Here is a 57,671-nt window from a genome sequence, read left to right on the forward strand (position 1 = left end):
AACACAATGTAATGGTTAGTACTTATTATTATGGGATGTATTCGCTCATTTCATTAAGTAACAGGGATTAGAACTGCAAGTACCATGAGAAACCGCTATGACATAGATCATAGCGGTTCGTCTCGCGGGTACTTAAAAACCCCTCATGCATCGAAGTTTCTCCACAAGCAAGAGGCTAGAATATGACGAAAGAGTGGGTTGCCCCACTCTTTCGTCGTTCGTATCACTCTTCTCACCATAAAAAATATATCATAGATGCGTATTCTATGCAACAAAGGAAGAAATCAACAGCTTTTCCTCCCCACCTCGTGTAGGGGCCCGCGGAAAGCGAGCTATTCCCCACAGCCCCCATTCACTAAATAAAAGTCTCGACATTAAGTCTTCAACTATGCTGTCGTAGCCTTAAACAATGAAACGGCATTGTCCCCTGTCGTGGAGCAGAGACATTAGAAAAGGGACAGTTGGTTTTCATCCGGCATGCCCTCTAAGCATCCGAAGTTATCCAGATACTCGAGAACAGTCTTGGAAATACGGCTGCGTTCTCTCAAATCCTGTTTGGATAAGAATTCGCCTTCTTCTCTTGCATTGACGATATTAATGGCTGCGTTTGTTCCTAATCCGTCAACCGCATTAAACGGAGGAATTAACTCGTTGCCTTCAACAAGGAAGTCCGTGGCACTGGAACGGTACAGGTCCACGTTTTTAAATCCATATCCTCTTTCACACATTTCAAGGGATAGTTCAAGAACAGTCATCAAACTCTTTTCTTTTGGTGTGGCGTCGAAACCTTTTTCCTGAATCTCTTTCATGCGCTTGCGGATCGCTTCAGATCCTTTCATCATCGTTTCGAGTTCAAAGTCACTCGCCCTGACAGTAAAGTAAGCAGCATAAAAATAGATCGGATAGTGGACTTTGAAATATGCAATTCTAACAGCCATCAATACATAAGCTGCTGCGTGTGCTTTCGGGAACATGTATTTGATCTTCTTACAAGAATCAATATACCAGTCCGGTACGCCATGTTTTTTCATTTCTTCGATCCACTCATCTTGAAGGCCTCTCCCTTTACGAACGAATTCCATGATCTTAAAGGCAAGAGAAGGATCGAGACCTTTATGCATGAGATATACCATGATATCGTCACGGCACCCGATTACTTCCGGAAGCGTACAGATCCCATCATTGATCAGCTGTTCAGCATTTCCAAGCCACACGTCAGTTCCGTGGGACAAGCCTGAGATGATGACGAGTTCTGCAAATGTTTTCGGCTTTGTATCTTCGAGCATCTGCCTGACAAACCTTGTACCAAACTCGGGGACACCAAGGGTACCTGTTTTACACATGATCTGATCCGCCGTCACTCCGAGTGCTTCAGGTCCGCTGAAGATTTTCATGACTTCAGGATCATCCACGGGGATCTCCTTTTGATCGATCCCACTTAGGTCCTGGAGCATACGGATGACGGTCGGGTCATCGTGTCCGAGTATATCCAGTTTCAAAAGGTTGTCGTGTATGGAGTGGAAATCGAAGTGGGTCGTCTTCCACTCTGATTTCGTATCATCCGCGGGAAACTGGATCGGTGAGAAATCATAGATCTCCATGTCATCAGGGACAACGATAATCCCTCCAGGGTGCTGTCCGCTTGTCCTTTTCACACCTGTACACCCTTGTACGAGACGATCGATTTCAGCATTCTTATAAAGAAGCTGATGGTCTCCGGCGTACCCTTTTACATAGCCATAAGCGGTCTTTTCAGCTATCGTACCGATCGTGCCGGCACGGAACACACTGTCCTCTCCGAACAACTCTTTCGTATAATTGTGTGCATGAGGCTGATATTCTCCTGAGAAGTTCAAGTCGATATCCGGAACCTTGTCCCCTTTAAAGCCTAGGAACGTTTCAAATGGAATGTCTTGACCATCCTTGGTCAGTGATGTACCGCATTCCGGGCAGGCTTTTTCTTCAAGATCAAACCCGCTTCCGACCGATCCATCTGTGAAAAATTCATTATATTGACATGAAGGACACACGTAATGTGGTGGAAGAGGGTTTACCTCAGTAATATCTGTCATCGTAGCAACAAAGGATGAACCGACGGAACCACGGGATCCAACCAGGTACCCGTCTTCTAACGATTTGGTTACAAGTTTCTGGGAGATGAGATAGATGACCGCAAATCCATTTCCGATGATACTATCGAGTTCTTTTTCCAAACGTTTGACGATCAAATCAGGGATAGGCTCACCGTAAATGCTACGTGCTTTGTTATAGGACATTTCACGGATTTCCTGGTCCGCCCCTTCGATGTTGGGCGTATATAAATCATCTTTAACTGGAGACACTTCACCAATCTGTTCAGAAATTTTATGAGTGTTCGTTACGACTAATTCTGTCGCTTTGTCTTTTCCTAAGAAACCAAGCTCATCAATCATTTCATCCGTCGTTTTAAAGTGGACCTCCGGCAGTGTCTGTCTGTTGAGCGGGTTCCCATTTTGGGATGAAATGAGAATTTGACGGTACTGCTTTTCATGAGGCTCTACGTAGTGAGTGTTACCAGTGGCAACCACTGTTTTTCCCATTCTTTCCGCCATAGCGACAAGCCTTTTCAAAATATCGAGGATTTGCGCTTCCGTCTGGACTAGGTCCTTTTCAAGCAAGTGATAATAATTTCCCGGTGGCTGGATTTCAATGTAATCATAAAACTCAGCCACTTTCTCTGCCTCTTCCTCAGATTTCTGCATCATCGTTTCAAAGACTTCGCCCTTGTCACAACCGGATCCTACAAGGATTCCCTCTCTGTTTTTGGCTAAAAGGGAACGAGGGACACGCGGAACACGATAAAAGTAATTCACGTGCGCTTCTGAGACAAGCCGATAAATGTTTTTCAGCCCTGTACTGTTTGTTGCAAGCAGCGTGCAGTGAGAAGGTCGGGAACGTTGGTACGCTTTCCCTTCTCCCATGTAATCGTTGAGATTTTTATGGTTCGTAATTCCTTTCTCCATTGCACGTTTTAAGAGTTTCCAAAGCAGATAGCCTGTGGCTTCGGCGTCATAGATGGCCCGGTGGTGCTGTGTCAATTCGATGTCGAATTTTTTACATAGGGTATTCAACCGGTGGTTCTTTAACTCTGGAACTAGAAAACGAGCGAGCTCTAACGTGTCGATGACCGGATTCGTAGACTTTTCCAGTCCAATATTCTGGTAACCGGCATTCAAAAAGCCCATGTCGAAACTGGCGTTGTGAGCGACAAGGATGTCCTCTCCTGTCCATTCGTGGAAATCTTTGAGTACTTGCTCAATCTCAGGAGCATCCTTGACCATGTCATCTGTAATTCCAGTGAGGTCAATCGTTGTTTGTGACAAAGCTTGATGGGGGTTTGCGAAGGATTCAAATCGATCGATAATTTCGCCCCCCTGCACTTTGACGGCAGCGAGTTCAATAATTTTATCGTAAACAGCAGAAAGACCAGTGGTCTCCACGTCAAAGACTACATATACCGCATCCTCAAGCTCACGATCTTGTTCTTCATAAGCAATGGGAACACCATCATCCACCAAGTTCGCTTCTACACCATAAATGATTTTCACACCATTTTTCTGTCCTGCCGCATGGGCATCGGGATAGGCTTGAACGACAGCATGGTCTGTGATGGCGATCGCTTCGTGACCCCAATCTGCCGCTTGTTTGATCAAACGTGATGGGGAGACAGGTGCATCCATGGCACTCATCGTGGTATGGGCGTGCAGTTCAATCCTTTTCTCACCCTCTGGTGCATTATCTTCTCTCAATTTTGGCTTAACTTCATTGATATCGTTAGCCATCATCGTCAATTCGTTCGTGAAATTATCTGTCTGAATTCCACCTCGCGCTTTAATCCACATGCCCTCTTTCACGTGTTTAAATAGTTCAGCATGGTCGTCTCCTCGTGAGAACATCTTTATGGAGAAAGAATCCGTGTAATCTGTCACTTTCAAGAGTAACAGATGACGTCCGGAACGAAGCTCTTTAATTTCGACATCGAAGATATAGCCCTGGACAGCAATCTTTTTCTCTTCTTCCTGGATTTCCTCCATCGGGATGATATCATCTTGAATCTTGTACCCAATTTCAAGGGGCCCTTTTGGTTTGGAGTCGTCTTTATCTTTGGTTCTTTCCTCTTGTTCTTTCACCGCTTGCTGAACTAGTATTTTGTCTTCTTTTTGACGTTCTTCCTGGAAACGTTTGATTTGTTCCGTTTCTTCTTTCACTCGTGTTGAAAGCATGAAAGAAGGAAGGCCGCACTTGAGACAAAAGCTTTTTAATGGTTCTTCCAATTTTTTTTGAATGGCATGACTCTCAGCTAAGTTCCTACAAGTTAACATAACCTTATTCCCGTTCACTTCAGGCTGCTGCTCCATCAATAAATCTTTGTAGCTTGGTGTTAAATTCGTTAAGGTTTTAATGAAGCTCTGCCAGTATTCAAGCACATCATTCATTGCAAGCTCTTTTTCTGAGGTCTCAATTGTCCACGTTACTTCTGCAATGGAGCGGAAAGTGGCTACAAGTTTGCTTGTAAATAAATCGTAGACAGATGGTGGAAGCGGTTTTGGCATATGAAAATGAAAATGCCACAATTTCTGTTCGCGGTAAACCACCAGCTTCTGCATGCTGCTGTCTTTAAAGTGAGGCTCTATTAGATCATGCGGGAACTGAATCTGTTCCAGCAAATAGTGCATTTTTTCCTTGTTGCTCACACTCAAACGGGATTCCTCCTCTTTCCTAACCCAATACCTGACATGGAAAAACCCTTGCTCTTTCCTTTAGCAAGGGTATAGTTTTCCATAAAAAATATTAGGCTTTGTACCAGTTCTTAATATATTCTAAAACTTCACTAGTTTCTAACTCATCCTGATCGCCTGTTGCACGTTCCTTCACTTCCACAACGCCTTCACCAGCACGCTTTCCTACCGTGATTCTTACAGGTACACCGAAAAGGTCGCTGTCAGCAAATTTCACGCCGGCACGTTCTTTACGATCATCATATAAGACTTCGATCCCTGCATCAAGCAGCATGTCATAGATTTGATCTGCCAATTCTTTCTGTTCATCTTTTTTAGGATTCAATGAAAGCAAATGGACTTGATAAGGGGCGATATTCTTCGGCCACGTAATCCCTCTTTCATCGTGGTATTGTTCTACGATTGCTGCAAGCGTACGCGACACGCCGATACCGTAGGACCCCATGATCATCGTCTTCGCTTTTCCTTGATCATTAAGGAATGTGGCATTCATCCGTTCGGAATAAAATTCACCCAGCTTGAAGACATGTCCAACCTCAATCCCTCGGGCGAACTTGATGATTCCCTCTCCATCCGGTGAGGGATCTCCTTCTTCAATAAACCGCAAGTCAGCATAAGACTTGACCTCAAAGTCTCTCTCAGGTGTTGCATTCTTGAAGTGCCATCCTTCTTCGTTAGCTCCACAAGATACGTTCACCATGGCTTCTACGGCATAATCAGCAACTACTTCCACTTCTTCAGGAACACCAATTGGGCCAAGAGAACCAAATCCTGAACCTAGCAGTCGTTTCGTGTCTTCTTCTGAAGCAAGTTCAACCATATCAGCATCATAAAGGTTTTTCAATTTAACATCATTCACTTCATGATCTCCACGAGTAAGAGCAAGCACAAATTTTTCATCGACTTGGAAAAGGATCGACTTGATCCCTTCCTGTAAATCGTGTCCAAGGAATTCGGCTACATCCTTCATTGTCTTTTGACCCGGAGTTTCGATTTTCTCCAACGCTTGAGGAGTCGCTTGGGACTTCTCATAGGTTGCGACAACCGGAGCCATTTCGATATTGGCTGCATAACGGGAAGTATCTGAATAGGCAATGACATCTTCGCCTACTTCAGATAAAACCATGAACTCATGGGTATCTTTCCCGCCCATGGCGCCTGAGTCTGCGATAACAGCACGGAAGTTCAACCCACAGCGTCTGAATACGTTCGAATAGGCTTCGAACATTTTGTTATAGGTTTCGTCAAGGCTTTCATAGGATTCATTAAAAGAATAGGCATCCTTCATTAAAAATTCTCTTCCTCGTAAAAGACCAAAGCGAGGACGGGCTTCATCACGGAATTTATTTTGAATTTGGAAAACCGTCAAAGGAAGTTGCTTATAACTTTTCACCTCATGTCTTACAAGACTTGTGATGACTTCTTCGTGAGTAGCACCAAGGGCGAACTCCCGGTTGTGGCGGTCGTTCAAACGCATCAGTTCCGAACCGAACGTCGTCCAACGCCCCGTTTCCTTCCAAAGCTCTGAGGGCTCAAGAGCAGGCATCGCCATTTCATGAGCACCGATTTTTTCCATCTCTTCCCTGACGATGTTTTCAACCTTACTTAACACGCGTCGGCCAATTGGCAGGAAGCTATAGATGCCGGATGCAATCTGGCGTATGTAACCAGCACGAACGAGGAGCTGGTGGCTCTTGATTTCAGCATCAGCAGGGTTTTCTTTAAGGGTAGGTATTAACATATGACTTTGTCTCATAAATGCACCTCAGTTCTATATAATCAAAATTTATAAAAGGAGGAAATCGCTAGTCTCAAAGATTCCCTATCTTTTTGACGTTAATAATAAAAGAAGCCGGAAGCCTAGGAATCACCGATCACCTCAGGACTTCCAGCTATAATCAATCACAAGAATAAACGTTGGATATCGTTCCAAGTGACGACGAGCATCAATAACATGAGTAAAGCGAATCCGATGAAGTGAACAATCCCTTCTTTTTGAGGGTCGATCGGTTTCCCTCTCAGCCCTTCAAGGCCTACGAATAAGAGTCGTCCTCCATCCAAAGCAGGAAGTGGAAGCAGGTTTACAATTCCAAGGTTAATACTCAGGATGGATGTCCACATGACAAAATTCGTAAATCCTGTGCGGACAACCTGGTCTGTCGCATCATATATTCCTACAGGTCCTGAAAGCATATCTAATGAAAATTGGCCTGTCACTAATTTACCAAGATTCGTTAAAATCAGTGCTGACCACTCATAAGTTTGTGTGAATCCGAACGTTAATTTCTTCGCGAAAGATTCCTCAAAAGCACGGGACACACCCACTTGCCCGATGGTCGTCTCTCTACTTTCGACGGCGGCAGGCGTGACGTTCACCTGTTGAGTGCCTCCCTCACGATTAACTGTCAACGTTACTTCTTCATCAGGGTGAGCTCGAATGATGGTCGTAAACTCTTCCCACGTACTGACGGATTCTCCGTCCACTGCAACGACTTCATCACCAGCCTGTAGACCAGCCTGAGAAGCCGGGGAGTTCCCCTGGATATCTCCAAGCTTCGCTTCATTCGTAGGAACTCCTTGAATAAAACCAAGAATCATGAACAAGACAATCGCCAAGACGAAGTTCATCATAGGACCAGCGAAAAGCTGCATCGCACGCTGCGGAACAGACTTTGAAGCAAATTGGCGATTATAAGGAGCAATTTGTGTTTCCTTTTCATCCATGACGAACATCGCCTTGGGATCGACTTCAAAGAAGAGCTTTTCGTCTTCATCAATTTCGTAACCTTCAATGACAAGACGGTGATCTAAATCCGCGCGTTCGACCTCAATCACACGCGCATGTGGGTGCTTGTCTTTATTGTTTACGATTATTTTATTTACTTTTCCTGCATCATTGAATTCAAGGCCGATATGGTGGCCAGCTTTCAAATCTACGATTTCTGGATCTTCTCCTGCAACTCGAACATAGCCACCGATGGGAAGAATACGGATTGTGTAAAGAGTTTCATTCCGAGTGAATGCAAAAATCTTAGGTCCAAATCCTATTGCAAATTCCCTTGCGAGCATTCCCGCTCGCTTGGCAAAAATGAGATGCCCCCACTCATGCACGAACACCAAAAGTCCGAACATAAGAATAAATGCAACCACTGTAGTCAAATGAAGCACCTTCCTTTTTTTGCTCTGGGTCATTCTATGGAATGTGATGTTTATAGTGGAAGTGAACCATCATTATTTAGACGGTCGCATAAACTTTTTAAACCACCAGAGCTTTTAGTTTATTTGGAAACGAACTCTTTCCCTTGTTTCCTTATCAATAGAAATTATGGTAGACAAGTCAGGGTTATGAATCCTGTCATGTTTTTCTAAAGCTTGAGCGATGTATTTTTCAATATCAAGAAAAGATATTTTCCCTTCGAGAAACTGTTGGACAGCCTCTTCGTTGGCAGCATTCAGGACCGTCGGCATCGAGCCGCCTGCTTTTCCTGCCTCAAATGCCATTCTCAAACAAGGAAAGCGATCCATGTCCATCTTTTGAAAATTCAATGTTGCGATCTCTTCCAAGTTCAAGTTTTTCGTAATTGGAAGCTCCTTACGCTCAGGATAAGTCAAAGCGTATTGGATGGGTACTTTCATATCCGGTGTTCCAAGCTGGGCAATCACATTGCGATCGACATATTCCACCATAGAATGGATGACACTTTCTCTATGAAGAATAACATGAATCTGGTCATAAGGTACATCAAAAAGCCAATGTGCCTCAATAACTTCTAACCCTTTGTTCATCATCGAGGCAGAATCGATGGTGATTTTTGCGCCCATCTTCCAATTCGGGTGATTTAACGCATCATCGACTGTGACCCCGACAAGTTCTTCTCTTGTTTGGTCACGGAAGCTTCCACCAGATGCAGTAATGATGAGTTTATTGATGTCTTTCCTCTGTTCACCGTTCAAAGCCTGAAAGATAGCCGAATGCTCACTGTCTACAGGGAGAAGGTTGACATTGTGTTTCTTAGCTTCTTCCATGACTAGATGACCGGCTGTCACGAGTGTTTCTTTGTTGGCAATCGCAATTTGTTTTTTTGATTGAATGGCTTTTAAAGTAGCTGGCAAGCCTATGCTCCCCATAACTGCATTCACGACTACATCTACAGGTTCGGCTATACTTGCTTCAATTAAACCCTCTCCACCACAAAGAATCTGTGCGTGGGAGACTTCTTTTTCCAGTTTTCGCTTCGTTTCTTCATCTTGAACGACGATCATAGAAGGATCGAACTCTCGGATCAGAGGAAGAGCTTTTTCGACGTTTCTGCCAAACCCCATGGCATATAAAGAAAATTGATCTGGGTGCAGTCGAAGAACATCAAGAGTTTGAATCCCAATTGAACCCGTTGCCCCAAGTAAAGATACTTGCTTCATTGTTCCATGGCCCCTCTCTCCTAGGAAATAAAGTTAATCAAATGCAGGATCGGTAAAATAAAGATCAAACTGTCGAACCGATCTAATACTCCCCCGTGCCCGGGCAGGATTTTCCCTGAATCTTTGACCGCATAATGTCTCTTGAATGCTGATTCTACGAGATCCCCGATCTGACCTGCAATGGATACAAGGACAGTAACGAGTAACACGATGATCAAGGAATGCTCCAAAGGATATACCAACTGGAAAATTAGAGCAACGACACAAGCGAGAATAATTCCTCCGACGGATCCTTCAATTGTTTTCTTGGGACTGATCTGTGGCCAAAGTTTGTGTTTGCCTAAGGCACGACCAAACAGGTAGGCACCTGTGTCTGTCGCCCAAACAACAAATAGTGCAAAGAAAATATATTCCAACCCTTGCTCTCGTGTTTCCATTAGATAATTGAATCCCATTCCAATATAGATCGCTGATAGTAAAAGAAATCCAGCATCATCAAAAGTGAAGCGGTTTTTGACAAGAACTGTGTAGCTTAGAAGTACAAGCACCGCGAGTAGCGTGATTTCGGATTTTGTAATGATGTTCTCTGAAGTAATGGTTTCATCTAATACCTCATAAGGAAACATCAGAGCCCACATCAGAAGCAAACCAAGTCCAGAGGCTACCGAATAGCGGGCAATCTTTTTCATACGAACCAATTCAAGTAGGGCGATGCTTGCAATGATGTACACAAAAGCCTTAAAAGGCCATCCTCCCAACATCACGATTGGAAGAAAGATGAGTGCTGCAACGATGGCTGTAATTGTTCTTTGTTTCATAAGTCTTTTTCACACCTTATACTCCGCCGAAACGACGTTTACGATTTTGGAAGTCATAAAGAGCTTTTTCAAAATGACTTTCATCAAAGTCCGGCCAATAAACTTCTGTAAACCAGAATTCAGCATAGGCCAGTTGCCATAATAAGAAGTTGCTCAACCTTTGTTCTCCACTCGTCCGGATAAGCAGATCAGGTTCTATCAACTCTGACGTGTACAATTCCTGAGAGAACATGGATTCATCAATCTCTGATATGTCCAATTCTCCTTGTTGTACTTTAGAAGCAATTTGCTTGACTGCATGCACCATCTCAAAACGGCTTCCATAGTTTAGCGCAAAATTGAGGATCAGCCCATCGTTGTCCTTCGTTTTTTCCATCGCTTCTTTGACGGCTTTTTGAGTGTGTGCAGGCAGAACGTCAAAATCACCAATGGTCCGGACTTGGACATTTCTCTCGATCAGTTCAGGCAAATATGTACTTAAAAAATCGACAGGAAGCTTCATGAGGAAGTCTACCTCATTTTTGGGGCGTTTCCAATTTTCCGTAGAAAAAGCATAAAGGGTAAGAACTTTCACACCGACATCGGAAGCATAACGAACGATTCTCTTCACGACGCCCATGCCCTCTTTATGACCGGCAATCCGAGGCATACCTCTATTCTTCGCCCATCGTCCATTTCCGTCCATAATGATCGCAACATGTTTTGGAATATGGCTCTCTTCAAGTCCTAATGGCTCGGTGCGGGGATGCTTTTTATCTTTTTTGAATGGAAACTTGATCGGCATGTTCAATCCTCCAGTCCAATTGTTCCATCTATTTATTATATACTAAATCCAACAAAAATGCCGAAATCCTATAACATGGGTGTACAAAACAGAGGCTTAAGCTGAGCACATAACGACACAGTAAGCTTCCAAAACGTATGAAATGGATCGCGCGTGCCTAACAGCTTCAGCCGAAGGACACCTTAAAAGAATTTTCGCCTTTTAATCGAATGTTTTATACGGCTCAACTAAAATAAAAGCCGCGCTGCCAAACATCTACAGCGCGGCTTGATACACCTTAAGGCATATAGAATTGGAGAATCAAACTTCCATGATTTCCTCTTCTTTTGTTTTTGCAAGTTGATCAATTTTCTCAACGTGCTGGTCTGTAACCTTTTGAACGTCATCTTGATAAGAACGAAGATCATCTTCCGTAAGTTCACCGTCTTTTTCAAGCTTCTTCAGACGGTCGTTGGAGTCACGACGAATGTTACGGATTTGTACTTTCGCTTCTTCAGAATACTTCCCTACAACTTTGGCAAGGTCTTTACGACGTTCTTCTGTCAGTGCAGGGATGTTGATTCTTACAACATTGCCATCACTAGAAGGAGACAAGCCAAGATCCGCTTTTTGGATCGCTTTTTCAATTTCTGCAATCGCACTCTTGTCATACGGTGTAATGACAAGCAGGCGTGGTTCTGGTGCAGAGACTTGTGCCAGTTGATTAAGTGGAGTTGCCGCTCCATAATAATCCACATACACGTTATCAAGGATTGATGGATTCGCACGACCTGCGCGAACCGTTGCAAGCTGACGAGAGAAAGCTTGTGTAGCTTGTTCCATTTGTTGCTTCGTTTCATTAATTACAGCATCAGACATAATTATTTCCCCCTCACAATTGTTCCAATATTTTCGCCCATTACGGCTTTCTTGATGTTTCCGTCCTCTGTTATTGAGAATACCAATAAATCGATATCGTTGTCCATACATAATGATGAAGCTGTAGAATCCATGACACCAAGACCCTCATTTAATACGTCCATGTAAGAGAGCTGATCGTATTTCACAGCATCTTCATTGACTTTAGGATCATCCGTGTACACGCCGTCTACATTGTTCTTCGCCATTAAAATCACATCCGCTTCCACTTCTGCGGCTCTTAAAGCAGCTGTCGTGTCAGTAGAGAAGTAAGGATTCCCTGTCCCAGCCGCAAAAATGACGACGCGTTTCTTTTCTAAATGGCGGATCGCTTTTCTGCGGATATAAGGTTCCGCAACTTGTCTCATTTCAATGGAAGTTTGGACACGGGTCGGAATCCCTAAGTTTTCCAGACTATCCTGAAGAGCGAGGGAGTTCATGACCGTTGCCAGCATTCCCATATAATCAGCGTTTGCACGATCCATCCCCATCTCGGCTCCTACTTTACCACGCCAGATGTTTCCACCTCCGACGACCACAGCGACTTCCACACCGAGTTCAGCCACTTCTTTGACCTGACGGGAGACTGATTTGATAATGCTGGGTTCTAATCCAAACCCTGCTTCTCCACTTAATGCCTCTCCACTTAGTTTTAATACGATACGACGATAGCGAGCAGTAGTCATAGTAACCTCCCGTGTTATAACTATATTCCTCTACATTTTCTTGCACATCTGCAAATATGTAGCATGTTTGAAAATAGGGAACACCGGCAGTGTCCCCTATGTTTCATAATCATTATTTTTTAACTTGGTTCATAACTTCATCAGCAAAGTTTTCTTCGCGTTTTTCCATACCTTCTCCAACTTCGAAGCGATCGAAACCAGTGATTTGTCCACCAGTAGATGCTACGAATTGTTTTACTTTCTGGTCTGGATCTTTAACGAAACTTTGGTCAAGAAGGCAGATTTCTTCGAAGAACTTGTTCAAACGGCCTTCGACCATTTTCTCAACGATGTTTTCAGGCTTGCCTTCATTCATCGCTTGAGTTTTAAGCATTTCACGCTCTTTATCTGCTTCTTCTTGTGGAATTTCGTCACGGGAAACGTAACGAGGGTTTACAGCGGCAACGTGCATCGCAACGTCTTTCGCTGCAGACTCATCTGTAGAGCCTTCAAGGACAGTCAACACACCGATGTTTCCGCCCATGTGAAGGTAAGCACCGAATGCATCGTTGTCAGTTTTTTCTTTAATTACGAAACGACGTAGGGAAATCTTCTCACCGATTTTCGCTACGCGTTCTGTGATATAGCTGCTAAGTACTTCTCCATCACCGTGAAGCTTCTGCTCTAGTGCTTCTTCTACTGTTGCAGGCTTCTGAGTAAGCAAGTGCTGACCAAGGTCTTTTAGCAAGTCTTTGAACTGGTCGTTCTTCGTAACGAAGTCTGTTTCACAGTTTACTTCGAAAAGTACAGCCGTGTTACCGGAAATTTCAATTGCAGCAGAACCTTCTGCAGCAATACGATCAGCTTTTTTAGCTGCCTTGGAAATTCCCTTCTCACGCAACCATTCCATTGCTTTATCCATGTCACCATCAGTTTCAGTAAGTGCTTTCTTACAATCCATCATACCAGCACCCGTTTTTTCACGAAGTTCTTTTACCATTTTAGCGTTTACAGCCATTGTAAAGCCTCCTTATTAGTTGCATATAAGTATAGCTCTTGCGTTTCGGAACGCTTGAGCTGTTGTGGATTCTTTAAAAAAGGTGATAAAGGTATACCCCCTTATCACCTTTTGAACCTTCTTACTCTTGAGCAGCCTCTACAGCAGCTTCAGTTTCTTCCGTTGTTTCTGTTTCTTCCCCTTGTTTTGCTTCAAGGACAGCGTCTGCCATCTTAGAAGTCAACAATTTAACGGCACGGATTGCATCATCGTTTGCAGGGATGACATAATCGATTTCGTCTGGGTCACAGTTTGTATCAACGATACCTACAACTGGAATATTCAATTTGTGAGCTTCAGCAATCGCGATGCGCTCTTTACGAGGATCGATTACGAACATTGCGTCTGGAAGGCTCTTCATTTCTTTAATACCGCCTAGGAATTTAACAAGACGATCTTTTTCTTTAAGCATGTCGACCACTTCTTTTTTAGGAAGTACATCGAAAGTACCGTCTTCTTCCATGCGCTCAATGTCTTTAAGACGATTGATACGCTTGCGGATGGTTTCAAAGTTCGTTAGGGTACCACCCAACCAACGCTGGTTGATGTAATACATGCCACAACGAGTCGCCTCGTCACGAACTGTATCCTGAGCTTGTTTTTTCGTACCTACGAAAAGGATGTTACCGCCGTCAGCAGCGACCTCTTTTACGTAGTTAAATGCTTCATCAACCTTCTTCACTGTTTTTTGCAGGTCGATGATGTAGATCCCGTTACGCTCCGTGAAGATGTATTTTTTCATCTTTGGATTCCAACGACGGGTTTGGTGTCCAAAGTGAACACCAGCTTCAAGTAGCTGTTTCATAGAAATTACAGACATGATAGTTCCTCCTGTTTGGTTTTTTTAGTATCCTCCGCCTCTTTCATCTTCTCTAGTGAACTCTAAAAAAGAGCAACCTCACTTGAGAATCCAAAGGCGTGCGTATTGACACCGTCAGTAAATATATCATAACACACGGGGGCATTCAAGTTTTTTTCATAGGTTTTTGATGAATTTTGAGGAGTAATTCGATTTCCGTCTTCCCTTTGTCCATTTTTTTAGCAATTTGGTCTATACTATACCCTTTTTCCTTCAATTCGAATACCTGTGAATGAAAAGACGGCTGATAGCTTTCCATTACATGCAGTCCAGGAGGGGAATAGCTGGATGAAGAACCATTGGTTGTAATGATTTCCTTTTCAGAGTGGCCCTCTATTTCTTCTTCTTTGTTTTCCTTTTGAGAGCTGTGAAAATCAGAATAGCTATTCTTCTTCTCAATGAGGCTTTCCATCCGTCTATTCTCTTCTTTGATTTCCATTAAATACGATGTGAAGAGATCCTCAATTTCAGATGCTACTTGTTTTTGCCTAAGTTCGAGTTCTTCTGTCTTACGTACTTTATTCATCATAATGAATAGTGTAAAAAGCAGTACACCATCAATAATGAAGCTTGAGATCAATAAAAACACTGTCATATCTATCCACACCATTCATTTCTGATCCGATTTCCAGTCCATAACTAACACTACTGCAGACCATAATTTCACCCTGCACTAAGAAGGCCTAATTATCAAGGCATTCCTACATTCTTGTTAAAACAGCAGTTTTCAGCGCCTTTGACCTTTACGAATCTCAAATTCTGCAGGAAGGAAGCTTACAGATTCTACTTTATTGAGCGGAGACGGATCGATCCATTTCTTCAGCTCGACCGACTACACGGTAACAATTTCTTGCAAAGCACCTTTAAGCTTATAGATCGCTTTCGCATGAATTTGGGAGATCCGGGAGGTCGTCAATTCTAAAACTTGACCAATCTCCGTTAAAGTAAGCTCTTCATGATAGAAAAGGCTGATGACTAGTTGCTCCTTCTCGTTTAAGCGGTCGATCTCTCTCGCTAACTCTATGTAATTTTCTTTTTTGATTACCGTTTCTGAAGGAGTAGACGTTTGATCATCCGGGATTGCATATCCAATCCCTTCTTTATGATCCTCTCTTCCATCATTCGGTTTTTCTTCCATAGAGAGGACATTTGCAAAAAGAGAGTCCTTGACGGTTTCCTCTACCTCTTCTGAAGATATGTGCAAGGCTTCGGCAATTTCGTTGGAACTTACGGGACGCTGGAACTCCTGCTCCAGCTTTTCTGTCATCTGTTCGATTTTTTTAGATCTGTCCCTTACTGATCTTGGAAGCCAGTCTTCTTTTCTTAAACCATCCATGATCGACCCTCTGATACGGAAGGAGGCATACGTATCAAATTTGAGATCTCTTGTTCGATCAAATTTTTTCAGTGCATCATAAAGGCCTAACATCCCTAAACTTCTCACGTCATCTTTACTTACGCTCTTCGGTAAGTGAGCGGAGATCCTCTGGACATGGTAGCTCACTAAATAGTCGTACTGCTGTACCAATTGATTTGCGGCCTCTCCATCCTGCTCATTTGTCCATAGATTCCACCACTGTTGTTCTTGAGGAGATAAACAGCTGGCCATTCCAATCCTCCCCGTCCTTTAATTGTTTAATATTCTCAAACATCTCACGTGTCTTCATTTAATAATTCCCGCACCATTTTCGATGTTTCTACTGCATCCACATTCAATGATGATGCTGATTGAGCGGTGTCATGATTGTCTTCAGCTGTATCGCCCGGTGCTGTGATGAAACTCCAAAACGAACGAAACAAATAAGAGAGTATAAAAAAACTAAAAAAGCCTATGGTCCCTCTATTGATAGCTGTATCAAAAGTCGTCACTTGAGTGCTGATCGCAAATACAAAAAGAAAAGCAAACACAGCAGCCGATAAATTCCACAAAAGTGTTCCTTTCATCAAATGACACTCTCCCCTTGATTTACTTTCCTAATATGGAGGTCCATCGTTTCAGGATTAAATTCAATCGTACGTCCGCTCCTGCCGCCGACATCTTCCGCCAGAATCGGTATATTTAGGGTTTGAAGATTCTCTTTTACCGCATCCACGTTTCTCGGACCTATGCGCATCGTGTCACTGGAAGATGTGAACTGAAACATTTGCGCCCCGCCCGCCAATTTCGCTTTTAAACGGTAGCGGGAAGCTCCAGCAGAAATAAGAGCTGCAATCAAATCTTCAATCGCTGTGTCTGCGTATTTTGCTCTTTTCATCCCCTGGTTTCTAGCCAGGGAAGCCTCAGGGAGCATGACATGAGCCATTCCCGCCAACCTTTTTAAGTCATCATAAAGGACAATTCCGACACAGGATCCAAGCCCTGAAGTCCGGATCACATCCGGAGAATGAACAATTCCCAAGTCTCCGATACCAATCCTCACAACCTGTCCTTCCTTAATCATCTACACACACTCCTAAGGAAGAAAAAATCTTCTGATAGGAGGGAGGGTCAGGAAAGAGGAAGAAATGACCTTCCAGGAATTCATCTTCTCTTCCTTCTCTATCCGTGAGAGAAGTCTTGATGACAATGGCTGCATCACTCACATGCGAGAGCTCAATTAAACCCGTGCTTAAAATAGCCCCGACCATATCTTGAGCTATTGATGGAACCGTAGATTGAAGCTCCAACTCTGTAAAATCGCAAAGCGCAGTAAGGTATGCACCTGATAGGATATTTCCTAATTCCCTCAAAGCGGAAAATGCCATTTCAGAATGATCCTCAAATCCTTGGGCGCTGCCGGTCATCAGCTCTACAAAGCGATGCGCTTGAGAAGGGGCCATGATAAAGAACATGGAGCCAGGAGCATCTCCCTCCATTCTTTGAAAGATGCTGACCATTTCTGTATCTGCTCCCCCGGCAAGGTCCATGACCTGATCAAAGTCCACAACTTCCACACCGGGGACATGCATCTCTATTTTCTTATGTAACAGATTCGATAGAGATGTTGCCGCATGGCCTGACCCAATGTTGCCGATTTCTTTTAGAACATCCAACTGAATTGGACTAAACCCTTCTGTGAAATTCCCTGAATTAGACATAAAGCTCATTCAACTCATGGACATCATCTTTAGCGAGAACTTTTTCTAAGTTCAATAGAATAAACAGACGCTGCTCTCTTTTGGATACACCTTGGATATACTCAGCTTCTACGGTGCCTACCACTTCAGGTGGGGGTTCGATGCTTTCTTCTTCAAGGTCCAGGACGTCGTTCGCAGCATCCACGATTAAACCAACATTTATTTCATGGATTTGCACGGTAATGATCCTTGTTGCATCCGTGTCATTCACTTCTTCAATCCCGAACCTCTCTCTCAAGTCAATGACTGGTGTGACGACCCCCCTCAAATTCAGAACACCTTTTACAAATGATTTTGTGCCTGGGACACGAGTGATCGGCATCATTCGCTCGATGGAACCTACTAGATCAACCGGTACGGTGTATTCTTCATCATTGATTTGAAAAACGATCACTTTCAGTTTTTTGTTATCTTCTGCCACTTTCTGTTCCCTCCCTTGTTACTTGATTAAAGCATTGCTGTCGAGGATTAAGGCTACTTGACCATCTCCTAGAATTGTCGCACCAGAAATAGCGAAAGCACCGGATAAATAATCACCCAAAGACTTCAAGACGACTTCTTGCTGTCCAATAAATGAATTGACGACAAGAGCGGCCATCTTTTCTCCTTTTCTCACGATTACGACGGAATAGTAATCCTCTTCTTCTAATTCTTCCGGTACACTCAGCACATCTTTTAAAAAGACGAGAGGTACCACTTTCCCGCGGAAGTCGATGACTTTTTTATTATGCGCATGCATAATTTCTTCCTTTTTTACAATGGCCGTTTCGATAATCGATGAGAGCGGTACAGCGTATTTTTCTTTTTGGACTTCTACGAGCATGACGGAAATGATCGAAAGGGTGAGTGGAAGTTGAATGGAGAAGACACTTCCCTCATCGGGTATCGAATCAACAGAAATGTTACCACCAAGGGACTCGATTGTGCTTTTTACTACATCAAGTCCGACCCCTCTGCCTGAAACATCAGAAATGGTATCAGCTGTTGAAAAACCGCTTTCCATGATCAAATCGTACACTTGAGAGTCGGTCATTGACGCTGCCTGTTCATCTGTGACCACACGATTGTTTACCGCCTTTTGGACGACTTTGTCACGGGCTATACCACCGCCATCATCCGTTATTTCAATGAACACATGATTTCCACTATGGTATGCTTTCAGCTCCAGCTTACCCGTGGCAGGCTTTCCTTTGGCTTCCCTTTCTTCCGGTCCTTCAATGCCGTGATCGATCGCATTACGAATCAGATGAACGAGAGGATCACCGATTTCATCGATAACGGTACGATCCAGCTCCGTTTCTGCGCCGACCACACTCAAATCGATTTTCTTATTCAGATCTTTAGAGAGCTGACGGACCATTCTGGGGAATCGATTGAATACCTGCTCGACCGGGACCATACGCATGTTCAGGATAATGCTTTGCAGATCCCCGGAAATCCTTGTCATTCTTTCAACCGTTTCACGCAGTTCGGTGTGCTTCAGATCATCCGATATTTGCTCGAGGCGTCCCCGGTCAATAACAAGCTCCTCAAACAAGTTCATAAGAGCATCGAGTCGATCTATGTTAATTCGAATCGTTTTGTTCCCTACCTGCTTACCATCTTTTTCTTCTTTTTGAAGCGGCTTTTCTTGTGGAGCCATTTCTTTCTGCAGAGGGTTTGATTCCTCTTTCCTCTCTTCTGAAACTTGATAGAGATCAACATGCACAGATTCAATTTCGGATACCTTCTTAATTTGTTCCTCTATGTCCTCTGAAGAATCTTCCGTTACAAGCAGAACATGGAAAGACGTTTCAAATTCTTCATTTTCCAAAGCTTCAACAGATGGGGATGACTTAATAACATCCCCTGCTTGCTCTAGGATTTCAAAAACCATATAGACGCGTGCGGCTTTCAAAAGACAATCTTCTCTTAATTCCACTTTAATCTGGTAATTGTTTTTTCCTAGTTCACTAGATTGTTCCAGGGCTGCTTTTGTGTATTCATCAACCGAAAGCACGGGGGTAGATTCAGCCTTACGTGATGCAGCTGATTCCGAAACAAGGGCTGCTTCTCCCCCACCGTTTTCAATGGTTCTTAAAAGCTCGACGACCCTCTCGACGTTTCTTTCTCCAGATCCACCTTCTGAAATATCAATGACCATCGCTTCCAAATCATCAACTGAATCAAAAACGACATCCAAAATACCTTCATCCACTTTCACCTTTTCATTCCGTACAGCATCAAGGACATTTTCCATTTTATGTGTCAGATTAGAAAGATCTTGATACCCCATCGTTGCTGACATGCCTTTTAATGTATGGGCAGACCTGAAGATTTCATTGACGATGGAAAGGTCTTGAGGGTTCTTCTCCAAACGTAATAGTTGGTCGTTGATGGATTGCAAGTGCTCTTTACTTTCATCAATAAAAACTTCCAAGTACTGATTGGTTTCCATGGGACTACCTCCTTTTATTTTGAAGAGATTCTACTATACTGCGACTGATTTCATTAAGTTTTTGGACCTCATCAGCAAGACCTGACTTCACGATTGCCTTTGGCATACCGTACACGATGCACGTACGTTCATCTTCCGCAATCGTGAAGGCTTTTCTCCCTTTTTCCTTCATGGCGAGGATTCCTTCTAAACCATCGGATCCCATCCCTGTCATGATGACAGAGGTAATGGAGATGTCTGGTAGTTTGGCGATGGAAGAAAACATCACGTTGACGGAAGGTCTGTGACCATTGAGAGGCTCCGATTCATTTAACTGAATAAAAAGGCGCTGATGATGTTTTACAACTTCCATGTGATACCCACCTGGAGCGATATAGGCAACCCCATTATGTACTTCCTCCATGTGTTCAGCTTCCTTCACTGAAATTTCAGACAGGCGATCGAGACGAGAAGCTAAAGATTTTGTAAACCCCCTCGGCATGTGTTGAACCACTAAGACAGGAGCAGGAAGGCTTTTAGGAAGAGACCCCAAAACTTCCTGTAAAGCTCTAGGTCCACCTGTGGAAGTACCGATGGCAATCAGGTTGTCTTCCTCTTTCATATCTTCAGGAACTCGGACTCTTTCAGTGGAGCTTTCGGACGGCGGCTTTACCTTGGCCTCCCCTGCAATAAGAACCTTACGGATGATATCTTTGTCTACTTTTTCCATGTCAAGAGAAATGGAACCAGATGGCTTCTGAATAAAGTCGACGGCACCAAGGCTCATGGCTTTCATCGTGCTTTCTGCACCCTCCTGGGTCAGACTGGACACCATAACAACAGGGAGCGGAGAGTTTTCCATGATCGCTTCTAATGCCTCTAAACCGTCCATCACCGGCATTTCTATATCCATCGTTACGACATCAGGACGTAAGTCAGCTAACTTATCCAGGCAGTCTTTTCCGTTTCTCGCAGTCCCGACTACATGAATCCGATGGTCTTTTTCTAAAATGTCCGTCAATACTCGCCTCATAAAGGCGGAATCATCGACTATTAATACCCTCATCTGTTTCATCTCTCTACCTCTCAAAAACAAATCTTTTTAATTTATCTACAAATGATCGTGGGGACGATTGAAGATGACCCTCGTTCAAGTAACTTTGCACCAATTTCTCAATGGCACGGCTCACACTACTATTAGGTCTGTCAATCACAAATGGCCGTTGCTTGTTAACCGCTTCAATTACAGACCTGTCATCAGGTAAAACACCTAATAGAGTCACTTCTGAATCTAAGAATCTCTTGACTACGAGCGATAGACGATCGAAAGTAGCCCTGCCATTTTTTTCGCTAAGTGAACGGTTTACTAGGATTTTAAGCGGCAGATTTTTGTCTTTATGTACCAGGTGCTTGATCATCGCGTAACCGTCCGTGATCGAAGTTGGTTCTGGTGTAGTCACAACGATCACCTCATGGGCCGAGCTGATAAAATTCAGGCTGTCTTGAGTGGCACCCGCGCCCATGTCAAAGAGGATGTAATCAAAAGATTTGGCAAGCTTTTCGTATTCGTCTTGGAAATAGGTGAATTTTTCTTGGTCAAGTTCAAAAATGTGGGAGAGTCCCGAACCACCAGCGATATAAGGTAAGGATTCTGGTCCTAGTTCAATAATATCATGGATCGACATCTCTTCCCGAAATAAGTCGACAAATGTTCGTGTAGGTGACTTCCCCATTAAAATATCGATGTTTCCCATTCCGATATCTAAATCAAAAATCAATACCTTCTTCCCATTTTTCATGAGCTGCAATGCAAAGTTGATAGAAAAATTCGATTTCCCCACTCCACCTTTTCCACTTGCAATGGCTATGGTTTTAGCTTGTGGTTTCCCTTCCAGTTCCTGCATTCGTCTGCGAAGGATTTCAGCTTGATCTTTCATCTGCAAACCCCTCCATCACTTCTCTTGCAAGACCCATAGCGGAGGCTGTTTTAATATCGTCTGGTACATTTTGACCATCTGTTAAATAAGCAACTCCTACATGATGAGTCAAGACCATATTAACGGCATTTCCCTTTCTTGCGGTTTCATCCACTTTCGTGAAAATCAACTGATGGATCGGAATATCCTTAAATTGTTCGAAGATCTCGCTCATGTCTGTGAATTTACTCGTCAGTCCTAATACAAGAAAATTATCCGATTCCTCGTCAAAATCAATCATCTTTTGAAGTTCTTGGATGAAAGCTGGATCCCTAAAATTCCTTCCAGCGGTATCCACAAGTACGAGGTCGAAATCTTGAAAGCGTTTCTTAGCTTTCTTATAGTCTTCCATGCTATAGGCAACTTCGAGAGGTATATCGAGGATCTTTGCATACGTCTTCAATTGATCGATGGCAGCAATCCGGTAAGTATCTGTTGTGATAAACCCTACTTTAAGTTGATGATTTAACGAAGCATCCGCCGCGAGTTTCGCGAGCGTTGTTGTCTTCCCAACACCCGTTGGCCCTACTAAATGGATGAATTTCTTATCAAAAGCAGGCTTGCCAAACCCCTTTTGTTTCATAGACTCATACAATTCCATTCTCAGGAGGTTTTCAATCTCGGCTAAATCGTCAAAGCTGCCTCCCATCTCTAACAGACGTTCCATCACATTTCCGGCCACATCTTCAGAGACTTCCTGACCCAATAGGAACTGATAGGCCATTTCAAGCTTCTCAGGATAGGCTTCCTTAGGGTTTTGGATGAGGGACCTTAGATTTTTCAACTCTTCCATGATTTCACGATTGGGATTGACCGGCGCTGCAGATTTTCCCTCTCTCTCCTCCGTTTTTGCAGCCAGATCTGTCATTTGTTGATGCTCCTCCGAAGGGTCAATGGCAGCAATAACTTCTGTGAACTCTTTTTTGAAAAGCCCTAGAAATCCACCCGATTTCTTTACTTTGGAATTAAGGATCACTGCATCGGTTCCTAATTCGGCTCTTACTTTTTTCATGGCTTCCGGCATTGTTGCAGCTTGGAATTTTTTCACTCTCACGCTACATTCACCACCCCTACACTCTGGACTTCGACCGTTGGATCTAATTCGTTATAAGATAATACAACGACTTGTGGCAAGAAACGATCGAGAAGTTGCTTTACATACATCCGTACCGCTGGTGAGCATAGAAGAATGGCGGTCTCTTCCTGTAAGGACATTTGTTCGACTTGTTCTGCAATGGCTGAAATAATGGTTTGCTGACTTTCAGGATCAAGAGCTAAATAACTTCCATGCTCCGTCTGTTGAATATGATCAGCTATGATCTTTTCTACTTTTCCGGAAACGGTAATGACTTTTACTAATTGATTGTCTTTTTTATACTGGTTCGTAATCTGCGCAGACAATGATTGTCTCGCATATTCAGCTAACAGCTCTGTATCATTGGTCATTTTGGCAAAATCAGCGAGCGTTTCAAATATGACAGGAAGATTTTTCACTGATACATTTTCCCGCAGTAATTTCGCAAGTACTTTTTGTACATCTCCGACACGAAGTGGATCTGGTGTCACTTCTTCTACTAAAATTGGGTAAGATTCTTTCAAATGGTCGATGAGCTGTTGTGTTTCCTGTCTTCCGAGCAACGCATGCGCCTGCTGTTTAATCACTTCTGTAATATGTGTCGAAACGACAGATGGTGGATCCACAACCGTATAACCCGATAATTCTGCTTCATCTTTCTGGTCCTCTGTAATCCATTTAGCTGGAAGGCCAAACGCAGGTTCCTGGGTTTCGATGCCGTCAATTCCATCATCATCTCCTGGACTCATCGCTAAGTAATGGTCCAATAACAGTTCTCCTTGAGCTACTACGTTGCCTTTCACTTTAAGACGGTATTCATTCGGATTCAGTTGGATGTTGTCTCTTATCCTCACTACAGGGATGACAATGCCTAGTTCAATCGCCAGCTGCCTCCGGATCATGACGATCCTGTCTAGAAGATCCCCTCCCTGGTTCGTATCCGCAATCGGGATTAAGGCATAACCAAATTCAAACTCAATCGGATCCATGCTAATCAAGTTCACTACACTTTCTGGTGATTTCATTTGATCGCTCTCCGCTTCATCCATCTCTTCTGGCTCTTCGAATTCCGGTTCTTTTTCCTGTCGGGATAACCAATATCCCCCGAAAGCGAGAACAGCAGCAATCAGAGTGGTCAGGAAGAATGGAATCGGAGTCAAACCAAGCAGGAAAATGGTCGCTGCAGCAATGTAAAGCAACTTCGGATACCGCAGCAGCTGACTTGTGACATCTGAACTCAAATTCCCTTCGGAAGCCACTCTCGTTACGACAATCCCAGTCGCTGTCGAGATGAGGAGAGCAGGGATTTGACTGACGAGGCCGTCCCCAACTGTTAAACGCATGTATGTATCAATCGCTTCGCTGAAAGACATTCCCATCTGGACCATACCGATGATCAAACCGAAGATAATATTGATTAAAACGATAATGATTCCAGCGATCGCATCTCCTTTAACGAATTTACTCGCCCCGTCCATCGCTCCATAGAAGTCGGCTTCATTTTCAATTTTCGCCCTGCGTTCTTTTGCCTGGTGTTCATTAATCATTCCTGCATTGAGGTCTGCATCAATGCTCATCTGTTTCCCTGGCATTGCGTCCAATGTAAAACGGGCCGCAACTTCAGAAACTCTCTCGGCACCTTTTGTGATGACAAGAAATTGGATGATGACTAAAATCACGAAGACTACAAACCCGACTAGTGGGTTGCCCCCGATGACGAACGTTCCAAATGTCGCAATGACTCCCCCGGCTTCTGCCTCTGAGAGAATGGAACGTGTGGTGGAAACGTTCAACCCCAACCGGAATAAAGTAAGTAATAATAACAAAGTCGGGAAGACGGCAAACTGCAAGGCTTCATCCATGTTCATGGACACAAGGATGACAATAAGGGCAAGGGTAATATTGATCAGTATGAAAAAGCTAAGGAGCCACCCAGGCAATGGTATGACAAGCATGACGATAATTAAAATCACGCCGATAAGAACAGATAAATCTCTTGCTGACATAGGGTCTACTCCTTTCTTACATTTTTCTTTCTAATTGATAAACATAAGCCAATACTTCCGCAACAGCTTTATAAAACTGCTCATCAATTGGCTGGTCGATTTCGGAATGCTGGTACAAAGCTCTTGCCAGCGACCTGTTTTCCACGGTCACTACGTTATTGGATTTCGCCACTTCCTTGATTTTCAAAGCGATAAAGTCCACGCCCATCGCCACCACATAAGGAGCATCTGATTTCGCTTCATCATATTTGATGGCAATCGCATAGTGTGTCGGATTGGTTATGACGACGTCGGCATCAGGGACCTCACTCATCATCCTCGCCGCAGACATTTGACGCTGCTTCTCCTTAATTTTAGCTTTGATTTGAGGATCACCTTCGATGTTTTTATGTTCATCTTTGATGTCTTTTTTGGACATGCGGATATTTTTTTCATGGTCGTATTTTTGATAGGTATAATCAAGGACCGATAAGATCAGCAATGCTAAAGCAGATGCAAGCCCCATAACGGTTGTAATCGTTCCGAAAAAAGTCAGCGCATCTCCCACCGATTTTTGCGACATCATCATCATTTGGTCTTTATTAACCCAAATGATAGCGAAAGTGATGACCCCGACCATACTGATTTTTAAGAGCGATTTCAGGAGCTCGACCAATGCCCTTGCTGAGAAAATTCTCTTTGCCCCTTTGATGGGATCCAATTTTTTCAAATCCATTTTCAGAGGTTCACCTGTAAACATAATTCCCACCTGAAGTAGATTGGAAGCAACCCCGGCAACAATCGCCACCCCCATAATCGGTGCGATGATCTTTGATATTTCCATTGTCATCTCTACAAACATGGCATGGGTCTGTTCTTGAGAAAGATCTTTATGTATGTATTCATTAAAGGCCATTTTGTACATGCCTTTGAGTGTTCCTTCCATATAGCCACCGAGAAGGAAAAGTGTTCCGAATATAAGGAGAAGCAAAAAGCCTGTATTCACATCCTGACTCTTCGGAACCTGTCCTTTTTTTCTCGTATCTTCACGTTTCTTAGGTGTTGCTTTTTCAGTTTTCTCATCCGCAGCAAAATACTGAAGATCAACCTTTAACCAAACCATCATTCTCAGCCTCCCAATACTTGCATAAGGTCTCGCATTGTCGTCAGCATCGTTTCAAATAAATTCCTTATGAGCATTACGTAAAAAGTCATCGCAATGACAAGCACAGAAAGGGCAACAAAGATTTTCAAAGGTAAACCAACAACAAAGACATTCAATTGAGGAACAGTTCTCGCTATAATGCCGAGAGCGATATCCACTAAAAACAGACACCCTACGATGGGAATGGCCATGAGAAAGGCGATGACGAACATTTGGTTGAAAGATTGGATGACAAACATAATCCAATCTTCTTCTCTTAATGGTAAAAATTGGTCCAACGCAATCAGTTCATAGCTGTAAAACACGCCGTCAATCATTAAATGGTGCCCATCAACAGCTAATATAAATAAAAGCGTGATGATATATAAATACTGCCCGATCAATGGACTTTGAGCACCGGTCTGCGGATCAATCACATTAGCAATGGCAAAACCCATCTGAAAATCGATGAAACCACCAGCAATTTGTATTGCAGAAAGAATGATGTAAGCTAAAAGACCGACACCGATTCCCACGGCCATTTCTTTGAACAGCAAAAGAAAATACTCTCCGTCTATGATTAGTTCAGGGGCAGGAACCGTGAAATACATAATCGCAGCTAAGAAAAAGCTGAACGCCACTTTATGTCTCGTCGGAACTGTCCGATATGAAAAGAGAGGCAGCGTTACGAAGAAAGATGTAACCCTGACTAATATAAGCAAAAACGCTGGCACGTTGGCCCCATTTATTGTATCCAGCATATTATCCCACCAGGATGTTCAAGTTGTTAAAAATATTGGCGGTGAATTCGACCATATTGGTAAGCATCCACGGTCCAAAGACTATAAGACCGATCATAACCGCTACGATTTTTGGTATAAATGCAAGCGTCTGTTCCTGAATCTGCGTAGTTGCCTGGAAAATACTAACGAGCAATCCGATCGCAAGTGCCAAAATCAATAAGGGGCCAGATATGAGGAGGACGGTATATATGCCTTCTTTTGCAAATGAGATCACCATATTACTGTTCATTCTTTAAACCTCCGATCATTAAAAGCCTTCCAATAATGATTTTGATATTAAGTACCAACCATCCACCAAAACAAAGAGTAGAATCTTAAATGGCAAGGAAATCATGACTGGTGGAAGCATCATCATTCCCATAGACATAAGTACACTCGCAACAGCCATGTCGATGACGAGAAACGGAACAAAAATCATGAATCCCATTTGAAATGCCGTTTTCAATTCACTGATGGCAAAGGCGGGGACCAGAGTCGTGAGCGGGACATCTTGAATGCTCTCCGGTGCTTCCAAACCTGAATAGTTCATAAATAAAGCCAGATCCTTTTGTCTAGTATGTTTCCCCATGAATTCTTTCATAGGTTCACTCGCTTCCTCATAGGCTTCATCCAACGTGATCTCTTCATTAAAGAGCGGTGTCAGGGCTTGTTCATTCACTTCCTGAAAAGTAGGAGCCATGATAAAGAATGTGAGGAATAAGGCGATACCAACGAGGACTTGATTGGGGGGCATGGATTGAGTAGCCAAAGAAGTCCTGACAAAAGACAAAACGATCAAAATTCTCGTAAAGCTTGTCATTAATATTAAGATTCCCGGGGCCAAGGACAACACCGTCAGTAATAAAAGCAGCTTGACCGATGTAGCCACACTTTCCGGGTCGGAACTTGAGAAGATATCAATGAATTCATTCATGCTCAGAATCCCTCCTCTTCTCATCCATCACTTTCTTCCTTTTATTTTTCATATCACTCAATTGATTCTCAAACAGCTGCTGAAACTGAATGGAAGAGGGGGTTCCCGCTTCCTGCCGGTCTTCTTTCCATTTGTCTGTCCATTTTTTTAAATTCCATTGAGGGGATGACCCTCCGTTCAATTCTTGATTTATCAACGTCTGCTTTGTCTCTTCTTCAGTAATTTCTGTAATGATTTGTACCGTTTCCCCTACACCTAGAATAAAGACCTGCCCTCCAATACGGACAGCCTGGATGGAGCGGTTTGGGCCCAGGTTCATTCCACCGAGATTCTCCATGGTTCGGTTTTGGTTAAACACCTTGTTTTTCTGATTAAAGAACTTAAGCAAGCCATATAGAAGAGCCACCACGAAAATCAACGCAAATATGAGTTTGACCACATTCCAGACAAGGCCACCCCCGTCATTCATTTCTACAGTGGAATCTGATGTTTGCTGATTTTCTTTCTGCCCACCTTCTGATGAAGGACAACCCTCGAGTTGAGGGTTCTCCAAACATTCAAAGGCCGTGGGCTGCGCAAAACCTTGGAAAGGGAACACACCCATCATGATGATGAATAAAATAACTGCAACTGTCACTCTTGTTGTAAAAAACATGTGCATACCTACTTAACTCAACGCTTTTTGGATAGCCTCGATCACTCGATCAGCCTGGAATGGTTTAACGATAAAGTCTTTCGCTCCGGCTTGGATGGCATCCACTACCATGGCCTGCTGTCCCATAGCTGAGCACATGATGACTTTGGCATCAGGATACTGGCCTTTGATTTCTTTCAATGCCGTAATGCCATCCATTTCCGGCATCGTAATATCCATGGTGACCAAATCGGGCTGCTCTTCTGCATAAAGCTCAACGGCTTTCTTCCCATCCTCCGCTTCTCCTGCAATTTCATAGCCATTTTTTGTTAAAATATCTTTCACCATCATTCTCATAAATGCTGCATCATCTACAATTAAAATTCTTTCTGCCATGTTAAATCCTCCCTAGTCATTCATTGATTATCGTAATTTTGTCAAACGTTCTTTTGGACTTAAAATATCCGTCACCCGGACGCCGAAGTTCTCATCAATGACGACAACTTCTCCTTTAGCCATGAGCTTCTCATTGACATGGATGTCTACAGGCTCTCCGGCTAATTTATCAAGCTCCAAAACAGAGCCTGATGATAATTCAAGTATTTCTCTAACAGAACGCTTTGTTCGTCCTAGTTCTACCGTTACTTTCAACGGAATGTCCATCAACATATCCAAGTTCTTTTGTTCTGTGCCATTCAACTGAACTGGACTGAAACTTTGAAACTCTGCTGTTTGCACATTTGCGTCTTCAGCTGTTTGTCCGGCTGGACCTCCAACATATTGAGGAGCCTCTTTAGTAGTGGAAGATTCATAGAATGTGTTGTCAGGCAGGCTGGAACGCTGTGCCTCTTGATTCTGTGATGGTGACTGATCCTGCACTGGTTGTGGTTCGTTTTCTGCCGCTGGTTCTTCTTTGGTTTTGTAGCTCTCCCCAACCACAGAATCTTCCTGCTGTGGATTCATTAATTCCTCCACCAGCTCTTTTGCAAAACTGACTGGGATGAGCTGCATAATATTTGAGTCTATTAAATTCCCTACCTGAAGCTGGAAGGACACTTTCACGAGGACTTCCTCATTAGGTATCTTTTGCGTTCCTTCATCTTCCTCCAAATCCAGCACATCGATGGCCGGCGGTGATATGTCTACTTTCTTGTTGAATATTGTTGACATACTCGTGGCCGATGACCCCATCATCTGATTCATCGCTTCCTGTACGGCGCTCAATGCAATTTCATTCAAGTGTTCATCCGGGTCGGTCCCGTCACCACCCAACATTAAATCGGCAATGATTGCAGCATCTTTCGTGCGAATGACAAGTACATTTTCACCAGAAAAACCATGGGTATAGGTTACGCCCACCGCTACATGCGGTTTTGGAAATTCATCAGGCAGATCTTTTCTTTCCAAGACGCTTATCTTTGGTGTTGTAATATCAACCTTCTGGTTCAATAGCGAAGACAGAGCAGTGGCTGAACTTCCAAATGAAATGTTGCCGATTTCACCTAAAGCGTCTTCTTCCAAGGACGAAATCATTTGGTCTCCTGCAATATTCGAGGGCCCCTCTTCGTTGTCTGTGCCACCCCCGCCGTTCAAAAGCGCATCGATTTCATCTTGGGATAACATATCATCACTCATTTTCTCCGGCACCCCCTTGGTATTCCTCTAATACTTGCACAGCTAGCTTGTTTTTTGATTTCCCTGGCTGTATGTAAAATTTAACTTCATCATCCACTTTCAACTGAAGTGGTTGCTCGATCGGCTGGTCGAGTCGGATGACATCTTCTTTACCTAACTCTAAAAATTGCTCGATGCTCATGTCAGCCTCTCCCAACACCGCCCGCACATCCAACTTCGCTTCCTTGATCGTATGGCTGATAGCTTGTACTTCTTCTGGATCCCGTTCTTTCGGCTTTTCTTTTTGCATCCAGTAGTGAACAGATAACCTCGGGATAATTGGTTCTAAAACGACATGGGGGATGCAAATATTGATCATTCCACTCGTCTCACCAATCGTCGTGTTCAATGAGACGACGACCACAGTTTCATTTGGTGAGACCATCTGTAAAAATTGCGGATTCACTTCAAACTCTTCCAGTAAAGGATCAATGTCGACAATGGACCCCCATGCTTCTTGATAGTTTTCTAAAGACCTTTCAAAAAGATGGGACATAATCGTCGTTTCAATTTCCGTCAGGTTCTCCACCTTGTTGACGCTGCTTCCTCTGCCTCCGAGGACACGATCCATCATGGCATACGATACGTTCGGGTTTGCTTCTAACAAGATCCGTCCTTCAAGGGGAGGTACGCTGAAAATATTCAGGATCGTCATCGTAGGAATCGACCGGATAAATTCCTCATAAGGCAACTGATCCACCGATGCCACTTCAATATTCACATAAGTTCTCAGCTGCGCTGAAAAATAAGTCGTCAGCAATCTGGAAAAATTTTCATGAATTCTTGTTAAACTTCTAATCTGATCTTTAGAAAAGCGAAGCGCCCTCTTAAAATCATAAACTCTAACCTTCTTTTCCTTTTTTTCATTCTTAAGCTCTTCTGCATTCATCTCCCCGGTAGACAGGGCCGAAAGCAATGAATCGATCTCATTCTGCGAGAGAACCTCTTCTGCCAAAACCTCACCCCCCTTTCTTCTTCTATGTTATTGAAGGACTTTGTTTACCGTGTAAACCTCTGTGACTTCTCCTTCACTCATAAACTCATTCAGTTTCAACTTGACCTTTGCTTCCAGGTCAGATAGTCCGGATTGAAACGTCTCTGAATCCATACTTGATAATTCTTTAAGCAAAACATTTTGCAATTGGAAGTCTCTCTTTTTCAACTCTTCCATAGATTCTTTGCTGTCCGTTACCACACGGAAACTGATGCGGACATAATCTCCGTTTTGCAAATCGGTCGTAATTTCATCGGTTAGAAATGACGCTTCACGAATATCATCAATCGATCTTTCTTCACTCGCTTCGCTTTCTCCATTAAAATTGAGCACAAGCACAAGCGCTACGACACCGATGACGGTCAAAGTACTTAGCGTAATCACCATCACTTTAAATCCATTCATTTGTCTTCACCCGCCTTGTCTGAGACCCTGACGATCCCAATCTCTTTATAAAAACTAGTAACCTTTTCTAAGACCTGTTGCTCACTCTCTTTCACGAGGAACGTCCGGCCAGTGGTTGTGATCACTGTGGTATCAGGGTTCGATTGGATTTGCTCTATGTAGATTGCGTTGAAAGTAAAAGGCTGCCCGTTTAATTTAGTTAGAGTAATCATCTTATATAGAGAGGGACGATTTTCATGCCCCTCTAACCCCTTTTATCGTTTCAAGTTGACGAGCTCTTGCAAGATTTCATCTGATGTCGTGATGATTTTAGTATTGGCCTGGAAACCACGTTGAGAGGTAATCATTTCTGTAAACGACTCTGCAAGGTCGACATTGGACATTTCAAGTGCACCCGATACCATTTCACCAGCACCGCCTTGTCCTGGTATGGCAAGGTTATTTAAACCTGTTAAAGCCTCCCCGGCATTTGCCGTGTAAACGAAAGAGTTTCCTCCTGCCTGCTCCAGTCCACTAGGGTTTGAGAAGTTCGCAAGACGGATTTGTCCGGCAATTATGGTGTTACCATTCTGATCCACATAATTAACCATGCCATTATTCTGTATACTGAAGCTTTGCGCATTTTCAGGTATTTTAATAACGCCAGCAGCCCCTCCTTCACCGCCAGGTATCGGTTGATTAAGAACAACCTCTCCGTCAACGGTATCAGCTTCATAAGGTTGACCAACTAAGTACTTCCCTTCACTGTTAACAATGGCACCTTCAGAATCAAGATAAAAATTACCGGCTCTGGAAAAGCTCGTTTGAGTAGCTTCCAGGTTAATCACTTGCGCGTCGGTATCAATAGGTTCTTCTCCTGCCTCAGCTAAGACAAACATTCCATCACCTTCAAGCGCTAGATCTAAAGGGCGGTTCGTTGTTTGACGGCTTCCTTGTGTATGGATTTTGTCAATGGTACCGACTTTAGTACCTAAACCAACTTGTAAAGGGTTCAAACCACCTTGAATATTACCCCCATCCCCTTGAATAGGCCCTTGAGCGGAAGACACCGTCTGACTCATCATTTCCTGAAAAGTGACCCTGCCTTTCTTGTAACCATACGTGTTGACGTTTGCGATGTTGTTGCCAATTGTATCAAGCTTTGTCTGAAAACCTTTCATACCAGAAATCCCTGAATACATTGAACGTAGCATATTGACGACATTCCTTTCCTTCGGTAGATTCATCTGCATCAATCAGTCAGCAGATGGTCAAGGCTTCCCGTTCTGGGTCCAGCCTATTCGTTTATAAACATGGTTCCATTTATGTTCGTGAAAATTTGTGACTGTGTCTCGTTACGATCCATGGCTGTCACGATTGTTCGATTTTTTGAGCTGACCACAAGTGCCGCATCATTGAGCACGACCAAAGATTGGTCCACCCCTTTTTTGCTCGCTTCGGTCATTCTCTCCCCGATTTGTGACCAGGTTTGTTCACTAATTTCAATCTTTCGGTCTCTCATTCGCTCCATCGCATGTTTACTCACTTTAATCTCTTTTGCTTCTTGAAGAACCTGTTGAAAGGAGGTGTTGGGCTTCTGGTTCAGCGGCCTTCTATCCGGGACAGGTAGCGGCCGGTGTAAAGATTGAATACGCGGATCCATATTAACCCTCTTCGACTGCGCTATTAGATTTGTCGTTTACATCACTCACTTTAGTAATCTCTTCAACTGAAATTTTCTTCCCCGATTGCAATTCCAGGTAAGTTTCTCCCCCATTCTGGTTAACTGATCGAACAACATCTGTTTCCGTTCGATCTAACAATCCTGTTTCCTGATCATAGACCGGGTAAGTGACCTCTTTTCCAATCATTCCACTGTACTGAATAAGCGGAGGCATACTCTGACTATCCATAAATCTTTGAAAGGATTGGGACATGTTGGTCATTTGTTCCAGGCTTGAAAACTGGGTCATCTGGGAAATAAACTCCTTATCCTTCATGGGATCCAAGGGATTTTGATTTTGGATTTGAGTCATAAGGATTTTCAAGAAGTCATCCTTGTCGAGCGTACTGCTTCCAGTACTTCGAACCTGCTGGCTTTTCAAATAGAGAGAAGGATCAATACTTGTCATACCATCACCTATACTTTCTCGTTCATTAATATTTCGTGGAAAGAGAGTTCTTCGTCCTGTCGATCTTCCACATGCTCCTGGTCAAAGTCATGCGTGTGTCTTTGCTGCTGATCCTGGTCTTGTTTGCTGCTATCCAACTGATCATGAAGCTGTTGCTGTAAAGCAGAAGCTTCCACTTTTTCTATGACCACTTGCTGCGGGGAGAACATATGTCGCAGTTGTGTTTTGTTCCCTTCGAGCATCTCTTTGGCGGCTTGACTCGTAACCAGTATTTTCACAGCCATTTCGCCATTGATTTGAGCAAATTTCACAGTTAGATCCCCAAGATTTCCCGGCTTCAATTTAATCAGCATCTCCATGTCGCCTTTTGGATTTGTGAACATGCGGCTGGATTGTATGATTCTTTCCAGCTCATGGATCACCTGCTTAGTAGAAGAAGAGCCCTCTTGATTCTGGTTCATATGGATCACGTGCTGTTCCACTTTTGTCATGGGCAACACAGGCACATTGGATATTGGCTGATGTTTGGATGCTTGAGATTTAGACTCGTGTTGAACTTCCTCTCCCAAAGCCTGCTTTACCCATTGAACAATCTCCTTCCCTGTCACCGGTGTTTGTTGATGGTAGGTTTTTGGGACGTCCATTCGATTTTGGTACATATGGATCAGCTTTTTAAACACTTGTCGTTCTTGAATAGAAGCTTCTTTCGTGACCTGATCCAATACACTCTGTCCTATTCCTTTATCTTTGTTCGGCAAAGACTCAACGAGTTGCATGAACTTCTGCATCAATTCTTTCATTTCTTTACCATCTTTTTGGGAAACGTGTGGCGAAGATTCATTTCCAGTAAAGGTCCGTATGATCCCCCTCATCTCCTGCCATGTCTTATGTAAGTGTTCTTCTGTATGAACAGGATTTGTAGGGGACGGGATTTCTTTCCTTAGAGATGTTGGTAATGGTGAGATGAGGCTAAGGCTTGAATTCCCGTTGTTCTCGGCAACTGCCTTCATCAGTGAAATCAGCTCCTTAAACGCCAGAGCCAGTTCTTGTTTTTCTACAGTTAGTTCGGAAAAAGTTCCTTCAGGTGTAACCCTTTGTTTCAACTCTTCGATTGAGAAGACCATCTCCGGGATAAGTCCTTCAGAAGCATCCGCCTTAGCTTTTAAAATGTTTTCCTCCCAATCCAACCCGACGACATCATGAGCCTCTCCTTGTTCGACTAGGTTTGAAATCATTGCCTCGATTTTTTCAATGAGCTTTAGGAATTTTCCTTTCATTTCTTCTGTGTTTTGTTTATTTGCATTCGTCACTGTGGAGATCCCCTGGAATTCTCCAAGAAGAGATCCAAAAAGAGTGTCTTCCCCCTTGAACTCTTCTTTTTGCTTTACATTAGAATTCGTTAACATTTTTTGAGAATTTCCCAAGTTCGTTATTAAAGCCGTATTCATTTTTACACCCCCTTTCAATTAAGCATCATTCTTCGATAAGCAGACCGGCGATGTTTGCAGCAGTTTCTGGATCCATCTGACCGAGGATTTCTCCTCTTTCCTCACTAGCTACATCATTTAAAACCTGCACCGCTAAATTTTGTTTCATACTTTGAAGAATAGGAGCCGCTTTTTCTGGGTCCATTTCCTGAAAAGATTGAGCCATTTCTATCACTTTTGAATTTTCGTTGTTCTCATCTTCTGATCTAGCCGCTTCCAAATCAGCTTCCAACTGCACCACTTGTTGTTCTAGTTCGTTGATCTGATTTTGCTTGCTGTCAGATTCTGATTGGAGTTCTTCCATTTCAGCTTCTTTGTTGGCAATTACCGCCTGTAATTGGTCCACCTCGCCGGTTTCTGAATTACCATCATCAGATGTAGCAGCTTTGGATAGGCCTGGAATACGGCTTGTATATTTTTCAGCTTCTTCAAAAACATTGACCCCACTCAAGGTGAGAATAATCAATGTAAGTGTAATAAGAAAAACCAGGGGAAAGAAAATGGCAGCAATCACTTTAGAGAAAGATTTCTTATTTTTTTGCGCAGGGTCACTCTTTGCCATTACATCACCTATTCTGAAAATTTAAGTATTGCTGCATGGATAGTTCATCCATTTGTTTGTTCTCTTCACTTTTCATTAGATCCCACTGCTCATCCCGCTTATGCTCTACAATTTTTTCAAACTTTTTCACCTCTATGTGAGCTGCAGAAAGTTTGACTTGTTTTTGCTGCATATTCGTTCTTGCTTTCTGGACCGCGGGCTGAAGTTGATCGATCATATGCTGTAGACCTTGTATGTACCGTTGATGTCGCACGATATCTTCTGCTCTTACTGTATGGTTCTTCAAGTCTTCCTCAAAGCTTTTTTCCGCTAGTTCCTTCTTCTTTAGACATTCATAAAGTTTTTCTGCCTGGTTCTCAAAATTGTCGACAGCATCCTGATAGATTTTCTGAGTCTTTTGCTTCTCTCGATCTCTCAGGTCCCTGATTCTTTGGAACGTTTGGACATCAGCCATATCTTACGGGCCCTCCTATACGAACAGTTTTCTCAGGTCTTCGACTGACCTTTCAAAACTTGCCGGTTCATGTATTCCTTGTCTTAAGAATCGAGTGATGGCAGGGTGATAGGTAATCGCTTGATCGATTTCCTTGCTCGACCCCTTTTTATAGGCTCCAATTTGTATCAGCTCACTATTTTCTTCATAAGTAGCCAACAGGCCCCGTAGCTTATCAGCGGATTCTTTATGTTCAGGGGAAGCAATTTGCTTCATGACGCGGCTTATGGATTTTAGTATATTGATAGCTGGAAAATGGCTTTGTTCAGCTAGTTTACGATCAAGAACAAAGTGACCGTCGAGAATCCCTCTTACGGTGTCAGATATGGGTTCATTCAAATCATCGCCATCAACTAAAACCGTATAAAAAGCTGTAATTGTACCATTCACGCTTGACCCAGTTCTTTCTAATAATTTCGGTAGTAGAGCAAAAACGGATGGAGTGTAACCTTTAGTCGTAGGAGGTTCGCCAGTAGCAAGACCGATTTCACGCTGAGCCATAGCGAAACGGGTGACAGAGTCCATCAACAAATTGACGTTATACCCTTGGTCGCGAAAATATTCACTGATGGCTGTTGCTGTATAAGCCCCTTTCACTCGCATAAGTGCAGGCTGATCAGAAGTAGCCACGATGAGAATGGAGTTTTTCAACCCTTCTTCTCCCAGGTCATTCTCAATGAACTCTCTCACTTCCCGCCCTCGTTCGCCAATCAAAGCAATCACATTCAAATCAGCCGAACTGTTTCTGGCAATCATCCCCATCAAGGTACTTTTACCAACCCCGCTCCCTGCGAAAATACCGACTCTCTGCCCTTTTCCGACAGTCAATAAAGTATCCACAGCTCTCACGCCGACTTGAATCGGTTCATGGATGGGTGGGCGCATGAGAGGGTTGGGAGGGTTTTGATCCGTCGGATACCCTTTTAACCCTAGTGGCATTGCTGCTCCATCCAACGGTTGGCCTGCAGCATCCAAAATCTTCCCGATCAGCCCTACTCCCACTTTAATTCGCATCGGTTCACCGGTGGCTTCAACAATGCTGCCAGGACGAACTTCTTTCACTTCACGAAAAGGCATTAAGAGGATGTTTTCATTATTGAATCCGACCACCTCGGCTGGGATCTTTCCTGTTTGATGGGATGTATGGATATAACACAAATCACCGACAGAAGCTTCAGGTCCCTTGGATTCGATCATGAGTCCGACAACTCTATGAATCTTCCCATACCTTTTCATAGATTCTGCATTAGCGATCGCATCAAAGTAACGCTGGTTATTCATTTCCCATCTCCTCATTCGCCACAGAGAGCAGTTGGTGCCTGAGTTCTGATAGTTGAGTATCTATACTTCCATCAAGCCTTCCAAACTGCGATTCTACAATACAGGCGTTAGGCGTTAACTCTTCTTCTGCGTAAATGCTTAAATAGGAAGATGGAGTAATCAACCGTTCTAGCTCGTCGGACTGTTTGTAGACAAATTCATATTTTTCTGGGTGGACATACAAAGCGACCTCTGGCTGGCCTTTAACCTCTTCGATTACTCTTTTAACTACTGGCGAAAACAAAGTGGGGTCTTCTTCAAGTTTTGCGTTGAGAATTTTCTCGGAGGTTTTCATGGCTACTTCTATGATGGTTCTTTCACTATTTGTCACCATACGATCATGGGCAGCTTTGGCTTGCTGAATAATTTTATTTGCCTGGGATAATCTGTCTTCTAAGGCTTCATGCCCTTCTTTATGACCTTTCCTGAACCCCTGGTCCACCCCTTTTTGATAGGCTTCATTTTCGATCACTTTTCTCTCTTCTTCCCAGGTTTCTTTCATAGATTGTATTTCTTCTTCTGTTGATCGTATCAACTGCTCTCTTTGAATCCTTGCTACTTCTAACTCTTTTTGAGCTTGTGCTAACTCTTGGTTGATTTGATGACTTTTTTGCTCCTGTTCATTTTCCTGAACGTGCGTTTCTCGAATATGAACGGGCCTTAAACCAATGATTCTGCCACTTGATGAAGGGCCGTGCTTAGACAATGATGTCATCTCCTCCACCTCTTGCTATGACGATTTCACCAACATCCTCTAAACGGCGAATGGTCGTAACCACTCTCGTTTGAGCCTCTTCCACATCCCGAAGTCTGACGGGCCCCATAAACTCCATTTCTTCTTTGAAAGTGGCGGCCATTCGTTCAGACATATTACTGAATACGATGTCTTTGACTTCTTCGCTGGACACTTTAAGCGACAAACGCAGATCATCATTTTCAACATCACGGATGATTCTTTGAATCGCACGATTATCAAGAGCAACGATATCTTCAAAGACGAACATGCGTTTCTTAATTTCTTCCGCCAACTCTGGATCCTGTATTTCTAGAGAGTCAAGGATCGTTCTTTCTGTGCTGCGATCAACACCATTCAACACTTCCACAACGGCTTGGATTCCACCGGTTTCTGTATAATCCTGGGTCACCGTCGCCGATAACTTTTTCTCAAGGATTTGTTCCACCTGACTGATAATTTCAGGGGATGTTGACTCCATTGTGGCAATCCTCCGTGCAACGTCCGCCTGAAGTTCTTGTGGAAGTTCTGACAGAATCTGTCCGGACTGCTCCGGGTCTAGGTAGGACAGTACGAGCGCAATCGTTTGGGGGTGCTCGTTTTGGATAAAGTTGAGAATCTGATGCGCATCTGCTTTTCTTGCAAAATCAAATGGCTTCACCTGCAAAGATGAAGTGAGGCGTCCGATGATATTAGAAGCTTCATCAGAACCTAGCGCTTTTTCTAGAATTGTCTTTGCATAGCCGATTCCACCCTGTGATATATAATCCTGGGCTAATGCTATTTGATGGAACTGCTCTAGGATTTCTTCCTTTTCTTTCTTATCTACTTTTTGTACCGAAGAGATCTCCAACGTCAATTGTTCAATCTCTTCCTCATCTAAATGTTTGTACACTTGGGCTGCAACATCTGGCCCAAGGGAGATTAACAGGACAGCCGCTTTCTGTTTGCCTGTCAATTCCGACTTTCTCAAGGCCATATAAAGACCTCCTTAATCTTCCGCAATCCATGATCGCAATAATTTCGCAAAATCTTCTGGTTTTTCTTTGGCCATCTTTTCCAACTGCTTACGTTTATGCGTCCCTTCATCGTCACGCTCTTCAATGGATGGTACCTCCTGAGGCTGGGCTTGTTGAACCTCTTCTTCAAACACCATGTACGCTTCTTCAGCCTCTTCTTTAGTCCTTTTCCTACGTGCAAGGACGATGAGAAGTACGATGATTGTGAAAAGGAGTACACCTCCTATAACATAAGCCCAAAAAGGTACACCCTCGACGCCTGATTCAGGAAACTCAGGGCCTCCGTTAAACTCCTGGAATACGATCGAAACTTTCTCTTGTGTATCCACTTCTCCGTATTCGCCATTAATCGATGTTGTAATCATCGAATCGACAATGGACTGTACGCTTTCTTCAACGGTTTGTTGTTCAGCGGCAGTAAGGTATTCGATTTCCCCCTCAGGACTAACACTTTTGGTATTATCAATGGCTACTTGAATCCCCAGGTCCCTTACCTTGTACGGGCTCTCCTCAATATTTTTCTTGATTCTGTTAAACTCGTTATTAATGGTTTCGCGATTCATTTCGTAATCGCCACCTGAGCCTTCTGCTCCAGCAGGGTATTCAGGTATGTCCCCTTCTTCCGTACCTACAGGGCCCCCCTCAGGCAGACCGCCTTCGTACGTTTCTTCAATTCTTTCTACACTGACAGGCAGCCCTTCCATCGTTTCTGGGTCTACAGGCTCCACCAGTTCTTCTACACGATTTTCTTTAGTGAAATCGATATCTGCCGTTACGGTAGCAATCACTTTCTGCTGACCAATCATCATACCAAGCATGCGTTGCAGTCGTTGTTTAATGTCTCTTTCAATTTCTTTCTTTACATTCTGCTGATAGGTATAAGCATTTTCAGACCCACCCATCTGTGAATCATTTATGTCAAAATAGTTAAAATTTTGATCCATGATGACGATATTATCTTTAGGAAGGTTTGGTACGGATTTTGAAGCTAAATTATAAAGAGCTTCAATTTGTCCATTTTCGATCTGATACCCAGGCTGTACATTGAGTACAATCGAGGCAGAGGCCGGTTGGGCAGATTCAGAAACAAAAACCTGCTCTTCCGGCATATTGATCATAACTTGAGCATCTTGGATGCCTGTGATCCCCTTCATCAAATTTGCAAGTTCGGTTTGCATCGCATCCAGTTTGATGACATCAAACTCATTATCCGTCATTCCCCATGAAGTATTTCCACTGAAGAAACCATAATCGATCGTTCCACTATTGGGCAGGCCGGCGGCTGCAAGGTCCACCAGCAAACCTTCTGCCTGAGTGTCTGGAACCAGGATGGTAGCTCCACCTTGGTCAAGTTCATATGTAATTCCTCTTGTTTCAAGTTCTGTCTTAATTTGACCAATCTCCTGTAAAGTTAGATCTCTGTATAGCGGAACCATTTTGGTCTGAGAGGCTAAAACACTCGTTAGGAGAAGGATACAGATGATGGCAGCCATCCCGCCGATGGTCCACCCTTTTTGTGATTTTTTCCGCTCTTTCCAAAAGGTTGCCAGTCTATCCTGATATTTTTTTATTTTTTCTTTCATAGTTGCCCCCATAAAAAGCACGACCTAAGCGAATGGTTTAGTGCGAATTAAATATAGTAGCGTCACACTTGCATACGCATGACTTCTTTATATGCTTCTACGACTTTGCTCTGCATTTCCACAGCTGTTTTCATAGTGATGCTTGCCTTTTGTGAAGTAATCATCACATCATGCAAATCATTGATGTCTCCTTGAGCGAGAGCTTTTGTCTTACGATCAGACAGGATTTGAGCTTCGTTCACTCCAGCGATTGCATCTTTCAACTGATTGGCAAATGTAGCATGAGCTTCACCAGGAGAAACAACTTTCTTCCATTGTGTTTGAGAAGGTTGGCTTAAGGGGATGGTGTTAACTAGATGGTTTGACATTATAAATTCTCCTTACCTTATCTCCCGATTTCCAAAGCTTTCATTAACATACTTTTCGATGCATTAACGGCTGTAACATTCGCCTCATAAGAACGCGTGGCGCTCATCATATCGACCATTTCCTTTAGGGGATCGACATTAGGCAGTTCTACATAACCATCTTCGTTGGCATCTGGATGATTCGGGTTATATACGAGTTTAAAAGGCTCATCATCTTCAATAATTGCTGTTGCTTTTACACCACTTCCCTGTGATGAATCAGTGGCTGCTTTATGTAAAAAACTTTTGAAGTTGTTTTCAGACGGTTCAAAAACCACCATCTTTCGGCGATAAGGTTCCCATTCCCCATTCTCATTAAGAGTGGCTCGTGTAGTATTCGCATTCGCCATATTCGAAGAAGCGACATCCATCCGTAATCTTTGAGCTGTAAGAGCACTAGCGCTGTTATTCATAGCATGAAAGATACTCATCTTTTAGTTCCCCCCTCTGATGACAGATTCCAGGCTGCGGAACTTCCCACTCATACGATCAACCAAGGCTTGATATTGAATTTGATTTTGTGCCAGTTCATTCATTTCTTTATCAATGTCCACGTTATTCCCATTATGATTGTATACCGTATTCGTCTTTGTAAAGGTCCGATACGGTTCACGAGAGTCATTCGTAAAGGGTAAATGGCGCTCATTCGTCTTTTTAGCCTGTAGAAATGAATGTTCTTGACTCAAGATATCCTTAAAAGCCACATCTTTCGCTTTGTATCCCGGTGTGTCCACATTGGCAATATTATTAGAGATTGCTCTGTTTTTAGCCGAAGAATAATCCAAAGCATTTTCTAAGCTTGTAAAAGTGCTGCTGAAAAGAGTCATTCCTCCACCTCTATTCGACATTTTTCTATACTCACAGACACAATTGTAAAAAAATTCTCGTACTTGTGTCTATACAAAAAACCACTTTTTTACGAGAGTATTACAAACACCCCAAATGAATCAGGGACAAATTCCTCACTTTTTTACTTTTGTTTCCATGTGTCGAAATCTTTCCCATAATGAACATTATTACATAACTTTTTGTCGAATAGTGAATTTATCATGGATATTTTTAAAACACGACATAAGATAGTGAAAATAGGTTAAATCTGTTAAAAAAAGCACGACGTAAAATACGTGTATGGGTTTATCAATAGCGTGACGGGTTTCGGTACATGGTTGAGCGTCAAGAGCTGTGGATAGGGAAAACTCCTAACTCAAATATGGTGAAGCGTCGGTCAGCGGCGTATGCCATCGACTAGCTGGTGAATGTAAAATAAAACGAAGTGCGGAGCGATTTGATGTTGCCCTATCGTATAGAAGATAGAGAAGTCTCACTAGCCGCTGGGCGTAAGAGTCTGATTTGGCAGAAGTGAACCCGCTCCTTTAGAAATAGTCGAGTCTCCCCTAAAGTTCCCTTCATTAGAAACCTCGATACGGAGTCTCCTAAGATTGTTAAGCTACTCCTCTAAGGAACCATTCATTGACAAGGTGATCGAAACTAAAAGGATACAAATACTCATGAACTACAATACATTCATACATAAAAAAACCGCTACTCTTTTTAAAGAGTAGCGGTTTTTTATTATTAATTCGTACGAAGCTTTTGAAGCTCTAATAGGAAATTGTTATTCAGTACTTTAATATACGTTCCCTTCATTCCTAGTGAACGGGACTCAATAACACCAGCACTTTCAAGCTTTCTCAATGCGTTAACAATTACTGATCTCGTGATTCCTACACGGTCGGCAATTTTACTTGCTACAAGCAGCCCTTCATTTCCTTCTAGTTCCTCGAAAATGTGCTCGATGGCTTCAAGTTCACTATAGGATAGAGAGCTGATCGCCATTTGTACGACGGCTTTGCTACGGGCTTCCTGTTCGATTTCTTCTGTTTTTTCATGAAGAATTTCCATACCAACGACAGTAGCACCGTATTCAGCAAGAAGTAAGTCATCTTCATTAAAATTGCTGTTCAGTCGGCTTAGAATAAGCGTACCTAGACGCTGACCACCACCAATGATTGGAACAATAGTCGTCAGACCATTTTCAAACAACTCACGGTTTTCAACTGGGAATGCCGTGTATTCACTATTGATATCGATATCCGGTGTAGTTTCTTCAATGTTGAAAAGGTTTTGAGTGTACTCTTCTGGGAATTGACGCTCAGAGAGCATAGCCTTCATTCGCTCATTCTCAATTTCTTGATTGATAGCAAAGCCTAAAAGCTTTCCTCGACGGCTTAAGACAAACGTATTCGCCTCAATTACATCTCTCATCGTTGCGGACATGTCGTTGAAGTCCACCGATTTTCCGGTTGTCTTTTGCAGCATTGCATTGATTTTACGTGCACGATCTAGTAGTTTCATGTTCATTTCCTCCTTGTTGTTCACCCTATAAAATAAATCGACTCAAATCTTTGTTTTTTACGATCGATGATAGTTTGCTGTCTACATACTGTGGTGTGATCTCAATAGTTTCCATCGTTACGTCAGGAGCTTCAAATGATAAATCCTCAAGCAGTTTTTCTAAAATCGTATGCAGCCTCCGCGCCCCGATGTTATCTGTTTCCTGATTTACTTCATGAGCGATTTCTGCGAGTCTAGTAATAGCATCGTCAGAAAATTCAACCTTTATACCTTCTATTTCAAGTAAAGCCTTATATTGTTTCAAAAGTGCATTTGAAGGCTCTGTTAGGATACTTTTGAAGTCTGAAACACTGAGTTTATTTAACTCTACGCGGATTGGAAACCTTCCTTGCAGTTCTGGAATTAAATCCGATGGCTTAGCCATATGAAACGCACCGGCTGCAACGAAGAGAATATGGTCAGTTGCTACGGGTCCGTATTTTGTCACAACCGTTGAGCCTTCAACAATCGGAAGAATGTCTCTCTGTACACCTTCACGGGATACATTCGCCTGATTGTCACCCTTTGCTGCCACTTTATCGATCTCATCAATAAAGATCATTCCTGCCTGTTCTACTTTAGCAACAGCATCCTGGCCGACTTCGTCCATATCCACCAACTTGCCCGCTTCTTCCTGTGTTAGTACTTTTCGCGCTTCTGACACCGGGAGTTTGCGTTTCTTTTTCTTCTTCGGCATGAATTGACTAAATGCGTCCTGCATGTTCATACCCATCTGTTCCATACCGGAGCCCTGCATCATGTCAAACATGGAAGACTGAGACTCTTCCACCTCTATGGTTACCATCCGGTCTTCCAACTCACCGAGATCCAATTGATGGCGGATGCGGCTTCTTTTTGTCTCTATTTCTGCTTCTTCACTCTTCTCATCAGGATCCACTTCCTGCTGGTTGCCTTGATTAAAGATCATCTCAAATGGATTTTTGAAGTTATTGGACTGCTTTTTCTTAGAAGGAACGAGCAGCTTCACAAGACGCTTGTTTGCTTGTTCTTCCGCCCTGTCTTTCACAGCCTCCATCTTCTCTTCCTTCACCATACGTACGGCCATTTCCACTAAGTCTCGCACCATGGATTCAACATCTCGACCAACGTAACCAACTTCTGTGAATTTCGTGGCTTCCACTTTAACAAAAGGGGCTCCCACTAATTTCGCTAAGCGACGGGCAATCTCTGTCTTCCCTACCCCTGTAGGTCCCATCATCAAAATGTTCTTCGGTACAATTTCATCCTTCAAATCATCTGTCAGCTGCATACGACGATATCTGTTCCGAAGAGCAATAGCTACAGATCGCTTAGCGCTCTCCTGTCCAATGATATATTGATCTAGTTTTTCTACAATTTGTCTAGGAGTTAAGTTTAATGACATTTATGGTCCCCCTTAATCGAGAACTTCCAGGATTATTTGATCATTTGTAAAGACGCAGATCTCTCCTGCAACCTCAAGGGCTGCTTTAGCAATTTGTGAAGCAGATTGTTCCGGTGAATAACGTTTTAACGCCCGCCCTGCACTTAGAGCGAAGTTTCCACCTGAACCGATGGCAAGTATACCGTCGTCCGGTTCTATTACTTCCCCAGTACCTGAAACAAGAAACATATTTTCTTTGTCCATAACAATCAACATCGCTTCTAATTTCCTAAGAACACGATCACTCCGCCACTCTTTTGCAAGTTCTACGGAAGCTCTTGCCAGGTTGCCATCAAAGCTTTCGAGTTTTCCCTCGAACTTCTCAAAAAGTGTAAAAGCATCGGCCACAGACCCAGCGAAGCCTGCTAATACTTGATCATTAAATAGTCGACGAACTTTCCTTGCCTTATGTTTCATAACTACCTGATTGCCTAATGTTACTTGACCATCTCCACTCATCGCACACTCTCCATTGTGCTGGACGGCAAAGATCGTTGTTGCATGAAATTGCTGCTCCATCATTTTCACCTCTTATTCGCTCGTGGATGACTGTTCATATATACATTTTTCAACCGATCTTTCGATACGTGTGTATAAATCTGAGTTGAAGAGAGTCGTTCATGTCCTAATAATTCCTGTACTGAGCGCAAATCTGCTCCTTCGTTCAGAAGATGAGTAGCAAACGAATGTCTTAATTTATGGGGATGAATATCCACCGTCATCGCTGCTTTTTCGACCATCTTTTTCAGTATGAGCCTGATTCCATCAGCTGTCAGAGGACCGCCTTTAGCATTCAAAAACAATCGTTTACTTGAGGCATCTTTCTTAGAAGCCAGTTGTTTTCTGCCATCATTTATATATGTCTGAAGTGCTTTTGCAGCAAACTGCCCGTAAGGAACATAACGGTCTTTACTTCCTTTTCCATGAACTAGAGCTGTGTTCAATGAAAAATCCAAGTCTGGGAGTTCCATTCTCACACATTCACTGACACGTACGCCCGTTCCATAGAGAAGTTCGATAAGAGCCTGATTTCTCTGTCCTAGGGGCGTATGCATATCACTCACAGTAAAAAGTTTCTCTAACTCTTCTTCATAAAAGAAGTTGGGGATGGGACTTTCTTTCTTTGGTAATATCACATTCAAAAATGGGTTTTGATCGACAATTTCCTCACGTTCCATGAAGCGGAAAAAGCTTCTTAAACATGATATCTTTCTGGAAACTGTCCTTCTTGAATACTGCGCTTCGTACTGCCTTGATAAAAAGATTCGGATCACAGGGTATTCACATTCCTGTATTGACAATCCCTCTGATTTGAGAAAGGATGCAAATTCATCCAAATCCCTTCCGTAATGCTTTAATGTAAGAGGCGAAGCGTTTTTTTCAATTTGTAGATATTCCATAAAAAGCTCTTTATAAGATTGCATGATTCCTTCCACCTCACAAAGGCGTCTAAATTTTATCACAACATTCATTGGCATAACAATGCATTTAATTAAAATGTAACAAAATTCTGAATTGTTTCCAACTCTAATGAATCAGGTATTTTATGAAATCATACTTTAGCGTGATCATGTGTCAAGTATGTATACTTACCAAAGCGTAATTATAGCGCCCCACCTTATAGCTGTCAATCAAAAACTTACGTTCCATAAAAACTCACGGCAGGTTTCATAATATCTTCCTATTCTTTAAGGCTCAGATTAGAGATCACTTGTGGTTTTAGGGGCTGAAAGAAATTATTGCAACATTTGATTCAGCCACTAAAAAAAGAGTCTACAACTAAAAGGATAGTCATAGACTCTTGGTTTTATAACTAAATCAGGATTGAGGCTCTTCTTTATAATCACATTCCGTACACTGAATTTGTGTGCCCTTCTTCGATTTCTTCTCTACAAGCAGAGACTCACATTTCGGACACGGTCTGCTGATTGGCTTATCCCAGGATATGAAGTCACATTCCGGATAGTTTTCACAACCAAAGAACTTACGGTTTTTCTTACTTTTTCGCTCGACAACTTCTCCATCTTTACATTTTGGACAAGTGACACCGACTTTTTTAAGAATTGGTTTCGTATTGCGACAGTCAGGGAAATTTGAGCAGGCAAGAAACTTGCCGTATCTACCCATCTTATAAACCATTTCATGCCCACACTTTTCGCAATCAATTCCCGCAGGCTCATCTTTGATTTCAATTTCTTCCATTTCCTTTTCCGCTTTCTCTAAGCGGGGTTGAAAGCCTTCATAGAATTGGCTGATGATGTTCACCCAATCCTCTTTTCCATCCTCAATCGCATCTAGATCATCTTCCATCCCCTTCGTAAAGTCGACATCGATGATTTCAGGGAAGTATTCTCTGAGTTGTTCAAGGACAATTTCTCCAAGCTCCGTTGGAATAAAACGTTTATTATCCAGAGCGACATATCCACGGCGCTGAATCGTATCGAGTGTCGGGGCATAAGTAGAAGGACGCCCAATTCCGAGCTCTTCAAGCGTCTTAACTAGACGTGCTTCCGTGTAACGCGGCGGAGGCTGCGTGAAGTGCTGGTTCGGTTTGATTTCTTCCGCTTTTACGGTCATGCCCTCTTCAAGGTGAGGCAGAAGTTTGTCTTTCTCTTTTTTGTTATCATCGCGACCTTCGATATAAACCTTCATAAACCCTTTGAATTTGACTTCAGAACCTGTAGCTCTAAACTCTACCCCTTCATTATAAAGGTGAACAGTCATCGTATCTAACACTGCTGGAGCCATTTGGCTGGCAATGAACCTGTCCCAAATCAATTTATAAAGACGATACTGGTCACGGGATAATATGCTCTTCATTGCTTTTGGATCACGATCTGCCCCCGTCGGCCTAATCGCCTCGTGAGCGTCTTGAGCACCTTCTTGCTTTTTAGCCGCTTTACTTTGTCCGAGAAACTCGTTACCGAAGTTACCTTCGATATACTGTTTGGCATCCTCTTTGGCGGAATTCGAGAGTCTAGTGGAATCTGTACGCATGTACGTAATCAGACCAGTCGTTCCTTGCTTTCCTCCAAGGTCGATTCCTTCGTAAAGCTGTTGGGCAATCATCATTGTTTTCTTCGCGCGGAAGTTCAATTTACGTGCCGCTTCCTGTTGTAGTGAAGAAGTGGTGAAAGGAAGGGAAGGATTTCTTTTTCTTTCTCTTTTATTTACTTTTTCTACAGAGAAATCTTTCCCTTTCATCCGCTTTTGAATTTGGTCGACATCGTCTTGTGTTTTTAAATCCTTCTTCTTACCATCAACACCATAAAAGGAACCTTCAAATGTCTCTTTATCTTTTAAGAAATCTGCTTCTATCGTCCAATATTCTTCTGGCTGGAATTTTTTAATCTCATTTTCACGATCAATAATGATTTTAACAGCCACAGATTGAACACGACCTGCACTTAAGCCTTTTTTAACTTTCTTCCAAAGAATGGGGCTGATGTTATATCCGACAAGTCGGTCAAGAATCCGGCGAGCCTGTTGGGCATCAACCAAATCTGAATCAATCGACCTCGGTTGTTTAAATGAATCTTTAATGGCTTCTTTAGTGATTTCATTAAAAACAACTCGACAATCTGATGTATCATCAATTTCCAAGCTGTGGGCTAAATGCCAGGCAATGGCCTCCCCTTCACGGTCGGGGTCGGCAGCGAGATATACTTTCTTTGCTTTTTTGGCTGCGGTCTTTAGTTCTTTCAAAACAGGACCTTTTCCTCGGATAGTTATATATTTGGGGTTGAATTCATTCTCTACATCCACGCCCATTTGACTCTTAGGCAGGTCACGCACATGCCCGAGGGATGCTTTGACTTTGTATTTTTTTCCAAGGTATCGTTCAATTGTTTTTGCTTTTGCAGGTGATTCTACTATTACCAGATAATCTGCCATATATGTTCCTCCCATAGAGGTGTTTTCTCTTTTTGCATCATACACTCTTTTTATATTGTCAAGTTTTGATTTACCTATTGCTGGATCACTTATTCTAATGGAAAAGAAAGCTTAACCGTCCTCTCCAATGAGAAAAAGTCGATCTGACGGGGTGATTTTTCCATGTAATTGTTTGAATCAGCTTTTTATAAAATAAATCTTCCCTATTATTAAATACAATGAAACCGTTTGTCAAACATATATTTTTCAAAAAAGTCTCAAATTGGTCCATTCTCACCCTTGAATGTAACACCTTTGTAACGGATTATTCAAATTTTTCTAACCAATCTTCCAGAATGTCATGATGCGTATGAACCAATTTTGCACCTTCATTGATCATTTTATGACATCCTTCACTCGTTACATGTCCAGCAGGTCCCGGGAGTGCATAAACATCCTTGCCTTGCTCTAAAGCCTGGTCCACTGTAATCAATGTGCCGCTTTTCAATCGTGCTTCAATGACAAAGGTACTTGGGGTCAATCCTGCAATTAACCGGTTACGTTCAGGAAAGTGATATTTTTGCGGTGGGCAGTCCGGAGGATATTCACTTACAACCAAATGTTCTCGTATTAAAGTGTCGTACAAAGAAGGGTTATTCTTAGGATAAATATGCTCAAATCCCGAACCGAGTACGGCAATCGTTTTTCCATTAAATTCAGCCGCTAACTTGTGAGCAAGCTGATCGATTCCCTGTGCCATACCACTGACAATGGTAAACCCAGAGCTGATCAGTGGAATAAGGATAGACTTCATAGCTGGAAACGCATAAGATGAGGGCTTGCGAGTGCCAATCACACTGATCGAAAGCGGTGTATGAAACAAGGATACATCACCTTCCGTGTAAAGAGCATAAGGAGGATCTGGAATCGTTTTTAAATACTCTGGATAGGTTGGATCAAACACAGTGACAATTGTATATTTTTGGTCATAAATGTCGAGTTTCTTCATTATATTATTGTCAGTTATATGTCGGTGGATAGATTGAGCTCTAGAAAGGGGGATAGATAGAGTAGTGGATAACTGAGAAGGTGTACATGAGAAGGGGTAAAGTAAAGAAGCGTCGATCTGAAACAATTTTCTAAGAATTGGCCTTGTCATGTGGGGTGAATCATGTAGGAGGAGTAAGCGTCTTCTACGGTCTTTCATCAGGCACCTCATTTTCATAGTTTAGAGGCCGTACCTGTTCATCGATACGGCCTCTTTCTTTCATTTACTTAGTGAGTTTTGCATTTTTCAAATAAATCCTGATCCTTTAACACTTGGATCAATGTTTCACCCATAACTGAAGGTGTTTCAGCTACTTGAATTCCACACTCATTCATGACACGGATTTTTTCGTCAGCGGTACCTTTACCACCAGAAATAATCGCACCAGCATGACCCATACGTTTGCCAGGAGGAGCTGTACGGCCGCCAATAAAGCCGACCACTGGTTTGCTCATATTCGCTTTCACCCATTCAGCTGCTTCTTCCTCAGCTGTTCCGCCAATTTCACCAATCATGATGACGGCTTCTGTATCTGGGTCTTCATTGAAAGCTTTCAGTACATCGATGAAATCGGTCCCATTTACAGGATCTCCCCCGATTCCAACCGCTGTTGATTGACCGATTCCAGCTTCAGAAAGCTGGTGAACAGCCTCATAAGTCAATGTGCCAGAACGAGATACGACACCAACATGGCCTTTTTTATGAATGTAACCAGGCATGATACCGATTTTACATTCATCAGGTGTAATGACGCCGGGACAGTTCGGTCCTACAAGGCGTGTTTTCTTTCCTTCCATATAACGTTTTACTTTGATCATATCCAGTACAGGGATATGTTCAGTGATACAAATGGCAAGATCCAAATCTGCATCCGTCGCTTCCATGATGGCATCCGCTGCAAACGGTGCAGGGACATAAATGACGGAAGCATTCGCTCCTGTTTTTTCTACAGCTTCTGCAACTGTATTATATACAGGAATTCCTTCCACTTCAGTGCCACCTTTCCCTGGCGTTACACCGCCCACGATTTGTGTTCCATACTCAACCATCTGTTTGGTATGGAAAAGTGCTGTGGACCCTGTAATACCTTGAATAATGACTTTTGTGTTCTTATCAATATATACACTCATCTGATTCCCCGCCTTTCTTACTTGACTAGTTCAACGATTTTTTGTGCGCCTTCTGCCATAGAATCTGCAGAAGTGATGTTCAAGCCTGATTCATCAAGAATTTTCTTCCCAGCATCTACGTTCGTACCTTCTAAACGAACAACGAGCGGCAATGTAAGTCCGATTTGTTTTGTTGCTTCGACCACACCTTCAGCAATAACATCACACTTCATAATGCCTCCGAAAATGTTAACGAAAATTCCTTTGACATTTTCATCAGAAAGGATAATCTTGAAAGCTTCGGTTACTTTTTCAGTTGTAGCGCCGCCTCCGACATCCAGGAAGTTGGCAGGATCTCCACTATAGTGTTTGATTGTGTCCATTGTAGCCATCGCCAGACCCGCACCATTGACCATACAGCCGATGTTACCATCAAGCGCGATGTAACTAAGATCGTATTTGGATGCTTCTACTTCTTTTGGATCTTCTTCTTCAAGATCACGAAGATCAGCAATATCTTTTTGACGGAAAAGAGCGTTATCATCAAAGTTCAACTTGGAATCAAGCGCCAGTACATCCCCGTCACCTGTTGTAACGAGTGGATTGATTTCTGCAACAGAGCAATCCTTTTGTACAAAGACGTCATAAAGGCCAAGCATAAACTTAACGGCTTTTCCTAATGATTCTTTCGGAATATTAATATTAAATGCAAGTCGACGCGCCTGGAATGGTGTGAGACCTGTCACAGGATCGATAACTTCTTTGAAGATTTTTTCAGGAGTCTTTTCTGCGACTTCTTCAATCTCAGTTCCACCTTCTTCAGATGCCATCATTGTGACACGGCTTGTCGCGCGATCGAGAACAAGACCGACATAGTATTCGCTCTTAATATCGCAACCCTCTTCGATAAGTAAGCGCTTTACTTCCTTGCCTTCTGGTCCAGTCTGATGGGTTACAAGTGTTTTTCCTAGTATTTCGTCAGCGTATGTACGCACCTCGTCAAGATTCTTAGCAATTTTGACTCCGCCCGCTTTCCCGCGGCCACCTGCGTGGATCTGCGCTTTGACAACTGTGACATCGCTACCTAATTTCTTCGCTGCTTCGACAGCTTCATCTACGGTATATGCGACGTGTCCATTTGGCACAGATACGCCAAAATCACGCATGATTTCTTTTCCTTGATACTCGTGAATGTTCATGTTTCATCCTCCCATCAAATTTCACTGCATGTACATTGTATAAAAAAACGCTATCAATTGTCCATACTAAGCTAGATATCTGTCGAAAAATTCACTAGATTCACAGGTATAATATTATGTAAACTAGTTTTAGAGTTGTCTGTTTCCACCATCTTAATCCTGCATAAATGCTCCCTATTGAGGAAGACTCAGTTACGAGATGTTTTCAGGGTTTGTTACCTAGGGTGAGCGTTAGGAGTGGCTGGGAAGCGCCGAGCTTCCTCGGACTACGCCCTGCGGGATCTCGCCTATCTCCTTCTCCCACGGGAGTCTCGCAGCTTCCCAACCACCCCATTCGATGCATGTTAGAAACGAGCCCCTTTACCAAGCTGGATTTCAGCTATCCCTATTGTTAAAAGCATAAAGCGCTCTGTATCAAGCTTTTAGAGTTCAAGTACCTAGACATGGGCGATTTAATTTTATACTCCAATCAAACGGAATAGCTGTTTATTCTGGAAGTGGTTTCGAGACACTGATTTAGCAAAGGGGCGGAGGGGAAAGGCGAGACTCCTAATTTAAGTGTGCAGGCGCCTCGATCAGCGGTGTGTGGACTGGACTGAGCTGGCGGAGATAAAGGAAACACGAAGAACGAAGGGATTCGATGTTGACTTATCGTACAGAAGCGAGGGAAGTCTCAATAGCCGCTAGGCGCCGGAACCGGATATCGTAGAGGAAAAAAGTGCAGGGTAAGACCCCACAGGACGCAGTTCCGAGGAGGCTCACCGCGCTCCCGCGGAAAGCGAGCTATTCCCCGTACCCCCCATCCACTCAATAAAAGTCTTGAAACTGAGTCTTCAAGAAACCTGCCATATACTTTATTAAGAATTATTTATTTTGTTGCTGGTCAACGTTGTAAATGAAGGCGAAAACTTCAGCGACGACATGGTAAAGATCTTCCGGGATTTGTTCATTGATGTTCAATTCAGAGAGCAGTTCAACGAGTGAGGCGTCTTCTTGTACAGGGATCTGGTGCTCCTCTGCGGCTTTTAGAATATTTTCAGCAATATGCCCTTTCCCTTTCGCCACTACCTCTGGAGCAGCTGCTTTCTCAGTTTGATAGGTCAGAGCAATCGCTTCTTTTCTTTTTTTCATCATATTCTTACATCCACCCCTTCTTCCACCACCTTTTGTTTGCTCGAGTCTGAAGTTCTTGAAGCCTCACGTATGACGCGTGCCTTTATAGAGTTCAAATCATACCCCGCATTTGCCAATCCCTCTTCTAATTTCTCTTGATATGGCTTAAAAAGCTTTTCAACCTCCGGGTTATCATTATATATGACGACCGATACACGGCGTTCAACGATATTTAGGTCTATGATGGTTTCCTCAAGCTGAGAAAGGTGTAAGTAGAACATCACATGACAATAGTCAGAATCAATTTGCCCATCGTCATTTTTCCGCCCTTCCATGTTCATATGTACATCCTTTAATGCTCCAATGAAATCACCCGGGAATTGAAGCGCTATTTGCAAGGTTTGGGAGTGATCTGAGAAGGAAGCGAGTTGAGTCCCGTTAATGAAGTTGATCAGCCGATTTGCCGTTTCTGCTTTCACCTCTGAACCTTCACTTAAACCCTTTAACAGCAACGATTTTAAAGTATGATCTGGCTGTGGGAGTGCATCGGTCCGTTGAGAGAGTTTAGCAAGCACATGCTCATCATTGTATCCAATTTCATTCATTATCGTTTTCATTTGAAGCCACATTCTATCTTTTGCGGATATTGGAATACTCTCGCTCAAAGACTGCAGGGAATGGATAAGGAGGTTTTGTTGTTTAGCAGGAAGTTGTTTGGCCATCAAGTTTTGGATATCTGAAAGAAAAGAACTGAATGCATTTCTTGTAAATGGGTTCCTTTCAATCCCTTCCTCCCTTAACAAAGGAACAGCTTGATCAATGAATTGCTTCGTCGACTCCTGTAAGTGTGGAGTTATTCGCTCCATCATCTTTTGTTCCACTATTTTTCTAAATGTCTCTGTCCATCGGGTACGTGTTTGTCTAGACAACATTGAGAAATCAGTATTTGAAGGTTGTTGAGTCCAGAGTGAGTTAAGTTTTTTTGCCGTATGGACCCACTGTCTAATGATCTGGTTTTCTGATGGGGATAACGGAAGTTGCTTTTGTAACAGCTGTTGTAAAGAACCAGCTACTCGTTCGTTAGTGAATGGGAATCGATCCATAGTAGGATTCTGTTGAGACCAGTGTTCCTTGAACGACGTCAGGGTATGCTTGGCATCAATGATTCCGGCGCTTTTAAATAGTTCAAAAGTTGCTTTGGAGCCATTTGCTGCCTCAGTTTTAAATCTCTTAAACACCCTATTTTCAGAGTGTGATTTCTGTTCTCCTCGCAATGTTTGGACCATAGTTCTGATTTTTTCATCGTTAGAAGAGAGTGTCTTTCCTCCCAATTGATGCTCAACCGCTGATAAAGCCTGAGTGAATTCGACCGTGTATTTCGCTGTTAGCGCTGCATAAACGGAAGACTGAACGGGCATTCTCCTGCTAAGCATATGTAGTACTATCTCGCGTGCCTGACGTTGATTGTCTGAAGACTGAATCAAGCCGAACGCCTTTGCTAAATCTTTATTATGTATTGGCACATTCAAGTCCATAATAGCTTTCATAAATGACACATTGTGTTGATAAGGCTGAACTCCTATTTGCTTAAGAAGTGAAGCGAGATTCAACGGTCCTGAACGCGCTTCAGAAAGTGATACGGCCCGTAAAACGAGATCTGGTTCCTCTTTTTCAACTTGGAATAAGTAAGACGAACCTTTGATCAACGGTTGATTCACCAGTGCTTCCACGCTTTTCCTGCCTATATTCACCACCACATTGTTGTCTTGTAAAAGTTGTATGACTTTGCCCTTTATCAGTTGTCCTGATTTGGGTTCTACAGACAGGGCTGCATTTGCAGATAAGCGTGTAAGGCTGTTGATCAAATGGTTCATCTTTATTCCATCCCTTTCTTAAAGCAGATCTTTTACAGGGGCGAATGTTTTCCGGTGAATCGGGGAAGGTCCATGAGTTTTCAATGCTTCCACGTGTGGCTTTGTTCCATATCCCTGATTGTTACGGAACTCATACATTGGATACTGTTCATCTAATTCAGCCATCATCCGGTCCCTCGTCACTTTAGCGATAACACTCGCAGCAGCGATCGAAACACTTCTTTCGTCCCCTTTAATAAGTTTTGTTTGAGGACTTGGAATCGCGTCCAATTCCATCGCATCAATCAGCAAATGTTCGGGTTGACCAGAAAGATCTTCGACGGCTCTCTGCATGGCAAGTTTTGTTGCTTGATAGATGTTGATTTGATCAATCTCTTCATTTGTGACAACTCCTACACCCCAATCAGCATCGGACTTAATCCGATCAAAGTAAGCCTCCCGAGTTTTTAAGGAAAGTTTCTTCGAGTCATTCAGGCCTTCTAAATAATAGTCATGAGGTAGAATAACAGCACCTGCAACGACAGGACCGGCAATCGGCCCTCGGCCCGCTTCGTCTATCCCCGCTACATGGGTAAAACCATGTTGTAAGAGATTTTTTTCAAACGTCATCATCATCTCATATTGTCTTTTCAGCTCCTGTTTCTGCTGAACTTCCTTATCATAACGCTTCAAGAGTTGTTGGACACCTTTTCTCGAATCTTCTTTAAACGAAGCTAACTCATGATCGGTCAATTCATTGTCATTCAATCTTTCTTTCACCTGGGCTACGGTCAATTGAGGCATAAAAATTAATTCCTCCACTTCTTATCATATCGGTCGTTTTTCATTGATGTAAAATCGAATGTCTTTTCTATAAATAAAGCATGATCAATAGTAATTGTGTACTTCAGTGGAACAGGAGCTGAGATTGAATCCCCTATCTAATATGCTTCAGATACACTTTAGATTTAACCCCATAAAGAAAGCGCAAGGGGCAAAAGCCTCTTTGCGCTTTGGATTATGAATCAGGGCGTTCAAGGGTGATCATTCCGAGCTTCCCTGTCCGCAAGTCTTGTAAGATAATATCAGAGACTTTTTCAAAATTAACACGGCCTCCACTTTCAAGGCAACCTCGTTTTTTCCCTATAGCCTCAAAAGCCTCCATCATATCATCCACATTCTCAAGACTAAATCTCTCTTCAAGACGATCATGGTAAGATTGATGCAGAAAATTCAGGACATAAGCAGCTACATCTTCTTTTGGAAGGATTTGATCTTTAATCGTTCCGATAGCCGCTAAGCGATAGCCCACTTCTTCTTCCTCGAATTTCGGCCAAAGAATCCCAGGAGTATCAAGCAATTCGAATTCTTTTTTTACCTTGATCCATTGCTGCTTCGTGGTGACCCCTGGTTTATCACCTGTTTTAGCCATTTTCTTGTTCGCCAGTCTATTAATCAATGTAGATTTCCCTACATTCGGAATCCCTATGATCATCGCCCTTGAAGCTCTCGGACGTATACCTTTCGCTTTGAGCTTGTCCATTTTTTCTTTGCCTAACTCTTTCGCTAGCTGGACAACTTTTTGTACATCCTGCTTTTGATTTGCTTCAATGGCAACTGAAGGGATTCCTCTTTCTTTAAAATGTTCAATCCACTCATTGGTGATTTGGGTGTCAGCGAGGTCTTTTTTCATTAACACCATCATTTTGGGCTTTTCTTGTAAAGTATTATGAAGCATAGGGTTTTGAGAAGAAAGTGGCGCTCGTGCATCCACGAGTTCAATGACGAAATCCACAAGCTTCAGCTTCTCCGCGACTTCCCTCTTTGCTTTGGCCATGTGGCCTGGAAACCATTGAATGGTCATGTAGATCCTCCTAGTTCACGAGCTGGATGCGATTTAATGGCCAGTAGGAAACGACTGCTTCCCCTACCATCTGGTCTTGGTCAATCATGCCGAGCATCCGGCTGTCTGTCGAGTTGTTACGGTTATCACCAAGAACGAACAAATGACCTTCAGGAACTTCTTTATACTCACCCGGGAGGGTTTCCATCGTAAAATCATCTGTCAGAGGGCGATTTCCGTTTAATTGCTGTTTCCGATCATTTAGATATGGTTCTTCTACGGGTTCTCCATTCACATAGAGCTGGTCATCTTCATAAGCGATATGGTCACCAGGAAGGCCAATTACCCGCTTGATATAGTCTTTACGTTCTGTTGCATGGAATACAACCACATCAAAACGCTCCGGCGATCCAATCTTATAATTGAGCTTACTTACAATCAAATGATCCCCGCTATGTAAGGTGGTCAACATGGAAGGCCCTTCAACGACGACCGGTGCAAACAAGAACACTCTTACGACCACAGCCAATACGCCGGCGATCAGAAATGCTTTCAACCAGTCCAACCATTGTTGTTTCATCATTATCCCTTCTTCCTTGAATGAAGGAGTCTGGAGCGGCAAAACCATAGTGTAATGGCTGTAGATACAACCTTTTTATAATTTTATGGTTTTAATTGCTGCTAAACG

The 57,671-nt window shown here is 43.0% G+C and carries 57 protein-coding genes; all 57 read right to left on the minus strand.

Going from position 1 to position 57,671, the window contains the following annotated elements; genetic code table 11:
* Nucleotides 1-446 precede the first annotated feature (446 nt).
* The 57 genes from K2225_RS01775 to lepB all read right to left on the minus strand — a co-directional run bounded on the left by K2225_RS01775 (nt 447) and on the right by lepB (nt 57,563).
* On the minus strand, nt 447-4,739 hold the full coding sequence (locus K2225_RS01775) for a PolC-type DNA polymerase III (protein WP_220583219.1): 4,293 nt from the start codon (nt 4,737-4,739) through the stop codon (nt 447-449).
* A gap of 91 nt (nt 4,740-4,830) precedes the next feature.
* On the minus strand, nt 4,831-6,534 hold the full coding sequence (locus K2225_RS01780) for a proline--tRNA ligase (RefSeq protein WP_220583220.1): 1,704 nt from the start codon (nt 6,532-6,534) through the stop codon (nt 4,831-4,833).
* 146 nt (nt 6,535-6,680) lie between these two features.
* Nucleotides 6,681-7,937, minus strand: a complete 1,257-nt coding sequence (rseP, locus tag K2225_RS01785; RefSeq protein ID WP_220583221.1) for an RIP metalloprotease RseP — start codon at nt 7,935-7,937, stop codon at nt 6,681-6,683.
* Between the two features lie 114 nt (nt 7,938-8,051).
* Nucleotides 8,052-9,197 (minus strand): 1-deoxy-D-xylulose-5-phosphate reductoisomerase, encoded by a 1,146-nt coding sequence (gene dxr / locus K2225_RS01790; RefSeq protein ID WP_220583222.1) that lies wholly within the window; start codon nt 9,195-9,197, stop codon nt 8,052-8,054.
* A gap of 20 nt (nt 9,198-9,217) precedes the next feature.
* On the minus strand, nt 9,218-10,015 hold the full coding sequence (locus K2225_RS01795; protein ID WP_220583223.1) for a phosphatidate cytidylyltransferase: 798 nt from the start codon (nt 10,013-10,015) through the stop codon (nt 9,218-9,220).
* Between the two features lie 16 nt (nt 10,016-10,031).
* Entirely contained in the window at nt 10,032-10,799 is a 768-nt protein-coding gene (locus tag K2225_RS01800) for an undecaprenyl pyrophosphate synthase (RefSeq protein WP_220583224.1), read from the minus strand.
* 300 nt (nt 10,800-11,099) lie between these two features.
* Nucleotides 11,100-11,657 (minus strand): ribosome recycling factor, encoded by a 558-nt coding sequence (frr, locus tag K2225_RS01805; protein WP_089652385.1) that lies wholly within the window; start codon nt 11,655-11,657, stop codon nt 11,100-11,102.
* Nucleotides 11,658-11,659: 2 nt separating this feature from the next.
* Nucleotides 11,660-12,382, minus strand: a complete 723-nt coding sequence (pyrH, locus tag K2225_RS01810) for a UMP kinase (protein ID WP_146816405.1) — start codon at nt 12,380-12,382, stop codon at nt 11,660-11,662.
* A gap of 112 nt (nt 12,383-12,494) precedes the next feature.
* Complete coding sequence (gene tsf / locus K2225_RS01815; protein ID WP_220583225.1) at nt 12,495-13,379, minus strand: translation elongation factor Ts; 885 nt, start codon at nt 13,377-13,379, stop codon at nt 12,495-12,497.
* A gap of 121 nt (nt 13,380-13,500) precedes the next feature.
* Nucleotides 13,501-14,238 (minus strand): 30S ribosomal protein S2, encoded by a 738-nt coding sequence (gene rpsB, locus K2225_RS01820; RefSeq protein ID WP_074734064.1) that lies wholly within the window; start codon nt 14,236-14,238, stop codon nt 13,501-13,503.
* A gap of 145 nt (nt 14,239-14,383) precedes the next feature.
* Nucleotides 14,384-14,872 carry a hypothetical protein gene (locus K2225_RS01825; protein WP_220583226.1) on the minus strand — a complete coding sequence of 163 codons (489 nt, stop codon included), beginning with the start codon at nt 14,870-14,872 and terminating at the stop codon, nt 14,384-14,386.
* Nucleotides 14,873-15,109: 237 nt separating this feature from the next.
* Nucleotides 15,110-15,886: a FliA/WhiG family RNA polymerase sigma factor gene (locus K2225_RS01830; protein ID WP_220583227.1), complete on the minus strand. Its 777-nt coding sequence runs from the start codon at nt 15,884-15,886 to the stop codon at nt 15,110-15,112.
* 44 nt (nt 15,887-15,930) lie between these two features.
* On the minus strand, nt 15,931-16,224 hold the full coding sequence (locus tag K2225_RS01835) for a hypothetical protein (RefSeq protein ID WP_220583228.1): 294 nt from the start codon (nt 16,222-16,224) through the stop codon (nt 15,931-15,933).
* Nucleotides 16,221-16,718: a chemotaxis protein CheD gene (locus tag K2225_RS01840; protein WP_220583229.1), complete on the minus strand. Its 498-nt coding sequence runs from the start codon at nt 16,716-16,718 to the stop codon at nt 16,221-16,223. Before K2225_RS01840 ends, K2225_RS01835 begins: the two co-directional genes overlap by 4 nt.
* Nucleotides 16,711-17,355, minus strand: coding sequence for a chemotaxis protein CheC (locus K2225_RS01845; protein ID WP_220583230.1), 645 nt, complete (start codon nt 17,353-17,355; stop codon nt 16,711-16,713). The genes K2225_RS01840 and K2225_RS01845 overlap by 8 nt, the downstream gene beginning before the upstream one ends.
* The gene (locus tag K2225_RS01850; RefSeq protein WP_220583231.1) at nt 17,348-17,815 is read right to left on the minus strand and encodes a chemotaxis protein CheW; all 468 of its coding nucleotides are present in this window, start codon (nt 17,813-17,815) and stop codon (nt 17,348-17,350) included. The genes K2225_RS01845 and K2225_RS01850 overlap by 8 nt, the downstream gene beginning before the upstream one ends.
* Nucleotides 17,816-17,833: 18 nt before the next feature.
* Entirely contained in the window at nt 17,834-19,831 is a 1,998-nt protein-coding gene (locus tag K2225_RS01855; RefSeq protein ID WP_220583232.1) for a chemotaxis protein CheA, read from the minus strand.
* Between the two features lie 4 nt (nt 19,832-19,835).
* Nucleotides 19,836-20,885: a protein-glutamate methylesterase/protein-glutamine glutaminase gene (locus K2225_RS01860; protein WP_220583233.1), complete on the minus strand. Its 1,050-nt coding sequence runs from the start codon at nt 20,883-20,885 to the stop codon at nt 19,836-19,838.
* A 4-nt stretch (nt 20,886-20,889) separates the two neighbouring features.
* Complete coding sequence (locus tag K2225_RS01865; RefSeq protein WP_220583234.1) at nt 20,890-21,747, minus strand: MinD/ParA family protein; 858 nt, start codon at nt 21,745-21,747, stop codon at nt 20,890-20,892.
* Nucleotides 21,731-22,840: a flagellar biosynthesis GTPase FlhF gene (gene flhF / locus K2225_RS01870; RefSeq protein ID WP_220583235.1), complete on the minus strand. Its 1,110-nt coding sequence runs from the start codon at nt 22,838-22,840 to the stop codon at nt 21,731-21,733. Before flhF ends, K2225_RS01865 begins: the two co-directional genes overlap by 17 nt.
* Complete coding sequence (gene flhA, locus K2225_RS01875; RefSeq protein WP_220583236.1) at nt 22,837-24,867, minus strand: flagellar biosynthesis protein FlhA; 2,031 nt, start codon at nt 24,865-24,867, stop codon at nt 22,837-22,839. Before flhA ends, flhF begins: the two co-directional genes overlap by 4 nt.
* A gap of 16 nt (nt 24,868-24,883) precedes the next feature.
* Nucleotides 24,884-25,969, minus strand: coding sequence for a flagellar biosynthesis protein FlhB (gene flhB / locus K2225_RS01880; protein WP_220583989.1), 1,086 nt, complete (start codon nt 25,967-25,969; stop codon nt 24,884-24,886).
* 5 nt (nt 25,970-25,974) lie between these two features.
* Nucleotides 25,975-26,751 (minus strand): flagellar biosynthetic protein FliR, encoded by a 777-nt coding sequence (gene fliR, locus K2225_RS01885; protein WP_220583237.1) that lies wholly within the window; start codon nt 26,749-26,751, stop codon nt 25,975-25,977.
* Nucleotide 26,752: 1 nt separating this feature from the next.
* Nucleotides 26,753-27,022 carry a flagellar biosynthesis protein FliQ gene (gene fliQ / locus K2225_RS01890; RefSeq protein ID WP_089652403.1) on the minus strand — a complete coding sequence of 90 codons (270 nt, stop codon included), beginning with the start codon at nt 27,020-27,022 and terminating at the stop codon, nt 26,753-26,755.
* 18 nt (nt 27,023-27,040) lie between these two features.
* The gene (fliP, locus tag K2225_RS01895; RefSeq protein WP_220583238.1) at nt 27,041-27,706 is read right to left on the minus strand and encodes a flagellar type III secretion system pore protein FliP; all 666 of its coding nucleotides are present in this window, start codon (nt 27,704-27,706) and stop codon (nt 27,041-27,043) included.
* Nucleotides 27,699-28,361 carry a flagellar biosynthetic protein FliO gene (locus K2225_RS01900; RefSeq protein ID WP_220583239.1) on the minus strand — a complete coding sequence of 221 codons (663 nt, stop codon included), beginning with the start codon at nt 28,359-28,361 and terminating at the stop codon, nt 27,699-27,701. Before K2225_RS01900 ends, fliP begins: the two co-directional genes overlap by 8 nt.
* A 12-nt stretch (nt 28,362-28,373) precedes the next feature.
* Nucleotides 28,374-28,736, minus strand: coding sequence for a response regulator (locus tag K2225_RS01905; RefSeq protein WP_146816436.1), 363 nt, complete (start codon nt 28,734-28,736; stop codon nt 28,374-28,376).
* 27 nt (nt 28,737-28,763) lie between these two features.
* Complete coding sequence (gene fliY, locus K2225_RS01910; protein ID WP_220583240.1) at nt 28,764-29,975, minus strand: flagellar motor switch phosphatase FliY; 1,212 nt, start codon at nt 29,973-29,975, stop codon at nt 28,764-28,766.
* A complete protein-coding gene (gene fliM / locus K2225_RS01915) occupies nt 29,968-30,969 on the minus strand; it encodes a flagellar motor switch protein FliM (protein ID WP_220583241.1) in 1,002 nt (333 codons plus the stop codon). Before fliM ends, fliY begins: the two co-directional genes overlap by 8 nt.
* Before the next feature lie 27 nt (nt 30,970-30,996).
* On the minus strand, nt 30,997-31,413 hold the full coding sequence (gene fliL, locus K2225_RS01920) for a flagellar basal body-associated protein FliL (protein WP_220583242.1): 417 nt from the start codon (nt 31,411-31,413) through the stop codon (nt 30,997-30,999).
* On the minus strand, nt 31,410-31,625 hold the full coding sequence (locus K2225_RS01925; protein ID WP_220583243.1) for a flagellar FlbD family protein: 216 nt from the start codon (nt 31,623-31,625) through the stop codon (nt 31,410-31,412). Before K2225_RS01925 ends, fliL begins: the two co-directional genes overlap by 4 nt.
* Before the next feature lie 42 nt (nt 31,626-31,667).
* Entirely contained in the window at nt 31,668-32,606 is a 939-nt protein-coding gene (gene flgG, locus K2225_RS01930; RefSeq protein ID WP_220583244.1) for a flagellar basal body rod protein FlgG, read from the minus strand.
* An 83-nt stretch (nt 32,607-32,689) separates the two neighbouring features.
* Nucleotides 32,690-33,055 carry a TIGR02530 family flagellar biosynthesis protein gene (locus tag K2225_RS01935; RefSeq protein WP_220583245.1) on the minus strand — a complete coding sequence of 122 codons (366 nt, stop codon included), beginning with the start codon at nt 33,053-33,055 and terminating at the stop codon, nt 32,690-32,692.
* 1 nt (nt 33,056) lies between these two features.
* A complete protein-coding gene (flgD, locus tag K2225_RS01940; RefSeq protein WP_220583246.1) occupies nt 33,057-33,524 on the minus strand; it encodes a flagellar hook assembly protein FlgD in 468 nt (155 codons plus the stop codon).
* Nucleotides 33,525-33,532: 8 nt separating this feature from the next.
* Nucleotides 33,533-34,972, minus strand: coding sequence for a flagellar hook-length control protein FliK (locus tag K2225_RS01945; RefSeq protein WP_220583247.1), 1,440 nt, complete (start codon nt 34,970-34,972; stop codon nt 33,533-33,535).
* 25 nt (nt 34,973-34,997) lie between these two features.
* The gene (locus K2225_RS01950; protein WP_220583248.1) at nt 34,998-35,573 is read right to left on the minus strand and encodes a MotE family protein; all 576 of its coding nucleotides are present in this window, start codon (nt 35,571-35,573) and stop codon (nt 34,998-35,000) included.
* 4 nt (nt 35,574-35,577) lie between these two features.
* Complete coding sequence (gene fliJ, locus K2225_RS01955) at nt 35,578-36,027, minus strand: flagellar export protein FliJ (protein ID WP_220583249.1); 450 nt, start codon at nt 36,025-36,027, stop codon at nt 35,578-35,580.
* A gap of 15 nt (nt 36,028-36,042) precedes the next feature.
* On the minus strand, nt 36,043-37,347 hold the full coding sequence (gene fliI / locus K2225_RS01960; protein WP_220583250.1) for a flagellar protein export ATPase FliI: 1,305 nt from the start codon (nt 37,345-37,347) through the stop codon (nt 36,043-36,045).
* On the minus strand, nt 37,340-38,101 hold the full coding sequence (fliH, locus tag K2225_RS01965; protein WP_220583251.1) for a flagellar assembly protein FliH: 762 nt from the start codon (nt 38,099-38,101) through the stop codon (nt 37,340-37,342). Before fliH ends, fliI begins: the two co-directional genes overlap by 8 nt.
* Nucleotides 38,085-39,098, minus strand: a complete 1,014-nt coding sequence (fliG, locus tag K2225_RS01970; RefSeq protein ID WP_220583252.1) for a flagellar motor switch protein FliG — start codon at nt 39,096-39,098, stop codon at nt 38,085-38,087. Before fliG ends, fliH begins: the two co-directional genes overlap by 17 nt.
* A 12-nt stretch (nt 39,099-39,110) precedes the next feature.
* Nucleotides 39,111-40,721 (minus strand): flagellar basal-body MS-ring/collar protein FliF, encoded by a 1,611-nt coding sequence (gene fliF, locus K2225_RS01975; protein WP_220583253.1) that lies wholly within the window; start codon nt 40,719-40,721, stop codon nt 39,111-39,113.
* A 62-nt stretch (nt 40,722-40,783) separates the two neighbouring features.
* On the minus strand, nt 40,784-41,089 hold the full coding sequence (gene fliE, locus K2225_RS01980; protein ID WP_220583254.1) for a flagellar hook-basal body complex protein FliE: 306 nt from the start codon (nt 41,087-41,089) through the stop codon (nt 40,784-40,786).
* A gap of 17 nt (nt 41,090-41,106) precedes the next feature.
* Nucleotides 41,107-41,559, minus strand: coding sequence for a flagellar basal body rod protein FlgC (gene flgC, locus K2225_RS01985; protein ID WP_220583255.1), 453 nt, complete (start codon nt 41,557-41,559; stop codon nt 41,107-41,109).
* 3 nt (nt 41,560-41,562) lie between these two features.
* A complete protein-coding gene (gene flgB, locus K2225_RS01990) occupies nt 41,563-41,955 on the minus strand; it encodes a flagellar basal body rod protein FlgB (protein ID WP_220583990.1) in 393 nt (130 codons plus the stop codon).
* Between the two features lie 748 nt (nt 41,956-42,703).
* Nucleotides 42,704-43,483 (minus strand): GTP-sensing pleiotropic transcriptional regulator CodY, encoded by a 780-nt coding sequence (gene codY, locus K2225_RS01995; protein ID WP_089652423.1) that lies wholly within the window; start codon nt 43,481-43,483, stop codon nt 42,704-42,706.
* A gap of 25 nt (nt 43,484-43,508) precedes the next feature.
* On the minus strand, nt 43,509-44,906 hold the full coding sequence (gene hslU, locus K2225_RS02000; RefSeq protein ID WP_220583256.1) for an ATP-dependent protease ATPase subunit HslU: 1,398 nt from the start codon (nt 44,904-44,906) through the stop codon (nt 43,509-43,511).
* Nucleotides 44,907-44,918: 12 nt separating this feature from the next.
* On the minus strand, nt 44,919-45,464 hold the full coding sequence (hslV, locus tag K2225_RS02005) for an ATP-dependent protease subunit HslV (protein ID WP_220583257.1): 546 nt from the start codon (nt 45,462-45,464) through the stop codon (nt 44,919-44,921).
* 5 nt (nt 45,465-45,469) lie between these two features.
* Complete coding sequence (gene xerC, locus K2225_RS02010; protein ID WP_220583258.1) at nt 45,470-46,369, minus strand: tyrosine recombinase XerC; 900 nt, start codon at nt 46,367-46,369, stop codon at nt 45,470-45,472.
* 394 nt (nt 46,370-46,763) lie between these two features.
* Nucleotides 46,764-48,839, minus strand: a complete 2,076-nt coding sequence (gene topA / locus K2225_RS02015) for a type I DNA topoisomerase (RefSeq protein ID WP_220583259.1) — start codon at nt 48,837-48,839, stop codon at nt 46,764-46,766.
* A gap of 304 nt (nt 48,840-49,143) precedes the next feature.
* On the minus strand, nt 49,144-49,827 hold the full coding sequence (gene dprA, locus K2225_RS02020) for a DNA-processing protein DprA (RefSeq protein ID WP_255574106.1): 684 nt from the start codon (nt 49,825-49,827) through the stop codon (nt 49,144-49,146).
* A 266-nt stretch (nt 49,828-50,093) separates the two neighbouring features.
* Complete coding sequence (sucD, locus tag K2225_RS02025; RefSeq protein WP_220583261.1) at nt 50,094-50,996, minus strand: succinate--CoA ligase subunit alpha; 903 nt, start codon at nt 50,994-50,996, stop codon at nt 50,094-50,096.
* Between the two features lie 17 nt (nt 50,997-51,013).
* Nucleotides 51,014-52,174: an ADP-forming succinate--CoA ligase subunit beta gene (sucC, locus tag K2225_RS02030; RefSeq protein WP_220583262.1), complete on the minus strand. Its 1,161-nt coding sequence runs from the start codon at nt 52,172-52,174 to the stop codon at nt 51,014-51,016.
* A gap of 864 nt (nt 52,175-53,038) precedes the next feature.
* Complete coding sequence (locus K2225_RS02035) at nt 53,039-53,308, minus strand: EscU/YscU/HrcU family type III secretion system export apparatus switch protein (RefSeq protein WP_220583263.1); 270 nt, start codon at nt 53,306-53,308, stop codon at nt 53,039-53,041.
* Nucleotides 53,305-55,161: a hypothetical protein gene (locus K2225_RS02040; RefSeq protein WP_220583264.1), complete on the minus strand. Its 1,857-nt coding sequence runs from the start codon at nt 55,159-55,161 to the stop codon at nt 53,305-53,307. Before K2225_RS02040 ends, K2225_RS02035 begins: the two co-directional genes overlap by 4 nt.
* A gap of 18 nt (nt 55,162-55,179) precedes the next feature.
* The gene (locus K2225_RS02045) at nt 55,180-55,944 is read right to left on the minus strand and encodes a ribonuclease HII (RefSeq protein ID WP_220583265.1); all 765 of its coding nucleotides are present in this window, start codon (nt 55,942-55,944) and stop codon (nt 55,180-55,182) included.
* 214 nt (nt 55,945-56,158) lie between these two features.
* Nucleotides 56,159-57,004, minus strand: a complete 846-nt coding sequence (gene ylqF, locus K2225_RS02050; protein ID WP_220583266.1) for a ribosome biogenesis GTPase YlqF — start codon at nt 57,002-57,004, stop codon at nt 56,159-56,161.
* 10 nt (nt 57,005-57,014) lie between these two features.
* Nucleotides 57,015-57,563: a signal peptidase I gene (lepB, locus tag K2225_RS02055; protein ID WP_370632715.1), complete on the minus strand. Its 549-nt coding sequence runs from the start codon at nt 57,561-57,563 to the stop codon at nt 57,015-57,017.
* Nucleotides 57,564-57,671 lie beyond the last annotated feature (108 nt).

It is taken from the genome of Halobacillus sp. Nhm2S1 (assembly GCF_019599545.1).
Lineage (GTDB): Bacteria > Bacillota > Bacilli > Bacillales > Halobacillaceae > Halobacillus.

Bases quoted from the DNA above. Each gene is read 5' to 3' on its own strand.
- rpsB (WP_074734064.1), bottom strand. From the start codon at position 14,238: ATGTCTGTAATTTCTATGAAACAGCTACTTGAAGCTGGTGTTCACTTT.
- fliP (WP_220583238.1), bottom strand. From the start codon at position 27,706: ATGAATGAATTCATTGATATCTTCTCAAGTTCCGACCCGGAAAGTGTG.
- K2225_RS01945 (WP_220583247.1), bottom strand. From the start codon at position 34,972: ATGAATACGGCTTTAATAACGAACTTGGGAAATTCTCAAAAAATGTTA.
- tsf (WP_220583225.1), bottom strand. From the start codon at position 13,379: ATGGCTGTAAACGCTAAAATGGTAAAAGAACTTCGTGAAAAAACGGGT.
- K2225_RS01780 (WP_220583220.1), bottom strand. From the start codon at position 6,534: ATGAGACAAAGTCATATGTTAATACCTACCCTTAAAGAAAACCCTGCT.
- K2225_RS01845 (WP_220583230.1), bottom strand. From the start codon at position 17,355: ATGTCTAATTCAGGGAATTTCACAGAAGGGTTTAGTCCAATTCAGTTG.
- sucD (WP_220583261.1), bottom strand. From the start codon at position 50,996: ATGAGTGTATATATTGATAAGAACACAAAAGTCATTATTCAAGGTATT.
- K2225_RS02035 (WP_220583263.1), bottom strand. From the start codon at position 53,308: ATGATGAAAAAAAGAAAAGAAGCGATTGCTCTGACCTATCAAACTGAG.
- flhB (WP_220583989.1), bottom strand. From the start codon at position 25,969: ATGGTTTGGTTAAAGGTTGATCTTCAGTATTTTGCTGCGGATGAGAAA.
- codY (WP_089652423.1), bottom strand. From the start codon at position 43,483: ATGAAACTACTAGATCGTGCACGTAAAATCAATGCAATGCTGCAAAAG.
- K2225_RS01905 (WP_146816436.1), bottom strand. From the start codon at position 28,736: ATGGCAGAAAGAATTTTAATTGTAGATGATGCAGCATTTATGAGAATG.
- fliL (WP_220583242.1), bottom strand. From the start codon at position 31,413: ATGAATGGATTTAAAGTGATGGTGATTACGCTAAGTACTTTGACCGTC.
- flgC (WP_220583255.1), bottom strand. From the start codon at position 41,559: ATGAGTATCTTTCATGCTATGAATAACAGCGCTAGTGCTCTTACAGCT.
- pyrH (WP_146816405.1), bottom strand. From the start codon at position 12,382: ATGACTACTGCTCGCTATCGTCGTATCGTATTAAAACTAAGTGGAGAG.
- fliI (WP_220583250.1), bottom strand. From the start codon at position 37,347: ATGAATAACCAGCGTTACTTTGATGCGATCGCTAATGCAGAATCTATG.
- K2225_RS01855 (WP_220583232.1), bottom strand. From the start codon at position 19,831: ATGGAAACCAATCAGTACTTGGAAGTTTTTATTGATGAAAGTAAAGAG.
- fliJ (WP_220583249.1), bottom strand. From the start codon at position 36,027: ATGGCTGATGTCCAAACGTTCCAAAGAATCAGGGACCTGAGAGATCGA.
- flgG (WP_220583244.1), bottom strand. From the start codon at position 32,606: ATGCTACGTTCAATGTATTCAGGGATTTCTGGTATGAAAGGTTTTCAG.
- fliH (WP_220583251.1), bottom strand. From the start codon at position 38,101: ATGACATCATTGTCTAAGCACGGCCCTTCATCAAGTGGCAGAATCATT.
- K2225_RS02040 (WP_220583264.1), bottom strand. From the start codon at position 55,161: ATGAACCATTTGATCAACAGCCTTACACGCTTATCTGCAAATGCAGCC.
- K2225_RS01840 (WP_220583229.1), bottom strand. From the start codon at position 16,718: ATGATTAAGGAAGGACAGGTTGTGAGGATTGGTATCGGAGACTTGGGA.
- fliY (WP_220583240.1), bottom strand. From the start codon at position 29,975: ATGAGTGATGATATGTTATCCCAAGATGAAATCGATGCGCTTTTGAAC.
- fliF (WP_220583253.1), bottom strand. From the start codon at position 40,721: ATGAAAGAAAAAATAAAAAAATATCAGGATAGACTGGCAACCTTTTGG.
- topA (WP_220583259.1), bottom strand. From the start codon at position 48,839: ATGGCAGATTATCTGGTAATAGTAGAATCACCTGCAAAAGCAAAAACA.
- lepB (WP_370632715.1), bottom strand. From the start codon at position 57,563: ATGAAACAACAATGGTTGGACTGGTTGAAAGCATTTCTGATCGCCGGC.
- hslU (WP_220583256.1), bottom strand. From the start codon at position 44,906: ATGTCATTAAACTTAACTCCTAGACAAATTGTAGAAAAACTAGATCAA.
- frr (WP_089652385.1), bottom strand. From the start codon at position 11,657: ATGTCTGATGCTGTAATTAATGAAACGAAGCAACAAATGGAACAAGCT.
- fliR (WP_220583237.1), bottom strand. From the start codon at position 26,751: ATGCTGGATACAATAAATGGGGCCAACGTGCCAGCGTTTTTGCTTATA.
- flhA (WP_220583236.1), bottom strand. From the start codon at position 24,867: ATGTCAGCAAGAGATTTATCTGTTCTTATCGGCGTGATTTTAATTATC.
- sucC (WP_220583262.1), bottom strand. From the start codon at position 52,174: ATGAACATTCACGAGTATCAAGGAAAAGAAATCATGCGTGATTTTGGC.
- ylqF (WP_220583266.1), bottom strand. From the start codon at position 57,004: ATGACCATTCAATGGTTTCCAGGCCACATGGCCAAAGCAAAGAGGGAA.
- dprA (WP_255574106.1), bottom strand. From the start codon at position 49,827: ATGAAGAAACTCGACATTTATGACCAAAAATATACAATTGTCACTGTG.
- fliG (WP_220583252.1), bottom strand. From the start codon at position 39,098: ATGGCCTTGAGAAAGTCGGAATTGACAGGCAAACAGAAAGCGGCTGTC.
- K2225_RS01900 (WP_220583239.1), bottom strand. From the start codon at position 28,361: ATGTTTTTTACAACAAGAGTGACAGTTGCAGTTATTTTATTCATCATC.
- K2225_RS01865 (WP_220583234.1), bottom strand. From the start codon at position 21,747: ATGAAAGATCAAGCTGAAATCCTTCGCAGACGAATGCAGGAACTGGAA.
- K2225_RS01950 (WP_220583248.1), bottom strand. From the start codon at position 35,573: ATGGCAAAGAGTGACCCTGCGCAAAAAAATAAGAAATCTTTCTCTAAA.
- K2225_RS01925 (WP_220583243.1), bottom strand. From the start codon at position 31,625: ATGATTACTCTAACTAAATTAAACGGGCAGCCTTTTACTTTCAACGCA.
- K2225_RS01935 (WP_220583245.1), bottom strand. From the start codon at position 33,055: ATGGATCCGCGTATTCAATCTTTACACCGGCCGCTACCTGTCCCGGAT.
- hslV (WP_220583257.1), bottom strand. From the start codon at position 45,464: ATGGAGCAGCAATTTCATGCAACAACGATCTTTGCCGTCCAGCACAAT.
- fliQ (WP_089652403.1), bottom strand. From the start codon at position 27,022: ATGAACAGTAATATGGTGATCTCATTTGCAAAAGAAGGCATATATACC.
- K2225_RS01800 (WP_220583224.1), bottom strand. From the start codon at position 10,799: ATGCCGATCAAGTTTCCATTCAAAAAAGATAAAAAGCATCCCCGCACC.
- flgB (WP_220583990.1), bottom strand. From the start codon at position 41,955: ATGACTCTTTTCAGCAGCACTTTTACAAGCTTAGAAAATGCTTTGGAT.
- flgD (WP_220583246.1), bottom strand. From the start codon at position 33,524: ATGACAAGTATTGATCCTTCTCTCTATTTGAAAAGCCAGCAGGTTCGA.
- K2225_RS01860 (WP_220583233.1), bottom strand. From the start codon at position 20,885: ATGAAACAGATGAGGGTATTAATAGTCGATGATTCCGCCTTTATGAGG.
- K2225_RS01830 (WP_220583227.1), bottom strand. From the start codon at position 15,886: ATGGCCAGCTGTTTATCTCCTCAAGAACAACAGTGGTGGAATCTATGG.
- K2225_RS02045 (WP_220583265.1), bottom strand. From the start codon at position 55,944: ATGCCTCAATTGACCGTAGCCCAGGTGAAAGAAAGATTGAATGACAAT.
- fliE (WP_220583254.1), bottom strand. From the start codon at position 41,089: ATGTCAAACCATCTAGTTAACACCATCCCCTTAAGCCAACCTTCTCAA.
- K2225_RS01825 (WP_220583226.1), bottom strand. From the start codon at position 14,872: ATGACAGTGTTTTTATTGATCTCAAGCTTCATTATTGATGGTGTACTG.
- dxr (WP_220583222.1), bottom strand. From the start codon at position 9,197: ATGAAGCAAGTATCTTTACTTGGGGCAACGGGTTCAATTGGGATTCAA.
- K2225_RS01795 (WP_220583223.1), bottom strand. From the start codon at position 10,015: ATGAAACAAAGAACAATTACAGCCATCGTTGCAGCACTCATCTTTCTT.
- xerC (WP_220583258.1), bottom strand. From the start codon at position 46,369: ATGCAATCTTATAAAGAGCTTTTTATGGAATATCTACAAATTGAAAAA.